63 protein-coding genes (1 of these 63 running past the window's edge) are annotated in these 55082 nt (G+C 60.3%); 59 read left to right on the forward strand and 4 right to left on the reverse strand.

Annotation, left to right across the window (positions count from 1 at the left end; genetic code table 11):
- The 39 genes from H8699_RS10430 to rpsI all read left to right on the forward strand — a co-directional run.
- A partial coding sequence (locus H8699_RS10430) for an EF-Tu C-terminal domain-related protein (protein ID WP_330605238.1) occupies positions 1–120 on the forward strand: 120 nt, incomplete at its 5' end.
- 319 nt (positions 121–439) lie between these two features.
- On the forward strand, positions 440–748 hold the full coding sequence (rpsJ, locus tag H8699_RS10435; RefSeq protein ID WP_138296512.1) for a 30S ribosomal protein S10: 309 nt from the start codon (positions 440–442) through the stop codon (positions 746–748).
- Between the two features lie 25 nt (positions 749–773).
- Positions 774–1403 carry a 50S ribosomal protein L3 gene (rplC, locus tag H8699_RS10440; RefSeq protein ID WP_138296511.1) on the forward strand — a complete coding sequence of 210 codons (630 nt, stop codon included), beginning with the start codon at positions 774–776 and terminating at the stop codon, positions 1401–1403.
- Between the two features lie 29 nt (positions 1404–1432).
- Entirely contained in the window at positions 1433–2056 is a 624-nt protein-coding gene (rplD, locus tag H8699_RS10445) for a 50S ribosomal protein L4 (RefSeq protein WP_138296510.1), read from the forward strand.
- On the forward strand, positions 2056–2352 hold the full coding sequence (gene rplW, locus H8699_RS10450; protein WP_147518599.1) for a 50S ribosomal protein L23: 297 nt from the start codon (positions 2056–2058) through the stop codon (positions 2350–2352). Before rplD ends, rplW begins: the two co-directional genes overlap by 1 nt.
- 23 nt (positions 2353–2375) lie before the next feature.
- Positions 2376–3203 carry a 50S ribosomal protein L2 gene (gene rplB / locus H8699_RS10455; RefSeq protein WP_147518600.1) on the forward strand — a complete coding sequence of 276 codons (828 nt, stop codon included), beginning with the start codon at positions 2376–2378 and terminating at the stop codon, positions 3201–3203.
- A 33-nt stretch (positions 3204–3236) separates the two neighbouring features.
- Positions 3237–3515 (forward strand): 30S ribosomal protein S19, encoded by a 279-nt coding sequence (gene rpsS / locus H8699_RS10460; protein WP_138296507.1) that lies wholly within the window; start codon positions 3237–3239, stop codon positions 3513–3515.
- Positions 3516–3534: 19 nt separating this feature from the next.
- On the forward strand, positions 3535–3921 hold the full coding sequence (rplV, locus tag H8699_RS10465) for a 50S ribosomal protein L22 (protein WP_249285654.1): 387 nt from the start codon (positions 3535–3537) through the stop codon (positions 3919–3921).
- A gap of 12 nt (positions 3922–3933) precedes the next feature.
- The gene (gene rpsC, locus H8699_RS10470) at positions 3934–4605 is read left to right on the forward strand and encodes a 30S ribosomal protein S3 (RefSeq protein WP_138296505.1); all 672 of its coding nucleotides are present in this window, start codon (positions 3934–3936) and stop codon (positions 4603–4605) included.
- Position 4606: 1 nt separating this feature from the next.
- On the forward strand, positions 4607–5047 hold the full coding sequence (rplP, locus tag H8699_RS10475; RefSeq protein WP_249285655.1) for a 50S ribosomal protein L16: 441 nt from the start codon (positions 4607–4609) through the stop codon (positions 5045–5047).
- Positions 5034–5234 carry a 50S ribosomal protein L29 gene (gene rpmC, locus H8699_RS10480; RefSeq protein ID WP_138296503.1) on the forward strand — a complete coding sequence of 67 codons (201 nt, stop codon included), beginning with the start codon at positions 5034–5036 and terminating at the stop codon, positions 5232–5234. Before rplP ends, rpmC begins: the two co-directional genes overlap by 14 nt.
- A gap of 22 nt (positions 5235–5256) precedes the next feature.
- Positions 5257–5517: a 30S ribosomal protein S17 gene (rpsQ, locus tag H8699_RS10485; protein WP_138296502.1), complete on the forward strand. Its 261-nt coding sequence runs from the start codon at positions 5257–5259 to the stop codon at positions 5515–5517.
- 39 nt (positions 5518–5556) lie between these two features.
- Positions 5557–5925, forward strand: a complete 369-nt coding sequence (gene rplN / locus H8699_RS10490) for a 50S ribosomal protein L14 (RefSeq protein WP_138296501.1) — start codon at positions 5557–5559, stop codon at positions 5923–5925.
- Positions 5926–5946: 21 nt separating this feature from the next.
- On the forward strand, positions 5947–6273 hold the full coding sequence (gene rplX / locus H8699_RS10495) for a 50S ribosomal protein L24 (RefSeq protein ID WP_147518739.1): 327 nt from the start codon (positions 5947–5949) through the stop codon (positions 6271–6273).
- 43 nt (positions 6274–6316) lie between these two features.
- Positions 6317–6856 carry a 50S ribosomal protein L5 gene (gene rplE / locus H8699_RS10500; RefSeq protein ID WP_138296519.1) on the forward strand — a complete coding sequence of 180 codons (540 nt, stop codon included), beginning with the start codon at positions 6317–6319 and terminating at the stop codon, positions 6854–6856.
- 18 nt (positions 6857–6874) lie between these two features.
- Positions 6875–7060, forward strand: a complete 186-nt coding sequence (locus H8699_RS10505) for a type Z 30S ribosomal protein S14 (RefSeq protein WP_138296499.1) — start codon at positions 6875–6877, stop codon at positions 7058–7060.
- Positions 7061–7088: 28 nt separating this feature from the next.
- Positions 7089–7487 carry a 30S ribosomal protein S8 gene (gene rpsH, locus H8699_RS10510; RefSeq protein ID WP_147518602.1) on the forward strand — a complete coding sequence of 133 codons (399 nt, stop codon included), beginning with the start codon at positions 7089–7091 and terminating at the stop codon, positions 7485–7487.
- 24 nt (positions 7488–7511) lie between these two features.
- Entirely contained in the window at positions 7512–8054 is a 543-nt protein-coding gene (rplF, locus tag H8699_RS10515) for a 50S ribosomal protein L6 (RefSeq protein ID WP_249285656.1), read from the forward strand.
- Positions 8055–8071: 17 nt separating this feature from the next.
- On the forward strand, positions 8072–8440 hold the full coding sequence (gene rplR, locus H8699_RS10520; RefSeq protein ID WP_138296496.1) for a 50S ribosomal protein L18: 369 nt from the start codon (positions 8072–8074) through the stop codon (positions 8438–8440).
- A 14-nt stretch (positions 8441–8454) separates the two neighbouring features.
- Complete coding sequence (gene rpsE, locus H8699_RS10525) at positions 8455–8955, forward strand: 30S ribosomal protein S5 (RefSeq protein WP_138296495.1); 501 nt, start codon at positions 8455–8457, stop codon at positions 8953–8955.
- 12 nt (positions 8956–8967) lie between these two features.
- On the forward strand, positions 8968–9153 hold the full coding sequence (gene rpmD, locus H8699_RS10530) for a 50S ribosomal protein L30 (protein WP_138296494.1): 186 nt from the start codon (positions 8968–8970) through the stop codon (positions 9151–9153).
- 25 nt (positions 9154–9178) lie between these two features.
- A complete protein-coding gene (gene rplO / locus H8699_RS10535) occupies positions 9179–9619 on the forward strand; it encodes a 50S ribosomal protein L15 (RefSeq protein WP_249285657.1) in 441 nt (146 codons plus the stop codon).
- Entirely contained in the window at positions 9620–10897 is a 1278-nt protein-coding gene (secY, locus tag H8699_RS10540) for a preprotein translocase subunit SecY (protein ID WP_249285658.1), read from the forward strand.
- Between the two features lie 10 nt (positions 10898–10907).
- Positions 10908–11540, forward strand: coding sequence for an adenylate kinase (locus H8699_RS10545; protein ID WP_249285659.1), 633 nt, complete (start codon positions 10908–10910; stop codon positions 11538–11540).
- Positions 11537–12283: a type I methionyl aminopeptidase gene (gene map, locus H8699_RS10550; protein WP_249285660.1), complete on the forward strand. Its 747-nt coding sequence runs from the start codon at positions 11537–11539 to the stop codon at positions 12281–12283. Before H8699_RS10545 ends, map begins: the two co-directional genes overlap by 4 nt.
- Before the next feature lie 17 nt (positions 12284–12300).
- Complete coding sequence (locus H8699_RS10555; protein WP_249285661.1) at positions 12301–12600, forward strand: KOW domain-containing RNA-binding protein; 300 nt, start codon at positions 12301–12303, stop codon at positions 12598–12600.
- A gap of 4 nt (positions 12601–12604) precedes the next feature.
- Entirely contained in the window at positions 12605–12826 is a 222-nt protein-coding gene (infA, locus tag H8699_RS10560) for a translation initiation factor IF-1 (RefSeq protein ID WP_138296488.1), read from the forward strand.
- 32 nt (positions 12827–12858) lie between these two features.
- The gene (rpmJ, locus tag H8699_RS10565) at positions 12859–12972 is read left to right on the forward strand and encodes a 50S ribosomal protein L36 (RefSeq protein ID WP_138296487.1); all 114 of its coding nucleotides are present in this window, start codon (positions 12859–12861) and stop codon (positions 12970–12972) included.
- Between the two features lie 142 nt (positions 12973–13114).
- Positions 13115–13486: a 30S ribosomal protein S13 gene (gene rpsM / locus H8699_RS10570; RefSeq protein ID WP_138296486.1), complete on the forward strand. Its 372-nt coding sequence runs from the start codon at positions 13115–13117 to the stop codon at positions 13484–13486.
- Between the two features lie 11 nt (positions 13487–13497).
- Positions 13498–13896, forward strand: a complete 399-nt coding sequence (rpsK, locus tag H8699_RS10575; protein WP_138296485.1) for a 30S ribosomal protein S11 — start codon at positions 13498–13500, stop codon at positions 13894–13896.
- A gap of 22 nt (positions 13897–13918) precedes the next feature.
- Positions 13919–14548, forward strand: a complete 630-nt coding sequence (rpsD, locus tag H8699_RS10580; protein WP_138296484.1) for a 30S ribosomal protein S4 — start codon at positions 13919–13921, stop codon at positions 14546–14548.
- A gap of 89 nt (positions 14549–14637) precedes the next feature.
- Positions 14638–15585: a DNA-directed RNA polymerase subunit alpha gene (locus H8699_RS10585; RefSeq protein ID WP_249285662.1), complete on the forward strand. Its 948-nt coding sequence runs from the start codon at positions 14638–14640 to the stop codon at positions 15583–15585.
- Positions 15586–15611: 26 nt separating this feature from the next.
- On the forward strand, positions 15612–16124 hold the full coding sequence (locus H8699_RS10590; protein WP_138296482.1) for a bL17 family ribosomal protein: 513 nt from the start codon (positions 15612–15614) through the stop codon (positions 16122–16124).
- 425 nt (positions 16125–16549) lie between these two features.
- The gene (locus H8699_RS10595; RefSeq protein WP_249285663.1) at positions 16550–17386 is read left to right on the forward strand and encodes an energy-coupling factor transporter ATPase; all 837 of its coding nucleotides are present in this window, start codon (positions 16550–16552) and stop codon (positions 17384–17386) included.
- Positions 17374–18237, forward strand: coding sequence for an energy-coupling factor transporter ATPase (locus tag H8699_RS10600; protein ID WP_249285664.1), 864 nt, complete (start codon positions 17374–17376; stop codon positions 18235–18237). The genes H8699_RS10595 and H8699_RS10600 overlap by 13 nt, the downstream gene beginning before the upstream one ends.
- Entirely contained in the window at positions 18230–19033 is an 804-nt protein-coding gene (locus H8699_RS10605; protein ID WP_249285665.1) for an energy-coupling factor transporter transmembrane component T family protein, read from the forward strand. Before H8699_RS10600 ends, H8699_RS10605 begins: the two co-directional genes overlap by 8 nt.
- 1352 nt (positions 19034–20385) lie before the next feature.
- Complete coding sequence (gene truA / locus H8699_RS10610; RefSeq protein ID WP_249285666.1) at positions 20386–21171, forward strand: tRNA pseudouridine(38-40) synthase TruA; 786 nt, start codon at positions 20386–20388, stop codon at positions 21169–21171.
- A gap of 180 nt (positions 21172–21351) precedes the next feature.
- Entirely contained in the window at positions 21352–21783 is a 432-nt protein-coding gene (rplM, locus tag H8699_RS10615; protein WP_171026105.1) for a 50S ribosomal protein L13, read from the forward strand.
- A gap of 21 nt (positions 21784–21804) precedes the next feature.
- Entirely contained in the window at positions 21805–22197 is a 393-nt protein-coding gene (rpsI, locus tag H8699_RS10620; RefSeq protein WP_147518609.1) for a 30S ribosomal protein S9, read from the forward strand.
- A gap of 958 nt (positions 22198–23155) precedes the next feature.
- Here rpsI and H8699_RS10625 read toward each other — a convergent pair.
- Entirely contained in the window at positions 23156–24535 is a 1380-nt protein-coding gene (locus tag H8699_RS10625) for an MATE family efflux transporter (protein WP_249285667.1), read from the reverse strand.
- 160 nt (positions 24536–24695) lie between these two features.
- Here H8699_RS10625 and H8699_RS10630 point away from each other — a divergent pair, with 160 nt between their 5' ends.
- Positions 24696–25526, forward strand: a complete 831-nt coding sequence (locus H8699_RS10630) for an alpha/beta hydrolase (RefSeq protein WP_249285668.1) — start codon at positions 24696–24698, stop codon at positions 25524–25526.
- 619 nt (positions 25527–26145) lie between these two features.
- Here H8699_RS10630 and H8699_RS10635 read toward each other — a convergent pair.
- Entirely contained in the window at positions 26146–26667 is a 522-nt protein-coding gene (locus H8699_RS10635) for a nitroreductase family protein (protein ID WP_249285669.1), read from the reverse strand.
- Positions 26668–27906: 1239 nt separating this feature from the next.
- On the opposite strand from H8699_RS10635, the gene H8699_RS10640 reads away from it, so the two are divergent.
- Positions 27907–30030 carry an ADP-ribosylglycohydrolase family protein gene (locus H8699_RS10640; protein WP_249285670.1) on the forward strand — a complete coding sequence of 708 codons (2124 nt, stop codon included), beginning with the start codon at positions 27907–27909 and terminating at the stop codon, positions 30028–30030.
- Between the two features lie 65 nt (positions 30031–30095).
- Positions 30096–31016 (forward strand): thioredoxin-disulfide reductase, encoded by a 921-nt coding sequence (trxB, locus tag H8699_RS10645; protein ID WP_249285671.1) that lies wholly within the window; start codon positions 30096–30098, stop codon positions 31014–31016.
- Positions 31017–31262: 246 nt separating this feature from the next.
- Here trxB and H8699_RS12490 read toward each other — a convergent pair whose 3' ends face one another.
- Positions 31263–32123, reverse strand: a complete 861-nt coding sequence (locus H8699_RS12490) for a CAP domain-containing protein (protein ID WP_283244220.1) — start codon at positions 32121–32123, stop codon at positions 31263–31265.
- A 283-nt stretch (positions 32124–32406) separates the two neighbouring features.
- Between H8699_RS12490 and H8699_RS10655 the strand changes: the two genes are divergently transcribed.
- From H8699_RS10655 to H8699_RS10690, 8 genes are all read left to right on the forward strand, one after another.
- Positions 32407–32844, forward strand: coding sequence for a hypothetical protein (locus tag H8699_RS10655; protein WP_249285672.1), 438 nt, complete (start codon positions 32407–32409; stop codon positions 32842–32844).
- Positions 32845–32953: 109 nt separating this feature from the next.
- Positions 32954–33655 carry a metallophosphoesterase gene (locus H8699_RS10660; RefSeq protein ID WP_249285673.1) on the forward strand — a complete coding sequence of 234 codons (702 nt, stop codon included), beginning with the start codon at positions 32954–32956 and terminating at the stop codon, positions 33653–33655.
- Positions 33656–33921: 266 nt separating this feature from the next.
- The gene (gene glmM, locus H8699_RS10665) at positions 33922–35283 is read left to right on the forward strand and encodes a phosphoglucosamine mutase (RefSeq protein ID WP_249285674.1); all 1362 of its coding nucleotides are present in this window, start codon (positions 33922–33924) and stop codon (positions 35281–35283) included.
- A gap of 156 nt (positions 35284–35439) precedes the next feature.
- Positions 35440–36540, forward strand: a complete 1101-nt coding sequence (locus H8699_RS10670; protein WP_249285675.1) for an Ldh family oxidoreductase — start codon at positions 35440–35442, stop codon at positions 36538–36540.
- Positions 36541–37193: 653 nt separating this feature from the next.
- Positions 37194–40448: a response regulator gene (locus H8699_RS10675; protein WP_249285676.1), complete on the forward strand. Its 3255-nt coding sequence runs from the start codon at positions 37194–37196 to the stop codon at positions 40446–40448.
- Between the two features lie 176 nt (positions 40449–40624).
- Positions 40625–41401, forward strand: coding sequence for a basic amino acid ABC transporter substrate-binding protein (locus H8699_RS10680; RefSeq protein ID WP_249285677.1), 777 nt, complete (start codon positions 40625–40627; stop codon positions 41399–41401).
- A gap of 88 nt (positions 41402–41489) precedes the next feature.
- Complete coding sequence (locus H8699_RS10685) at positions 41490–42203, forward strand: amino acid ABC transporter permease (RefSeq protein WP_138296465.1); 714 nt, start codon at positions 41490–41492, stop codon at positions 42201–42203.
- A complete protein-coding gene (locus H8699_RS10690; RefSeq protein WP_249285678.1) occupies positions 42178–42900 on the forward strand; it encodes an amino acid ABC transporter ATP-binding protein in 723 nt (240 codons plus the stop codon). Before H8699_RS10685 ends, H8699_RS10690 begins: the two co-directional genes overlap by 26 nt.
- A gap of 486 nt (positions 42901–43386) precedes the next feature.
- On the opposite strand, the gene H8699_RS10695 is transcribed toward H8699_RS10690, so the two are convergent.
- Positions 43387–43968, reverse strand: a complete 582-nt coding sequence (locus H8699_RS10695) for a DUF1989 domain-containing protein (RefSeq protein ID WP_249285797.1) — start codon at positions 43966–43968, stop codon at positions 43387–43389.
- Positions 43969–44428: 460 nt separating this feature from the next.
- Between H8699_RS10695 and mraZ the strand changes: the two genes are divergently transcribed.
- From mraZ to murA, 9 genes are all read left to right on the forward strand, one after another.
- Positions 44429–44860, forward strand: a complete 432-nt coding sequence (gene mraZ, locus H8699_RS10700) for a division/cell wall cluster transcriptional repressor MraZ (RefSeq protein ID WP_147518620.1) — start codon at positions 44429–44431, stop codon at positions 44858–44860.
- 2 nt (positions 44861–44862) lie between these two features.
- Positions 44863–45801: a 16S rRNA (cytosine(1402)-N(4))-methyltransferase RsmH gene (gene rsmH, locus H8699_RS10705; protein ID WP_249285679.1), complete on the forward strand. Its 939-nt coding sequence runs from the start codon at positions 44863–44865 to the stop codon at positions 45799–45801.
- A gap of 70 nt (positions 45802–45871) precedes the next feature.
- Complete coding sequence (locus tag H8699_RS10710) at positions 45872–46381, forward strand: hypothetical protein (RefSeq protein WP_249285680.1); 510 nt, start codon at positions 45872–45874, stop codon at positions 46379–46381.
- A gap of 42 nt (positions 46382–46423) precedes the next feature.
- Positions 46424–48526, forward strand: coding sequence for a stage V sporulation protein D (locus H8699_RS10715; RefSeq protein WP_249285681.1), 2103 nt, complete (start codon positions 46424–46426; stop codon positions 48524–48526).
- Between the two features lie 41 nt (positions 48527–48567).
- Positions 48568–50028 (forward strand): UDP-N-acetylmuramoyl-L-alanyl-D-glutamate--2,6-diaminopimelate ligase, encoded by a 1461-nt coding sequence (locus H8699_RS10720; protein WP_249285682.1) that lies wholly within the window; start codon positions 48568–48570, stop codon positions 50026–50028.
- A 48-nt stretch (positions 50029–50076) separates the two neighbouring features.
- Positions 50077–51096, forward strand: a complete 1020-nt coding sequence (gene mraY, locus H8699_RS10725; RefSeq protein WP_138296457.1) for a phospho-N-acetylmuramoyl-pentapeptide-transferase — start codon at positions 50077–50079, stop codon at positions 51094–51096.
- A gap of 143 nt (positions 51097–51239) precedes the next feature.
- Complete coding sequence (murD, locus tag H8699_RS10730; RefSeq protein ID WP_249285683.1) at positions 51240–52643, forward strand: UDP-N-acetylmuramoyl-L-alanine--D-glutamate ligase; 1404 nt, start codon at positions 51240–51242, stop codon at positions 52641–52643.
- Positions 52624–53841, forward strand: coding sequence for a putative lipid II flippase FtsW (gene ftsW, locus H8699_RS10735; RefSeq protein ID WP_249285684.1), 1218 nt, complete (start codon positions 52624–52626; stop codon positions 53839–53841). The genes murD and ftsW overlap by 20 nt, the downstream gene beginning before the upstream one ends.
- Positions 53842–53922: 81 nt before the next feature.
- Positions 53923–55082: the 5' portion of a UDP-N-acetylglucosamine 1-carboxyvinyltransferase gene (gene murA, locus H8699_RS10740; protein WP_249285685.1), read on the forward strand. Its footprint extends 100 nt past the window's final position; 1160 of the gene's 1260 nt are visible here — the first part of the coding sequence; it begins with the start codon at positions 53923–53925; the stop codon falls past the right edge of the window.

Here is a 55082-nt window from a genome sequence, read left to right on the forward strand (position 1 = left end):
AACGTACAGATGGAAGTGAAGCTGATCACGCCGATCGCCATCGAAGAGGGGCTGCGTTTTGCTATCCGCGAGGGTGGCCGCACGGTTGCTTCCGGCGTCGTGGCTTCCATTATTGAATAATTAAAAACGGTTTCCCGCCCTCTAAAGGGTGGGGCCGGGATAGGGCAGGGGGCCGCAAGGCCCCCAAAGCCTTGTCTATATTTCTTTGGGTATATCAAGAAAGCAGTTGATTTTTCAAGGTTTTCATTGTATACTGTGTAAGTTGCTGTTATTAATGGGATGAAGTGGGAGGTTGCCGGGCACCGACCCGGGTAATTTCCATGGACCATGTCCGCTAATCGGACGGCGGGCTTAAATGCAGTGCGGGCGTTTTGCGCCTGTTAAGAAGGGCACACACGGCCCAGTGTATTTGAGAACGTATTGTTAAGGAGGAAGTTCCATGGCGAGCCAAAAAATCCGGATTAAGTTAAAATCCTACGACCATAACCTGGTCGACAGTTCAGCGGGGCGCATTGTGGATACGGCCCAGCGCACGGGCGCCGTCGTTTCCGGCCCGATTCCGCTGCCTACTGAAAAAGAGATCATCACCGTACTGCGGGCCACGCATAAGTATAAGGACTCGCGCGAGCAGTTCGAAATGCGTACCTACAAGCGGTTGATTGACATCTTTAACACCTCTTCGCGTACGGTCGATTCGCTGATGCGGCTGGACCTGCCCGCCGGGGTGGATATTGAGATCAAACTGTAACGGCGTATCAGGAGGTGGAGAAGAGATGAAAAAGGCAATTCTCGGCAAAAAGCTGGGTATGACCCAGATTTTTGAAGAAAACGGCACCGTGGTCCCTGTGACCGTGGTCCTGGCCGGCCCCTGCACCGTCGTGCAGAAAAAAACGGAAGAGACCGATGGCTACGCTGCCCTGCAGCTGAGCTTTGGCGATATCCGTGAAAAGCTGGTCAATAAGCCCGTCAAAGGGCATTATGCCAAGAGCGGCGCGCAGGTCAAGCGTTACCTTCGCGAGTTCCGCCTGGAAAACTGCGATGATTACGAGGTGGGCGCTACCATCGACGTGAGCATCTTTGAGCAGGGCGACAGCGTGGATGTTTCCGGTCTGACCCGTGGACGCGGCTTTACCGGCCCCATCCAGCGTTGGAACCAGTCCCGCGGCCCCATGGCCCACGGTTCCAAGTATCACCGCGGCCCCGGTTCCTTGGGCGCGACTTCTAGCCCGTCCAAGACCTTTAAGGGCAAGCACATGGGCGGCCAGTACGGCCACGAGCGCGTGACCATCCAGAACCTGGCCATCGCCCGCGTGGATGGCGAGCGCAACCTACTGCTGGTCAAGGGCGCGCTGCCCGGCCCCAAAGGCACGCTGCTCGAGATCCGCGAGTCCATTAAAGCGTAGGACCGTTTCGGAAAGGAGGATTCACCCATATGCCTAAAATTGCGTTATTGAATATGCAGGGCGCCTCGGCCGGCGAGATGGAGCTGTCCGAAGCGGTCTTTGGCCAAGCCATGAACGAGCCTGTGGTTCACCAGGTCATCGTGGCGCAGCTGGCCAACAAGCGCCAGGGCACGCAGAGCACGCTCACCCGCAGCGAAGTGGCGGGCGGCGGCATCAAGCCGTGGCGTCAGAAGGGAACGGGCCGTGCCCGTCAGGGTTCCACCCGCTCGCCCCAGTGGCGGCATGGCGGCGTGGTTTTCGCCCCGAAGCCCCGGGATTATACCTTGAGTGTCAATAAGAAGGTGCGCCGCCTGGCAATGAAGTGCGCGCTTTCCAATAAAGTGTCTGAGGGTTCGCTTTTGGCGCTGGACGCGCTGGAGCTGCCTCAGGCCAAGACCCGTGAGATGGCCAAGGTTTTGGAGAACATCAAAGCCGCCAAAAAGGTGGTGCTGGTGCTCAGCGACAAGAACGAGACCATCGAGCGCGCGGCCCGCAACATCCCGGGTGTCAAGCTGTTGTTCGTCAACACCTTGAACGTTTTGGACCTGATGAATGCGGACCAGCTGGTGGCCGATAAAGCCACGCTGACCAAGATCGAGGAGGTGTACGCTTAATGAGAAGCCCTTATGATGTGGTCATCCGCCCGGTTTTGACCGAGAAGAGCTACGACGGGTTCGCTGACAAGCGCTATACCTTCATCGTCGCTCCGGATTCCAATAAGACTGAGATCAAACTGGCCATTGAAGCCATCTTCGGCGTCAAGGTCGCCAAGGTCAATACCATGAACAACGAAGGCAAGCTCACCCGCCGTGGCAACATCGTGGGCCGCAAGCCTGCCACCAAAAAGGCTTACGTCACTTTGAAAGAGGACTCCAAGCCCATCGAGTTCTTTGAGGGTATGGCCCAGTAATCCGCATTTAGGAGGCAAGAATTATGGCGATTAAAAAGTATAAGCCGACTTCGCCTGCCCGGCGCGGGATGACGGTCTCCACCTACGAGGAGATCACGACCAATACGCCGGAGAAGTCGCTGCTGACCAGCCTGAAGTCGACGGGCGGCCGCAACAATTTCGGTCGCATCACCGTTCGTCATCGTGGCGGCGGCAACAAGCGCAAATACCGTATCATCGATTTTAAGCGCAACAAGGACGGGATTCCCGCCAAGGTTGCCACCATCGAGTACGATCCCAACCGCTCGGCGTTCATCGCCCTGCTCAACTATGCCGATGGCGAGAAGCGCTACATCCTGGCCCCTGTGGGCGTCAAGGTGGGCGACACCATCGCTTCCGGCGCGAATGTGGACATCAAGCCCGGCAACGCCATGGAAATGAAGGATATGCCGCTGGGCACCATGATCCACAACATCGAGCTGGTCCCCGGCAAGGGCGGCCAGATGGTGCGCTCGGCTGGCGTTTCCGCCCAGCTGATGGCTAAGGAAGGCGCCTATGCCACGGTCCGTCTCCCCTCCGGGGAAATGCGGCGCGTGTCCATCAACTGCCGCGCGACCATCGGCCAGGTCTCCAACATTGACTATGAGAACGTCAATCTGGGTAAGGCCGGCCGCAAGCGCCACATGGGTTGGCGCCCGACTGTTCGCGGTGTCGTCATGAACCCGGTAGACCACCCGCACGGCGGTGGCGAGGGCAAGTCCCCCGTGGGTATGCCCAGCCCTGTAACGCCCTGGGGTAAGCCTGCGCTGGGTTACAAGACCCGCAAGAAGAACAAGGCCAGCGATAAGTATATCGTCAAGCGTCGCGGCTAAGGCTTTTGAATAGTCGAAAGGAGGCAAAGCAGCATGTCTAGGTCGGTTAAAAAAGGACCTTATATTAGCGTTAAGCTGCTCAAGCGCGTTCAGGAAATGAACGCCAATAATGAGAAAAAAGTGCTCAAGACCTGGTCCCGGGCTTCTACAATCTTCCCGGACTTCGTCGGGCACACGGTCGCCGTTCACGATGGACGCAAGCATGTGCCGGTATACGTTACCGAAGAGATGGTCGGTCACAAATTTGGTGAGTTCGCACCCACCAGGACCTACCGCGGCCATGCCGGTGAAAAGTCCTCGGGTTCGAGATAAGCGGGGAGGGAGAGTATAAATGGCTACCAGACAGAGGGAAAAAGCCGCCAAGCGTCGCGAGAATAAAGACCAGCGTCCTCACGCTAAGGCACGTTACGTGCGCATCTCCGCCCGCAAGGTTAAGGCTGTTATCGATTTGATCCGTGGAAAATCGGTCTCGGACGCCCTGGCCATCCTGGCCTTTACGCCCAAGGCTGCGTCCCCGGTGGTGGAGAAGCTGCTCAAAAGCGCCATCGCAAACGCGGAGAACAACCTGAACATGGATGCCGAAGGGTTGTACGTCGCCGAGGTGTTTGCCGATCAGGGCCCGACGCTCAAGCGTTATCGCCCGCGCGCGCAGGGTCGTGCGTACCGCATCCGCAAGCGCACCAGCCACGTCACCATCATCCTGGATCAGAAGCAGTAAGGAGGCAAAACGATGGGTCAGAAAGTTCATCCGCACGGCTTGCGCGTCGGCGTCATCAAAAACTGGGATACCCGGTGGTTCGCCGACAGCAAGAAGTTTGCCGATAACCTGATTGAAGATTACAAGCTGCGCGAGTTCTTGAAAGAGCGCCTGTTTGCAGCCGGTATCTCCAAGATCGAGATCGAGCGCGCTGCCACCAAGATCAGCGCCAACATCTATACGGCAAAGCCCGGTATCATCATCGGCCGCGGCGGCTCCGGCGTGGACGCCACCCGCAAGGCTGTTGAGAAGTACATCGGCAAGCCCGTGCACCTGAATATTGTAGAAGTTAAAAATCCGGATACGGATGCCCAGCTGGTGGCTGAGAATATCGCCGCCCAGCTCGAGCGCCGCATCTCCTTCCGCCGGGCGATGAAGTCCACTCTGGGCCGCGCCATGAAAGCCGGCGCGAAGGGTATCAAGACCAAGGTTTCCGGCCGCCTGGGCGGCGCGGATATCGCCCGCTCCGAGGGGTATCATGACGGCTCCGTGCCGCTGCAGACCCTGCGTGCGGATATCGACTATGGGTTCGCCGAGGCGAAGACCACCTACGGCCGCATCGGCGTCAAGGTCTGGATCTACAAAGGCGAGGTCCTGCCCGCCAAAAAGGCCGTAAAACCCAATGCGCAAGGGGGTAAAGCTTAAAATGTTGATGCCCAAAAGAGTTAAACATCGCCGCGTATTTCGTGGCCGCATGAAGGGCCAGGCCAGCCGCGGTAATTTCCTGGCTTACGGCGATTTCGGTATTCAGGCTGTTGAGCCCAGCTGGGTGACCAGCAACCAGATCGAGGCCGCCCGTATCGCCATGACCCGTTACATCCGTCGTGGCGGACAGATCTGGATCAAGATCTTCCCGGATAAGCCGGTAACGGCCAAGCCCGCCGAGACCCGAATGGGTTCTGGTAAAGGTTCTCCGGAGTATTGGGTAGCGGTTGTCAAACCCGGCCGCGTCCTGTTTGAGATGAAGGGCGTTTCCGAGGAAGTAGCCCGCGAGGCCCTGCGCCTTGCCGCGCACAAACTGCCGCTTAAGACCAAGTTTATCAAACGCGAAAACGTTCAGGGTGGTGAAGTCAATGAAAGCGAATAAGTTCCACGATATGACGACTGGGGAGCTGAGCACGCAGGTAGACGAACTCAAGAACGAGCTGTTCAATCTTCGCTTCCAGGCGGCCACCGGTCAGCTGCAAAATCCCAAGTCGATCCGCGAGTGCCGCCGCAATATCGCCCGCGCCAAGACGATCCTGCGCGAGCGTGAGCTCAAGGCCAAAGCGTAAGCTTGAAAGGAGGAGTAGCTAGATGAGCGAAATTCGAGGCAACCGCAAGACCCGCGTGGGCCAGGTGGTTAGCAATAAGATGGATAAGACGATCGTTGTCGCCATGAAGACCAAGGTGAAGCATCCCCTTTACGGCAAGACCGTGAATAAGACCACCAAGCTTAAGGCACACGATGAGAATAACGAATGCAACGTCGGCGATCGCGTCCGCGTGATGGAGACCCGCCCGCTTTCCCGTGAAAAGCACTGGCGCCTGGTTGAGATCATCGAGAAAGCGAAATAACGCGGCTTAGCGTGCGTAATTTAGAGGAGGTTAAGCGTTATGATTCAGCCTCAAACCCGGCTGAAAGTAGCCGATAACACCGGTGCTAAGGAGATCATGTGCATTCGCGTGCTGGGTGGCTCCTTCCGCCGTACGGGCAACATCGGTGATACCATTGTGGCTTCTGTTAAGACCGCAACGCCCGGCGGCGTTGTGAAAAAGGGCGACGTCGTTAAGGCCGTTATCGTCCGCAGCAAATCCGGCTCGCACCGGAACGACGGCACCTATATCCGCTTTGACGATAATGCCGCCGTCATCATCAACGACCAGAAACAGCCCCGCGGGACCCGTATCTTCGGGCCTGTGGCGCGTGAACTGCGCGAGCGCGATTATATGAAGATCGTGTCTTTAGCGCCTGAAGTACTGTAAGGAGGTGGCGTGAAAGTGTCTCTGCCTAAGAAATTGCATGTCAAACAGGGTGATACGGTCATGGTCATCTCCGGCAAGGACGCCGGCAAGGTCGGCAAAGTCCAGTCGGCGCTGCCCCGCGAGGGCAAGATCGTCGTCGAAGGCGTGAACATGGTCACCCGCCATGTGCGTCCCCGTAACGCCAGCGAGCAGGGCGGCCGCATCGAGCGTGAGGGCGCGATCTACGCGTCCAAAGTGATGCTCTACTGCGACAAGTGCAAAAAGCCCACCCGTATTTCCAAACAGACCTTGGCCGACGGCACGAAGGTCCGCGTTTGCAAGAAGTGCGGCGAAACGTTCGCGAAATAGCGCATAAAGGGAGGGAAAATACGTGGCAAATACCGAAATGGCAATGCCCCGGCTGAGGGAGAAATACCTCAAAGAGGTCGCTCCGGCATTGCAGCAGAAATTTGGATACAAAAACGTGAACGAGATTCCCAAACTGGAGAAGATCGTCATTAACATGGGTCTGGGCGATACCAAGGATAACTCCAAGGCCCTGGAGGCCGCGGTGCGCGACTTAGGCATCATCGCCGGCCAGAAGCCCGTGATCACCCAGGCGAAAAAGTCGGTGGCAAACTTTAAGCTGCGCGCCGGCATGAACGTGGGCGCCAAGGTCACCCTGCGTGCCGATAAGATGTTCTACTTTGCCGATAAGCTGATCAGCATCGCGCTGCCCCGCGTGCGCGACTTCCGCGGCATCTCTGCCAAGTCCTTCGATGGGCGCGGCAACTACGCCATGGGCATCCGCGAGCAGCTGATCTTCCCGGAGATCGAGTACGACAAGGTCGAATCCGTCCGCGGTATGGATATCATCTTTGTCACCACGGCCAAAACTGACGAAGAGGCGCTGGAGCTGCTGAAGCTCATGGGCATGCCCTTTGCGCAGTAAGTAAGGAGGAAGCTTTCAATGGCAAAGAAAAGCATGATCAATAAACAGCAGCGGCCCGCTAAGTTCTCTACCCGGGCGTACACCCGCTGCCGCATTTGCGGCCGGCCGCACTCTGTTCTTCGCAAGTATGGCATCTGCCGCATTTGCTTCCGCAATCTGGCCTACAAGGGTCAGATTCCGGGCGTGCGCAAAGCCAGCTGGTAATCCCGGGTAAAAGAAAGGAGGTCGTCTCATGGTAGTAACCGATCCTATTGCGGATCTGTTGACCCGTATCCGCAACGCACAGATCGCTAAACATGATGCTGTCGAAATGCCCTCTTCCAAGATGAAGGTGGCAATCGCGCAGATTTTGTTGGACGAAGGTTTCATCCGCAGCTTCAATGTGGTTACGGAAGGCCCCAAATCCACGCTGAAGATCGTACTCAAATACGGTCCCAACAAGGAAAAAGTCGTCGCCGGTTTAAAGCGCATCAGCCGTCCTGGCCTGCGTGTGTATGCCGGTAAAGACGAGCTTCCCAAGGTCCTCGGCGGCCTGGGTATCGCGATCATCTCCACGTCCCAGGGCGTGATGACCGACAAGCAGGCGCGTAAGATGGGCGTAGGCGGCGAAGTGCTGGCCTATGTCTGGTAAGCGCGATATTTTGGAGGTGTAGGTATGTCGAGGATTGGGCGTCTCCCTATCGCGGTTCCCGGCGGCGTAAACGTTTCTGTTGATGCGGAAAACGTGGTCACCGTCAAGGGCCCCAAAGGGGAGCTTAAGCAGAAAATTCATCATGATATCACCGTCGCTTTAGAGGATGGCGTGATTAACGTGCGCCGCCCCAGCGACGATAAGAACCACCGTGCGCTGCACGGCCTTAGCCGCTCGCTGATCAATAACATGGTCGTGGGCGTGACCCAAGGGTATGCCAAGGGCCTGGATATCGTAGGCGTTGGCTACCGCGCTCAGAAGCAGGGCAAAAAAGTGGTGCTGACCGTGGGCTATTCCCACCCCGTCGAGGTGGAGGAGATCCCCGGTATCGAGCTGGAGGTGCCGACCCCGAACAAGATCGTGGTCAAGGGCATCGACAAGCAGCTGGTCGGCTCCATCGCCCACAACATCCGCGAGATTCGCAAGCCGGAGCCTTACCTGGGCAAGGGCATCAAGTATGAGACCGAGGTCGTGCGCCGTAAGGAAGGCAAGACCGGTAAGAAGTAAGAAAGGAGGAGGCACCGATGATTAAGAAAACCGATAAAAATGCGATCCGCAGGGTGCGCCACTATCGCGTGCGCAAAAAGATCAACGGAACGGCGGATTGCCCGCGTCTGAACGTTTACCGCAGCCTGAACAACATCTATGTGCAGCTGATCGACGACGTTGCCGGCAATACCCTGGTCGCCGCCTCCACGCTGGACAAATCCGTCCGCGAGCAGGCAGCAGAGATGACCAAGAGCGAGGCTTCCCATCTGGTTGGCAAGATCGCCGCGGAGAAGGCCCTTGAAAAGGGGATCAAGACCGTGGTGTTCGACCGTGGCGGGTACCTGTACACCGGCCGTGTGGCCGAGGTTGCCGCCGGGGCCCGCGAAGGCGGCCTGGAATTTTAGAAGGAGGAACATCCATGCAGCGTATTGATCCGAATACTCTGGATTTACAGGAAAAGCTGGTAGCGGTCAACCGCGTCGCCAAGGTGGTAAAGGGCGGGCGTAACTTCCGCTTCAGCGCCCTGATCGTGGTGGGCGACGGCGCCGGCCACGTGGGCGTCGGGATGGGTAAAGCCACCGAGATTCCCGAGGCCATCCGCAAGGGCACCGAGGATGCGAAAAAGCACCTCATCACCGTCCCGATGGTGGGCACCAGCATCCCCCATCGCGTGGTGGGCAAGTTCAGCAAGGGCCAGGTGCTCCTGCTGCCTGCTGAAGAAGGTACCGGTGTTATCGCCGGCGGCCCCGTGCGTGCGGTATTGGAGATGGCCGGTATCAAAGATATCCGGACCAAATCCTACGGCTCGAATAACCCCGCCAACTGCGTCAAGGCTGCCATCGCCGGCCTGGCCGAGCTTAAGACGGTTGAAGATGTGGCCCGTCTGCGCGGCAAGACCGTCGAGGAAGTGCTGGGTTAGGAGGAAAAGTTCATGAGCAAATTGAAGATTACCCTTGTGCGTTCCACCATCGGCGCCCTGAAAGATCAGAAGGCTACCGTTGAAGCGCTGGGGTTGAAAAAGATTCGCAGCCAGGTTATCCGCGAAGACATTCCCGCCGTACGCGGTCAGGTTTTCAAGGTCAAACATCTGGTATCTGTCGAAGAGATTGCTGACTAATTTCTTTAGAAGGAGGGTTTGACCCATGAAAACCCATGAGTTAAAGCCGGCGCTCGGCGCCTCTCGCGGCCCCAAACGTTTGGGCCGCGGCACCGGGTCGGGTTTAGGTAAAACTTCCGGTAAGGGCCATAAAGGCCAGTGGGCCCGCTCTGGCGGCGGCGTCCGCCCGGGCTTTGAGGGCGGCCAGATGCCGCTGGCACGGCGCCTGCCCAAACGGGGCTTCTACAACCCGTTCTCCAAGGTGTATGCCGAAGTTAAGCTTTGTGACCTCAATGCGTTTGAGGATGGCGCTACCATCGATGCGCAGGCACTGATCAACAAAGGGCTGATCAAAAAGGCCTATGATGGCGTTAAGATTTTGGGCAATGGCGAGCTGACCGTGAAACTCACGGTGCAGGCCGCGAAGTTCACCCAGTCGGCGCAGCAGAAGATCGAAGCCGCCGGTGGTAAAGCCGAGGTGATCTAAGTGTTTGAGACCTTCAAAAACGCGTGGAAGATCCCGGACCTGCGCAAGAAGATCCTGTACACGCTTTTGATGCTGCTGATCTACCGGATCGGTAGCTTCGTGCCGGTGGCCGGGATCAACCGGGAATTCATCGCCAGTGTGGTGGGCCAGAATAACCTGCTGGGCTTGATCGACATTATTTCGGGCGGTTCGCTTGCGAACTTCACCATCTTTGCGATGGGTATCAGCCCCTACATCAATGCCTCGATCATCATGCAGCTGCTCACCGTGGCCATTCCGAAGCTGGAACGGCTGAGCAAAGAGGGCGAGGAGGGCCGCAAGAAGATCGCGACCTACACCCGCTACTTCACCGTGGTGCTGGGCCTGGTCCAGTCGGTGGGTATCATCCTGAGCTTGGGTTCAAGCGCGGTGACCTCCACCAGCTTCTTTAACTACTTCGTCATCGGCGTGAGCCTGACGGCCGGTACCGCGCTGACCATGTGGATCGGCGAGCGCATTACCGAGAACGGCGTGGGCAACGGCATTTCGCTGTTGATCTTTGTGGGTATTATCTCCCGCGTGCCCAACATGCTCTACCAGGCCTTCCAGGCCATCAGCGTAGGGGAGATGTCCTTCTGGGTGCTGCCGATCATGCTGGTCGTGATCGTGGCGCTGATCACCGCCGTGGTGTTTGTCGATTTGGGGCAGCGCCGCGTGCCGGTGCAGTACGCCAAAAAGGTGGTGGGCCGCAAGATGTACGGCGGCCAGAACACCCACATCCCCATGAAGGTGAACTCCGGCGGCGTGCTGCCGTTGATCTTCGCCTCGGCGATCATCACCTTCCCGGAGATTCTCTGCCAGATCTTCTGGCCCAACAGCCCGTTTTACGTTTGGTATACCCAGTATATCGGCGTGGGCAGCTGGGTGTATATGATCATCCAGGCGCTGTTGATCCTGTTCTTCTCGTATTTTTATAATACGATCAGCTTTAACCCTGAGGAGATCTCGAAGAACCTGCAGCAGCACGGCGGCTTTATCCCGGGCATCCGCCCCGGCCGGCCGACGATGGAATACCTGCACCGGGTCTCGGTGCGGTTGTGCTTCTTTGGCGCGGTATTTCTCTCGCTCATGGCGCTGCTGCCCTCGATCTTTATCAGCGTCGGCGGCTCGATGATGGGCAGCCTGATGCGCGCGTTTGGTTCCACCAGCTTGCTGATCACCGTATCCGTTGCGCTGGAGACCTCCAAGCAGATCGAGTCTCAGATGCTGATGCGCCACTACAAAGGCTTCCTATCCTAAGGAGTATGGCATGAAAATCGTATTTTTAGGCCCTCCGGGCGCCGGTAAAGGCACCCAGGCCATGGTTATCAGCCGGGAGTTGGGCATCCCCCATATCTCGACGGGCGATATCTTTCGCCAGAATATCAAGAATGAGACGCCCCTGGGCGTGGCCGCCAAGAAGTTTATCGACGAAGGCCGCCTGGTGCCCGACGATCTGACCCTTGATCTGGTGAACGACCGGCTCGCCGCGGCGGACTGCAAAAACGGCTATCTGCTCGACGGCTTCCCGCGCACCCTGCCCCAGGCCGAGGCGCTGGATGAGAAGGTCGCGCTGGACTATGCGGTCAACGTGGATGTGGCGCACGATCACCTGATCGACCGCCTGAGCGGTCGCCGCGTCTGCCCCGAGTGCGGGGCCAGCTATCACATCACCACACTGGATGGCGCGCAGGAGTGCGCCGTGTGCGGCAACCTGCTCATCCAGCGGGATGACGATAAGCCTGAAACGATCCGCAAGCGCCTGGAGGTCTATGAGGCTCAGACGCGCGCGCTGATCGACTTTTACAGGGACAAGGGCATCTTAGTGGATATCGACGGCGCGCGCAGCGTCCAAGAGGTTCGCGCGGATATCCTGGCCGCATTGGGAAGTGACGCGAAATGATCGAGATCAAGACCCGGGAAGAGATCGCGCATATGCGTGACGCAGGCCGGATCGCCGCGAAGGCCCGCCAGGCGGTGGGCCAGGCCGTGGCGCCCGGTATCACCACAGCGGAGCTGGAAAAAATCGCTGAGGATACCATCCGTTCCTGCGGGGCGATCCCTTCCTTTAAAGGGTACGAGGGCTTCCCCTACGCGATCTGCGCTTCCACCAATGAAGAAGTGGTGCACGGGTTCCCCTCTCAGCGGGTTTTACAGGAAGGCGACATCTTTTCCGCCGATATCGGCACCATCTACGAGGGCTGGCAGGGCGATACCGCCGAAACCTTCCCCGTAGGCAAGGTCTCCAAAGAGGCCCAGGCGCTGATCGAGGTGACCGAAGCCAGCTTCTGGGAAGCGGTCAAGTTTTGCAAGGTGGGCTACCGGCTGGGGGATATCTCCTATGCCGTGCAGCAGTACTGCGAGTCCCGCGGCTATGGCGTGGTGCGCGATCTGTGCGGCCACGGCATCGGCCGGGAGATGCATGAGGACCCGGAAGTGCCCAACTTTGGCCGGCCCGGCAAGGGCCCAAGGCTGCAGGCGGGCATGGTCATCGCCATCGAACCTATGATCACCACCGGCACCTACCGGGTGCGGGTGCGCCCCGACGGGTGGACCGTCGTCACGGCGGACGGGTCGCTGGCCTCCCATTACGAACACACCGTGGCCATCACCGATGGCGAGCCCGAGATCTTGACGGCTCTTTAAGCAAAGGAGATAGGCGCATGGAGAGAATACCCCCTGAACCTGGAAGGATCGTGTTTTCCAAATCCGGAAGGGACGCGGGCAAATATTTCATCATTTTAAGTGTTTTGGATGATGATTATGTGTTATTATGTGATGGGCAGATGCGCAAACTGGCCAATCCCAAGAAAAAGAAACTGAAACATTTGGCAATTAAGCCTGAATGTATTGACAGTTTGCGGGAAAAATTGTTAAATGATAAGCGTATATTCGATTCAGAAGTGCGCAGTGCTTTGGAATCAGCCGGTTTCTATAACCGGAAGGTAAGCGGAGAGGAGTGAACCGATGTCCAAACAAGATGTCATTGAGGTTGAAGGCACCGTTGTGGAGGCATATCCTAACGCGATGTTTGAGGTGGAACTCAGCAATGGACATAAGATCCTCGCCCATATATCGGGCAAGCTGCGGATGAACTTTATCCGGATTTTGCCTGGCGACAAAGTGACTTTGGAACTATCGCCGTATGACCTGACCCGCGGCAGGATTACCTGGCGCGGCAAGGCATAAGGTTTATGTTCGTTTAAGGAGGTTTCTGGAAGATGAAGGTGCGTCCGTCGGTCAAGCCGATTTGCGAAAAGTGCAAAATCATCAAACGCAAGGGCCATGTGATGGTCATTTGCGAGAATCCCAAACACAAACAGAAACAGGGCTAAGGGTTAAAACAATTGCACAGGGCGGCTGCGGCCCTCTTTTGGAGCATGCCCCGCGGAGGGACGACCTGTGCAAACATGATGGCGTGCGTTTTTAAGAAGGAATTTTATCACCCTTTAATCAATTCAGGAGGTGTAGCTGTCAATGGCGCGAATTTCTGGCGTGGACCTGCCCCGGGAAAAGCGGGTCGAAATTGGCCTGACCTATATTTTTGGCGTCGGCCGTCCTACCGCGCAGGCGATTCTGGCCGCTACCGGTATCAATCCGGACACCCGTGTCCGCGATCTGACCGAGGCGGAGGTAGGTAAACTCAGAGAATATATCGATCAGAACGTGAAGGTGGAGGGCGACCTGCGTCGTGAGGTAGCCTTGAACATCAAGCGTCTGGTGGAAATTGGATGTTATCGTGGCGTTCGCCATCGCCGTGGCTTACCGGTACGCGGGCAGAACACGAAAAATAACTCGCGTACGCGCAAGGGCCCGAAGCGGACGGTTGCGGGCCGTAAGAAGAAGTAAGGAGGGTTACCATGGCGAAGCCTAAAGTAAAAAAGACGACGCGTCGTCGTCGCGAGAAAAAGAATATTGAACATGGCGCGGCGCATATCGCCTCGTCGTTCAACAATACCATCGTTACCATTACCGATACGGCCGGTAACGCCTTGAGCTGGGCCAGCGCCGGCGGTTTGGGCTTCCGCGGCTCGAAAAAGAGCACGCCCTTTGCCGCGCAGATGGCGGCCGAAACGGCTGCCAAGGCCGCGATGGAGCACGGCCTGCGCACGGTAGAGGTATTCGTCAAGGGCCCCGGCTCTGGACGTGAAGCGGCGATCCGTTCCCTGCAGGCGGCGGGTCTTGAGATCAATCTGATCAAAGACGTGACCCCCATTCCGCACAACGGCTGCCGTCCGCCCAAGCGCAGAAGAGGCTAATCAAGGAGGGAAATAAGCAGAAATGGCTAGATATACTGAATCGGTTTGCCGGCTGTGCCGCCGCGAGGGCTGCAAGCTCTTTTTGAAGGGCGACCGCTGCTATTCCGGCAAATGTGCGATCAATAAGCGCCCCACCCCCCCGGGCCAGCATGGCCAGGGCCGCCGCGGCAAGGTGTCCGAGTATGGCATGCAGCTGCGCGAGAAGCAGAAGGTCCGCCGTGCCTATGGCATGATGGAGGGCCAGTTCCGCCGTTACTTTGATATGGCGGAGAAGATGAAGGGCGTAACCGGTGAGAACATGCTCCAGCTGTTGGAGCGCCGCCTGGACAACGTGGCCTACCGCATGGGCTTTGGCGAGAGCCGCCCGCAGGTACGTCAGCTGGTCACCCATGGCCACTTCCTGGTAAATGGCCGCAAGGTGGATATCCCCAGTTACCTGGTCAAGGCCGGTGACGTGGTGACCGTGCGCGAGAAGAGCCGCTCACAGGAGCTGTTCAAGAAGATCCGCGAAAACGGCGCTTCCAAGCCCAGCCCCAAGTGGGTCGAGGTCAACTTTGAGACGCTGGAGGGCAAGGTCGTGGCGCTGCCCACCCGCGAGGATATCGACCTGAGCATCGAAGAGCATCTCATCGTCGAGTTCTACTCCAAGTAATCCATGTGGGAGCAAAAGCTGCGTTTCCGGCCGGTCCCATGGCCTGGCCGGGGCGGCTTAAACGATTTTAGCACAAGGAGGGCGATCCAATGATCGAGATAGAAAAGCCCAAAATCGAGTGTGTAGATAGAGGAGACGGGGATCGCTACGCCAAGTTTGTCATCGAACCGTTGGAGCGGGGCTTTGGCACGACGCTGGGCAACACCCTGCGCCGCATCCTGCTCTCTTCGCTGCCGGGCGTGGCGGTTACCACCGTGCGCATCGACGGCGTGCTGCATGAGTTCTCCACCATTCCGGGCGTCGCCGAGGATGTGGCCGAGATCCTGCTCAACTTGAAGGGCATCTCCGCCAAGATCCACTCCGACGAGGTCAAGACGGTGGTGATCGACGCGCAGGGCGCGGGCGAAGTGACGGCGGGGGACATCGTGTGCGACAGCGAGGTGGAGATCCTCAATCCCGATTTGCATATCGCAACGCTGAACGAGGATGCCAAGCTGCACATGGAGATCACCTTAGAGCGCAGCCGCGGCTATGTTTCGGCTGACCGCAATAAGCAGCCCAACATGCCTATCGGCGTCATCCCGGTGGATTCCATCTTTACCCCCATCCGCAAGGTGCATTACGCGGTGGAGAACACCCGCGTGGGGCAGATCACCGATTATGACAAGCTCACCTTAGAGCTGTGGACCAACGGCAGCATCTCCCCCGAGGAGGCCACCAGCCTGGCGGCCAAGATCCTGTGCGAGCACCTGATGCTCTTTGTCAACCTCACGGAGAACGTGGGCAGCGTAGAGATCATGGTGGAGAAGGAAGAGGACAAAAAGGAGAAGATCCTGGAGATGTCCATCGAGGAGCTGGATCTTTCCGCCCGGTCCTATAACTGCCTCAAGCGCGCGGGCATCAATACCGTTGAGGAATTGGTGATGCGCAGCGAGGGCGATATGATGAAAGTGCGCAACCTGGGGCGCAAGTCCCTGGAGGAAGTCGTACAGAAGCTGGCCGGTTTGGGCCTGAGCCTGCGCCTGAACGACGAGTAGCCTTAACGAAGTAAGGAGTGTAGACCATGTCTGGATATCGGAAACTGAACCGTCCGGCGGACCAGCGCAAGGCGCTGCTGCGCAACCAGGTGACGGCCCTGCTGTGGAACGGCAAGATCGAGACCACGCAGGCCCGCGCCAAAGAGGTGCGCGCGATCGCCGAGAAGCTGATCACCCTGGCGGTCCGTGAATATGACAATACCCTGACGGTGACCAAGGACGTTTTGAACGACAAGGGCCAGACCGTGCCCACCGAGTTCAAGATCGATGCGCCCAGCAAGCTGCATGCCCGCCGTCAGATCATGGCTTATGTGTACGATGTGCAGGAAGCCAAGCAGCCTAAAGAGAGCAAGAGCGATTACAAGGAGCGCACCGCGGACATCAAGCATCCCCTGGTGGAGAAGATGTTCGGCGAGATGGCGCCCAAGTACGCCAAGCGCAAGGAAGAGTCCGGCCAGGGCGGCGGCTATGTCCGCATGCTCAAAAAGGGTCCCCGCCGCGGCGATGCCGCCGAGATGGTGATCCTGGAGCTGCTCTAAGCGCAGGATGTAAAAGGGAAACCTTTTTGAAAGAGACTGGAGGGGGCGTCTTAAATGCGCTTAAACCGCCAGCCTCTTTTTTATTCTCGCAAAGCGGGAGCCGGGTAGGCCCAACCGTTTTAAAGGCGCCATGCTGCGCGAGGGCGCGGGCCGGTGAAGCACTCGCGCGGCCAAGGGAAAAGCAAACGCGTCTTAGGGCCTCGCAGTACCGGAATGGCAACGCCTTACCGTTTGCTTCCCCTTGTGGTTTGGATGAAAAGAGCAAAGTCTGCATGGCAAAGAACCTCGTGCGTTAGCAGACGGCCAGAATTGCCCCCGGTGTTCTTCCGCATGAGCAGGCGGCATAGCCGCACGGCCCGCCCTGCGTACCCTGCACCAAAGCCCAAGCCGGGCAGCGGCCCGCAAACGACAAAAAGGATGAGAATATGGAACCGATCATTCGCCTGGAAAACGTATTTTATGAATATCCCCGGGCTGAGCAGCCGCCGCTGCCGGCGCTGCGCGGCGTGTCCCTTGCGGTAACGCCGGGCGAGTTCGTGGCGGTCATCGGCCATAACGGCTCGGGCAAATCCACCATGGCCAAGTTGATGAACGGGCTGTACCTGCCCACAGAAGGCAGTGTCACCGTCAAGGGCATGGATACTGCGGACGACGAGAACCTGTGGCCCATCCGCCAGAGCGCGGGCATGGTGTTCCAGAACCCGGATAACCAGATGGTCGCCACCATCGTGGAGGAGGACGTGGCCTTCGGCCCGGAGAACCTGGGGCTGGCCCCCCAGCTGATCCGTCAGCGTGTGGACGAGGCGCTGCGCGCCGTGGGCATGGCCGAAAAGGCGCAGTCCGCCCCGCACATGCTATCCGGCGGGCAAAAGCAGCGCATCGCCATCGCGGGCATCATCGCCATGCGGCCGGAGATCATTATTTTAGACGAGCCCACCGCCATGTTGGACCCGGTGGGACGCGCCGAGGTGATGGATACGGTGGTCAAGCTCAACCGGGAGCAGGGCATCACCGTGGTGCACATCACCCACTTTATGGAGGAGGCCGTGCACGCCGACCGGGTGGTGGTGATGGAGGGCGGCCGCATCATCATGCAGGGCAGGCCCCGGGAGATCTTCCGCCAGGTGGCGCGCATCAAGCAACTGGGCCTGGATGTGCCCAAGATGACGGAATTAAGCTACCTGCTGCGCCAGCGGGGCGTAAAGGTGCCGGACGATACTGTAACGGTAGGGGAGATGGTGGAAGCGCTATGCCGATCGTAGTACAAAACCTGTCGCATACCTATATGGGGGGAGGGCCCTTCCGGGCGGAGGCGCTAAAGGATGTATCCCTCAGCATTGCCGACGGCGAATTTGTGGGCCTGATCGGCCATACCGGCTGCGGTAAGTCCACCCTGGTGCAGCACTTAAACGGGCTGCTCAAGCCCACCGCCGGCCGGGTGCTGGTGGATGGGATGGATATCAACGCCAAGGACGCGGACCGGCGCAAGGTCCGCCAGCTGGTGGGGCTGGTGTTCCAGTATCCCGAGCACCAGCTCTTTGAGGAAACGGTGGCAAAGGACGTGGCCTTTGGCCCCCATAACCTGGGCCTGGGCGAAGAAGAAGTGGACCGCCGGGTGAAGGATTCCCTGCGCCTGGTGGGCATCGACCCGGAGGAATACGGGCCGCGCAGCCCCTTTGAGCTTTCCGGCGGGCAAAAGCGGCGGGTGGCCATCGCAGGCGTGCTGGCCATGCGGCCTAAAATGTTGGTGCTGGACGAGCCCACCGCAGGGCTGGACCCGGCGGCCCGGGAGGAGCTGCTGCGGCTGATCCAGAGCCTGCACCGGGAGGCGGGAATGACCATCTTGATGGTCACCCATAATATGGACGACATCGCCCGGGTGGCGGACCGCATCGTGGTGATGAACGCGGGCAGCGTGGTGCTCAGCGGCACGCCGCGGGAGGTGTTCTCCCACGGGGCGCAGCTGGCGTCCTGGGGTTTGGGCGTGCCCGAGGCCACCCAGCTGATCGACGCGCTGAATGCGGCGGGCTGGGAGCTGCCCCAGGGGCTTTTCCGCCTGGAGGAACTGGCCGACGCCATCGCCGCGCGCGCCAAAGGAGGCCGGCATGATTAAGGATATCACCATCGGACAGTATTATCCCGGGGATTCCCCCCTGCATAAAATGGACCCGCGCATGAAGATCGTGGTGGCCATGGTGTTTATCGTGGCCATCTTCCTGGTCAAGACCTGGTGGGGCTACCTGGCGGTGCTGCTGTTTTTCCTGCTGGGGCTGCTGGTCAGCCGCCTGCCGGTCAAATTCATGCTCAAAAGCGTCAAGCCGCTGCTGTTTATCATTATATTGACGTTTGTGCTCAACCTGTTTTTGTCGCCGGAGGGCAACGCCCTGTTCCAATGGGGTTTTTTAAAGGTGACCGACCGGGGGCTGGAGATGGCCGCCATGCTCAGCCTGCGGCTGATCTTTCTGGTGCTTTCGGCCTCGCTTTTGACGCTGACCACCTCGCCCATCGCCCTGACCGACGGCATCGAGCGGCTGCTCTCGCCCTTAAAGGTGATCCACTTCCCGGCTCACGAGCTGGCCATGATGATGACCATCGCCCTGCGCTTCATCCCCACGCTGCTGGAGGAGACCGATAAGATCATGAAGGCGCAGATGGCCCGGGGCGCGGACTTTGAATCCGGCAACATCCTGCGTAGGGCCAAGGCCATGGTGCCGCTTTTGGTGCCGCTGTTCGTCAGCGCCTTCCGCCGTGCGGATGAGCTGGCCATGGCCATGGAGGCCCGCTGCTATAAAGGCGGCTCCGGCCGCACCCGCATGAAGGTGCTGCACCTGGCCCGGCGGGATTATATCGCCCTAACCGCCGTGGCGGTGCTGGTGGCGCTGCTGGTGCTGGAACGGGTGTTTTTGTAGGGTGGCTTGCCCCCTGGCGAGATATCTCGCGTATGGGCAGAAAAGCGGCGCTCGACCTGCGCTGCGCGGTGCAGGCGAGCCCGAAAGGGCGTAAGGAGATGCCTCGCCTGCGGCTTCGGAATGACAGAATTAGAAGTGGTGACCTGCGTGGGATAGTATGGGTTTTCGTTCAGTAGAAAACCAAGGCTTAATGCAAAACAGGGAGAAAAGTTAGGGAACGAGTTTTATATGTTAAGGGAGCGCGGAACGAACGCCGCCGGTGGCGGAGTAAGTGAGTGCAGCGCTCTGTGAGCATGAGACAAAGGCGAGCGGCCAACGCGCCGCGAAGCCTGCGTCCATAGCGAACAGAGGGGGCGCAAGCAGGGGGATTCCGATTTCCCCCTTAAGGCTAAAGCCCCTGAAGTTCACTGTGGATTTGCCCATCGCGGCGCGTCGGCCGCTCGGGCGCACCTCACGTTCACAGAAATCAACGCGCCCTTTGGCTCTGTAGGCCCGTCAGCCTCTGTTCGTTACGGGTTCGCCCTGCGCGGCTTTCGCCCCTTGGGCTTACCTCGTACTCACAGAGTACTGCGTTCGCTGCTTCCGGCACTGCCGGCGCTCACTCTGTACTCCACTGGCGGCGGGCGCTATAGATTTCCCTTAACAATCCCTAAACCTGAAGGTCCTCTGTTCACTGTGGGTTTGCCCGTCGCGGCACGCTGGCCGCTCGGGCGCACCTCACGTTCACAGAAATCATCGCACCCTTCATCTGCCACTGGCAGCGGGTGCTATAGATTTCCCCAAACGGCCACTAAAGTGGTGGGGACGGTGGTTTCTCAAACTCTCCTATGCAGATAAACAGATATATTTTTCAGTCGCTTCGCTTATGTTTCACTGCTCGATATCCATATCTCTTGCCTCCCTCTGACGAGGGAGGTGGCGCACCCATTGGGTGCGCCGGAGGGAGAGATTCCGCCGAACAAAAACCCATACTTCATTACTCGCTCCATTGTCATTCAGAGCGAAGTGCAGCTTGGAACAGGGGCAAAGCGCATGGCGGGAGAAGACGTAAGGGACGCATGTAGGAAAGAGCGGTTAGGTGGGACGAAGTCCCCCGGAGCGAAGAATCTCGCACATTGGCAGAAAAGCGGCGCTTGACCTGCGCTGTGCGGTGCAGGCAAGCCCGAAAGGGCCTAAAGAGATTCCTCGCCTACGGCTTCGGCATGACGGGATATAGGATCGCGCTATGCGGGCAAACCCATGCTTTCCCGCACAAGCTTCGAAGCGACAGGCGAGCGGGGCCTAACGGTGGAATGCCCGAGCTCGCACAAAAAATGACGAATCCGCCCATCCACCCAGAGAAAGGAGGCACCATGCGCGTCAAACTGATTGTGGAATACGATGGCACCCGCTACGCGGGCTGGCAGCGCCAGAAAAACGCCGTGGCCGTGCAGCAGCGCCTGGAAGAGGCACTCTGGGCCGTGACGGGGGAGCGCCAATCCGTCACCGGGGCCAGCCGCACGGATGCCGGGGTGCACGCCCTGGGTCAGTGCGTGCACTTTGATACGCGCTGCGGCATCCCGGCTGAAAAGTTCAGTTTTGCGCTCAACACCCGCCTGCCCGAAGATATCCGCGTGGTGGCCTCGGCCCGGGCGGCGGATGATTTCCACGCCCGCTTTATGGCCTGCGGCAAGCGCTATCGCTACCTGTACTGCAACCGGCCGCACCAAAGCGCCCTGGCGCGCAACTTCAGCTGGCACGTGTTCTGGCCGCTGGATGTGGAAAAGATGCGCGCCGCCGGCCAGCTTTTGCTGGGCTACCGGGATTTTGCGGCCTTTATGGCCGCGGGCAGCCCGGTCAAGGACACCCGGCGCACGCTGACCTATCTGGACGTGCAGCGCGAGGGGGACTTTGTCACCCTGACGGTGGAAGGGGACGGCTTTCTTTATAACATGGTGCGCATCATCGCGGGCAACCTCAATTACGTGGGCCAGGGCAAAATGCCCCCGGAAATGCTGCTGAAGCTTTTAAACGGCGCGCCCCGCCGCTTGGGCGGCCCCACCGCGCCGCCGCAGGGCCTGCGCTTAGAGCGGGTATTTTACCCCGGCGACGAGGCCAGCTGGCACCCGCCCCAGGGGCAAACCGCGCGGGAAACGTAAAAACGCCTTGACACTTTGCCCACAATCCAGTAAAATAATATGCGTGTTGGCATGGCTTACGCCCCGTTGGCTGTGGCAAACACCTTTTTTCCGCCAAGCGAATGTCCAGCGCGCGGCGGAGCATCCGGAAGCCAGGCTTCCATTTTTAGTGTTTGTTAAGAATATTGGGAGGGAAACTTCATCGTGAAAACTTTTATGGCGAACAGCCAGAATGTCGAACGCAAATGGTATGTGATCGACGCTGAAGGTCAGGTGCTTGGGCGCGTGGCTTCCCGCGTTGCCTCCATCCTGCGGGGCAAAAATAAGCCCACCTTCACGCCCCATGTGGATACGGGGGATCACGTCATTGTCATTAATGTGGACAAGATGGTGCTTACCGGCAATAAGCTGGATCAGAAATTCTATTACCGCCACACCCAGCACCCCGGCGGGCTCAAAGCGGTATCCTACCGTCATTTGATGGCGGATAAGCCCGAGCAGGCGCTGCAGCTGGCCGTTAAAGGCATGCTGCCCAAAAACAGCCTGGGCCGCGCGATGATCAAAAAGCTGCGCATCTACCAGGGCGCGGAGCATAACCATCAGGCGCAGAAGCCTGAGGCACTCGAGATTTAAAGGGCAGAGAGGAGAAAAGCTATGGCGATTGTTCAATATATCGGCACTGGCCGGCGCAAGACTGCGATCGCGCGCGTGCGCCTGGTTCCCGGCGAGGGCAAAGTGCTGATCAATAAACGCGATATTAACGATTATTTTGGTTTGGAAACCCTGAAGATGACGGTGATGGCGCCGCTGAACCTGACGCAGACCGCTGGCCGGTTTGACGTGCTGGTCAATGTGCGCGGCGGCGGGCTGACCGGCCAGGCCGGCGCGATCCGTCACGGCATCGCCCGCTCCCTGATCAAGGCGGATGCGGATCTGCGCCCGGCGCTGAAAAAGGCGGGCTTCCTGACCCGTGACAGCCGCATGAAAGAGCGTAAGAAGTACGGCCTCAAAGCCGCCCGTCGTGCGCCTCAGTTCTCTAAGCGCTAAGGAGAGCACAAACGGTATTTTATGCTATGCAAAAGCCCGGAACGAAAGTTCCGGGCTTTTTTGTTATCTGTATTTTCGGGCCAGTATCCTCTGGCAAGATCGGATTTTAATCTTTGGCATTCTGAGCCGTAAGCAAAGATGCGTTCGGCGCCCGCTGGCGCTTGCAGGTTATCGCCTTTTTACCGCTTCGCACATCTTGGGGCGCTAGCGTCCGCTAGGGGGTTTATCTGTTTCCAAACGGTAAACAATCCCTTAACCCCTTAAAACGGCCACTGAAGTGGTAGGGACGGTGGTTTCTCAAACTCTCCGATGCAGATAAAAAGATATATTTTCCACTCGTTTCGCTTATGCTCTGCCGTTCGGATCAACCCACACTCGCCTCCCTCTGACGAGGGAGGTGGCGCACCTTTGGGTGCGCCGGAGGGAGAGAATACCTTGAACGAAAACCCATACTTTCCCACGCAGGTTATCATTTCCAATTCTGTCATTCCGAGCGCCAGCGAGGAATCTCCTTACGCCCTGTTAGCTTCGTCTGCACCGCGCAGCGCAGGTCAAGCGTCGCTCCTTTGCCAACGCATGAGATTCTTCGTTCGGCCTTACGGTCTCCCTCTGAATGACAGGGCTATCGCCCTTTTAGCCGCTCTTGGCTTCCTATGTTTTCATACACGCTCGCCCGCCGTGCGCTTTGCTCCTGTCCCAAGCCCCCTCCGTTCTGAATGACAACGGAGCGAGTGCTAAAGTATAGGTTTCTATTCAACACAGTAAACAAGCGCAAGGCAAAGGGTGCGGCATACCCTCTGGATACGCCGGAGGGAGAGCTGCCGCTCAACAAAAGCCTATGGCCTCCCGGGCAGGTAGGCTTTTACACCTTTGCCCGGGAAGCCATAGGCCAGGAATCTTTTATAGCTTTTAAAAATGGCGGCACTCCTTGCCGGGGGCCAACTGCCGCATTTCCCCCTTAGGCGGCCTTAGGCGCGCCCTGCTGGGCCTCCAGGCGCTTAAACAGCCGCCGCAGCACCAACACCGCCGCCACGGCCAGGATGACCTCTGCCGTCAGCTGGGCATAGGCCAGCCCGTACAGCGGGAAGAGCAGGTTGAGCAGGTACAGCGCGGGGATCTCCAGCACGATCTTGCGCAGGATGGCGAAGATAAAGCTCTCCCGCCCCATGCCCGCGGCCTGGAAAACGCCCACCGCCAGAAAGTCGATGCTCAGGAAGGGCAGCCCCAGGCAGAACCCGCGCAGGAACTGGGCGCCGTAGGATACGATGGTCTCATTATTCATAAACATGCGGGTCAGTCCGTCCGCGCCGATAAAGTAGCAGGCGGAGACCAGCACCAGAAAGCTGAGCGATATCTTGGCCGAAAAGGACAGCGCCCCCTTCATGCGCTTTACGTTGCCGCTGGCGTAGTTGTAGCTGATCAGCGGCATCAGCCCCTGGGACATGCCCATGGCGATGTACATGGGCACCATGTTGATCTTTTGGGTGATGCCCATGGCCGCCACTGCGTCCGCCCCAAAGGCGGAGGTAAAGTTGTTGAGGATGGTCATCCCCGTAACGTTCAGCAGATTTTGGATGGCGGCAGGGATGCCCACGCCGCACACGCCGGTTACGATATCTTTACGCGGGCGAAACATCCTGGGCCGGATACATACATAGGTTCGGCCCCGCTTGACCAGCAGCAGGATGAAAAAGTACAGGCAGGCCACGCAGTTGGAAAGAAAGGTGGCCAGCCCCGCGCCCGCCGCGCCCATATTCAGCCCCCAGGGGAGGATGAAGATGGGGTCCAGCACGATGTTGAGCGCGCACCCGCTCATGGTGCCGATGCTGGCGTGCAGCGCCGCCCCCTCCGAGCGGACCAGGTAGGCCATCACTACGTTAAGAATAGCGGGGGTAGCGCCAAAGAGCACCGTCCAAAGCAGGTAGCCGTCCGTAGCGGCGGCGGTGTTGGCGTCCGCCCCCAAAAGGGCGAGCAGCGGCTGGCGAAAGAGCGTGCAGCCCAGCGAAAAGAGGATGCCGCACACCACGGCGCAGTAGAAACCGAAGGCAGAGCTGCGGTAAACGGTATCGTAATCCTTGCGGCCCAGGGCGCGGCTCATCATGCTGGAGGCGCCCACGCCAAAGAGGTTGTTTACGGCGTTAAAGGCCAGCAGCACCGGCGCGGCCAGGGTCACGGCGGCGTTTTGCACAGGGTCGCCCAGCATCCCGACAAAGTAGGTGTCCGCCAAATTGTAGAGCACCATCACCAGGGAGCTTAAAATGGTGGGCACGGCCAGCTTGGCCACCGCCCGCGGGATCGGGGTCTGTTCAAACAGGGTTATTTTCTGGGTATCTTCCATCTCGGTCTCTCCTTTTTGTTTGCTGCCAAAGTATATTCTAGCACCTTGGGCGGCAAATTGCACCCCTTGGCAGGGGCCGGCCTTTCGTGTATGATAAAGCATAGAGGGGTTACAAAATGTAAATCCCTACAGAGCATTGACAAAAATGGAGGGGAGAACAATGGCGCAATTACAGCTCAACTTTATCTCCGAGTGCCTGATGCGCACCGTGCCGGTAAACGTGATCATCCCGCTGGACAAGATCCCGCTGCCGGGCACGCCCAAGCGGGCGGATAAGCCCTTTAAGACCCTGTACCTGCTGCACGGCGGCTATGGCAATTATACCGATTGGCTGACCGGCACCCGCATCCAGCGCTGGGCCGAGGAGCGGGACCTGGCCGTGGTAATGCCCAGCGGGGATAATAAATTCTATGTGGATAATCTGCAAAACGGAGACCGTTACGGGGAGTTTATCGGAAGGGAGCTGGTGGAATTCACCCGCCGGATGTTCCCGCTTTCCAACCTTCGGGAGGATACCTATATCGCCGGCCTTTCCATGGGGGGATACGGGGCCACGGTCAACGGGCTGAAGTACAGCGATACTTTCGGGGCCATTGGCTCCTTTTCCGCCGGGTACATCCTGGACGACATCATCGGGGATACGGAGCTGGGGCAGGTGGCCAAATTCGGCCCCGCGTTTTATGAGCAGACCTTTGGCCCCAGAGAGAGCCTCAAGGGCAGCGACCGGGATTATGAGGACCTGGCCCGGCGGCTCGTGGCGGCGGGAAAGGAATTTCCGGCGCTGTATATCGCCGTGGGCACGGAGGATTTCCTCTATAAGCGGGTGAACGAGTACTGCCGCTACCTGGAGTCCCTGGGGGTGAGCTTTACCTACGAGGAGAGCGCCGGCGGCCACGAGTGGGATTTTTGGGACCGGCACTTAAAGCGCTTTTTGGATTGGCTGCCCTTAGAGGGCGGCACCGCGGGGCTGAACAGCGGCAACGTGCGCTGAAAGCGCAGGCCATAAAGCCCCCGGCCCCATCGGGAGCGGTGCCAGGCTCGTGCGCAAAATCTCGCACATTGGCTGGCTATGTGTTCTGTCATTCAGAGCGGGGCCAAAGGCCTCGCGAAGAATCTGGCGCGTTGGCTGGCAGCGAATTCTATTGATCGGGAACGAGGCCAGACCCGTGCGCAAAATATCGTTCATTAGCTGGCCATGTGTTCTGTCATTCAGAGCGAGGCCAAGGGCCTCGCGAAGAATCTCGCGCATTGGCTGGCTATGTGTTCTGTCATTCAGAGCGGGGCCAAAGGCCTCGCGAAGAATCTGATGCATTGGCTGGCAGCGCATTCTATTGATCGGGAGCGGTGCCAGGCTCGTGCGCAAAATCTGGCGCATTAGTTGGCCGTGTGTCCTGTCATTCAGAGCGAGGCCAGACCCTGGGCGAAGGTTCTTCCGCGTTATTGCCGCCCTGGGGCTTTGCCCTTTTTCACCGCCGTCCATCTATCGGGCGAAACCCCGCATGCGCCAGGTTTAGCGGCGTCCCGCACGCAAAGGGATAACCGGGGCGGCAAACGCATAAGGAATGCGAAAAGCGGGGCATTTTGCCCCGCTTTTTTTGCTTCGCCTCGCCCTATACCCGGTTGACCGAGATGGTCATGCCCATATCCTTGAGGGTGCTGTCCGTCTGGGCCGGGTAGCCAAAGCTGGCGCCCAGCACGGCCTTGTAGCCCGCCGGGATGCCCAGGTCTGCCTTGAGCTGCGCGTCCTGCTCGATGCCCTGGGACGAGGCCCAAATGATCACCGAGCCCGCGCCCTGTTCCGCAGCGGCCAGGGCCATATTCTGCATCACGCCCGCGGCGTTGACAAAGCTGATGCCCGCATCCACCTCCGCCCGGGCCGAGAGCAGGATATAGGCGGGCGGCCCGTACAGCGGGTCGTCCTGCGAGCCGGTCACCTTTTGGGTGGCCTGGGAGATGCGCGCGATCTTCCCGGCATCCTGCACCACGGTGATGTGCAGGTTCTCATAGCGGCCCATGCCCACCGGGCCCGCGCAGCCCGCCCGAAGGATCACGTCCAGCGCCGCCTCGTCCAGCTGCTTTGCGGCATACGCGCGCACCGAGTGGCGCGCGGCCATCGCCTGTTTCAAATCCATTGTCATTCCTCCCCTTTTGCCTTATTTCTAATTCCATCATAGCGCGGGGGCTAAGCCCCTGTCAAATGGGGGTTGACCTGGAGCGCGCTCCAGAGGTTAAAGTATAAAGGGGAAAGAAAAGGGCCGCGCCCTTGCAACAGGGCATGGCCGCAACCCTATGATTTTTTTTGGAAGGATGTGTTTTTATGGCGCTTATCACCCTTAACTTTTTTTCTCAGGCGCTGAACCGTATTGCCCTGCAACGTTGTTATCCCCTCGGATAAGGTGGTGGCCCGCGGGGCAGAGGCGGCACCTCGCGGCCCGTACAAGACGCTGTACCTGCTCCGCGCCGCCCCTTTGGCTTGCCCGGGCGGCGGCCCCGCTAAAGCCGGGACGGCGCCGGCTCCATGCGCCTGGGCGCGCTTTTTGGCTGAAGGCGCGCGCCAAAGCCCGCCAGGGCTCCTAGGCCGCCCGTTGCCCACCGCCATTGGTTTGCATTACCCTAAGGCTTTCGCTATAATGGTGGAAACACAGAGCATAAACCGACAAAACAGCTGGCGCACATGTCGTTCCAAGCGCGGGCAAGCAAGCTCATTATAAGCGCCTTGTCTGGCATTGGATCGCTTGCGCGCGAAATGGCAGAAGTGGAAATGATAACCTGCGTGGGAAAGTATACTTTAACGTTCGTTGTCATTCAGAGGGAGGCCGTAAGGCCGAGCGAAGAATCTTGCGCATAAACAGGAAAACGGCGCTTGACCTGCTTTGCGCGGCTTAGCTTACGTGCTCGCCCCGGCAACAGCAAAGCCAGGCAACTCTCGGTTCGCTGTGGGCTTGGTCTGCGCGGCTTAACTTATGTGCTCCCCCTGACAACGACAAAGTCAAGCAACTCGGGGTTCGCTGCGGATTCACCCTTCGCAGCACGTCGGCTGCTCGGGTTTATCTCGCGCTCATTGGGCGCTACGTTCGCTTCTTCCGCCACTGGCGGCGCTCGCTCCACGCCCTCACCGGGTACTGCGTTCGCTGCAAGTCTGGCTCTGCGGGTCGCCTCTGTTCGCTGAGGTTTCGGGCTTCGTGCCACAGGGCACTCGCCCTCAACTTACGCTCACAGAAATCATCGTGCCCTTCATCGCCCACTGGGCGCGGGCACTATAGATTTCCACCGGCGCTCGCTGCGCGCCCTCGCTGGCGCTTCGGAATGACAGAATGTAACCTTTCCCCTTGCGCAAAAACCATATCTATAAAAGAGAGGAGAACCCAAAGATGCGGATACCAAAGGATTATTTTTCCAGAGTGTATGCGGGCTGGCTGGGTAAGGTCATCGGCATCCGGCTGGGCGCGCCGGTAGAGGGCTGGACGTATGAAAAAATCGCCAGGGTGTATGGGGAATTGACGGATTACCCCATGGCCTTTCGCAACTTCGCCGCGGATGACGACAGCAACGGCCCGATCTTTTTTGCCCGCGCCCTGGAGGACTGCCGGGACCTTACGGCCTTTTCCGCCCAGGATGTGGGGGAAGCGCTGCTCAATTACGCCCCCTTTGAGCATGGCTTTTTCTGGTGGGGCGGTTACGGCGTCTCTACCGAGCATACGGCCTATCTGAATTTGCGCTCCGGCATCCCGGCCCCACGCAGCGGAAGCAGCGCGCAAAACGGCAAAACGGTAGCCGAGCAGATCGGCGGGCAGATCTTTATCGACCCCTGGGGCCTGGTGGCGCCGGGCGATCCGGAGCTGGCGGCCGGGCTGGCCCGCAAGGCGGCCAGCGTGACTCACGATGGCGAGGGCGTCTACGGCGGCATTTTTGTGGCCTGCTGCATCAGCCTGGCCTTTACCCTAAAGGATATTAAAGACGTGATGGCCCGGGCGTTAACCTTTATCCCGGCCCAGAGCGAGTACGCCCGGGTGGTGGAGGCGGTAAGCGCCTTTTACCGGGCGCACCCGGAGGACTGGCGGGCCTGTTTTGGCTTTGTTAAGGCGAATTTCGGCTACGATAAATACCCCGGCAACTGCCACATCATCCCCAACGCTGGGGTGATGGCGCTTGCCATGCTCTATGGCGGCGGGGATTTTAGCCGCACCATCACCATCTGCAACATGTGCGGCTGGGATACGGATTGCAATGCGGGCAATGTGGGCTGCATCATGGGGGTGCTGTGCGGCCTGGAGGGAATCGACGAGAAGTGGATCAAACCCATTGGCGATTTTCTGGCCTGTTCCAGCGTGCTGGGGGCGCTAAACGCGCAGGATATCCCCTATGGCGCGGGCTTTTTCGCCCGGATGGCTTACCGTCTGGCGGGGGAGGAGATGCCTGAAGCCTGGCAGGAGGTCTTATCCGGCCCGCAGCAGCGCTGCCATTTTGAGTTTCCCGGAAGCACGCACGCGCTGCGGGTGCAGACCAGCGGGCTATATCACCTGGCCAATAGCCAGGAGCAGGCGCACACCGGATGCCGCTCTTTGCGCTGGGTGATTGGCAACGCGGCCTCGGGCGAGCTGCATTACCTTTATAAGCAAACCTATTACCGTCCGGAGGACTTTGACGACTCGCGTTACGATCCGGCCTTCTCGCCGCTGGTCTATCCCGGCCAGCGTTTGCACCTGAGCATCCGCCCGGGCCTGGAGCCCGGAGAGATGGCGGCCTGGGCGCAGCCCTACGTGCGCGATGGGCGCACGGGCGAGGTGGTAACGGGGCAGTGGGTTGCGCTGGATCAGCCCAGGTGGTATGAGCTGTCCCTGCAGATCCCCGCCGGAAGCGGGCTGATCGGCCAGGCGGGCGTGATTTTGTGCGGCAGGGGCAAGGGGTTTGAGACCTCCTCGCTGACCGTGTATGTGGATGACCTGTATTTTGACGGGACGCCGGAGTATACCGTGGATTTTGCCCGGGAGAATATCGAGGTCTGGAACGGCGCGCTGCACCAGGAGATCAGCCAGTTTACCCGCCTGAAGGGGGTGGCCTATCTGGAGGGGGATTGCCTTGGGGTATCCTGCCATGATTTTGGCGCGGTCTACACCGGCGGGGATTTTGAGGATTACAGCTGCTCGGCCACGCTGGAGCCGGTCATCGGCCAGTGGCATCTGCTGAATTTCCGGGTGCAGGGGGCGATACGCAGCTATGCGGCGGGCTTTGCGCCCGACGGCCGGTTGGTGCTGATGAAGAACCAGAACGGTTACCGCGTCCTTTGCAGCTGCCCCTTCCCCTGGGAGCACGCAAAGCGCTACCGGCTGCGTATTTCGGCGCGCGGCGCAGCGTTATCCCTGGCGGTGGATGGGCAGACGCTGCTCTCTTATGAGGATGGGGATGCGCCTTACCTGCGCGGCGCCGTGGGGCTGTGCGTGCTGGAGGGCAGCCACTGCCGCTACCGGGATCTCAAGGTGGCCGGCCCGGTATAAAAGCGGCGCAACCGGCTACAATGATAAGCATACGGATAAAATTGGATGAGATGGAGTGAAACGCCATGCTGGATTGTTTGATCATCGGCGGCGGCCCGGCGGGGCTGACGGCCGCATTGTACGCTGCCCGGGGCGGCCTTGATACACTGGTGCTGGAAAAGACCTTTGCCGGCGGCCAGGCGGCCACCACCAGCCTGATCGAGAATTACCCCGGCTTCCCCAAAGGGGTGGAGGGGCCGGAGCTGGCCATGCTGCTCCAGAGCCAGGCCGAGGCCATGGGCGCCAAATTCGAGTACGCCCAGGCGGAGCGGCTGGAGCTAAACGGCCCGGTCAAGGCCGCCATCCTGCCGGGCGGGGAGCGGCGGGAGGCCCGCAGCCTGATCCTGGCCCTGGGGGCGGAGCCGCGCACCTTGGGCCTTGCGGACGAGGCGCGCCTGCGCGGGCGGGGCGTATCCTACTGCGCCACCTGCGATGGCGCGTTTTTCAAGGATAAAGAGGTGTTCGTAGTGGGCGGGGGCGATACCGCCGCGGAGGACGCCCTGTTTTTGACCCGCTTTGCCGCCCGGGTGCACCTGGTGCACCGGCGCGATGCCCTGCGCGCCGCGCGGGTGCTGCAAAAGCGCATCTTTGCCCACCCCAAGATCGTGCTGCATTGGGACAGCGTGGTCACCGCCCTTTCCGGGGATACCCGCCTGGAGAAGATCACCCTGCAAAACCGCAAGACCGGGGCGGAGCAGACCCTGCCGGCGGACGGGCTGTTCGTAGCCATCGGCACCATTCCCCAGACCGAGATCGTGCGGGGGCAGCTGGCGCTGGACGAGGCGGGCTATATCCTGGCGGATGACCATATGCGCACAGAGATCCCGGGCGTATTCGCCGCCGGGGATGCGCTGCAAAAGCCCCTGCGGCAGATCGTCACCGCCGCCGCAGACGGGGCCGTGGCCGGCTGGCAGGCCGAGAGCTACATCGGCGAGCTGGAGGACTGAGGCCCAAGGGGTTTGCTCCCTGCGCCCCATCTGTCATGCAGAGCGAGGCCGAAGCCCCGGGCGAAGCATCTCCCGCGTGCGCTGTTGGCCGCGCCTATCCGCGCCGCCTGTCAAAAAGCAATAGCGGGAAAAGGGCCGGAGCATCCTGGACAGGACAGCCGGTAATCCCAACAAACAATAGCAAAAAGCCCCGCATTTGCGGGGCTTTTTTTGCTGCCGGGCGACCCGGCCGTCATTACAAAGCGCTTACTTCCCGACGAACACCTGCGCCAGGGTCACATAGCCGTTGGCATCCGTCACGATGCCGATGCCCACATGGGTATAACCCTTGCCCAGAATATTGGCCTTGTGGCCAGCGGAGTTCATCAGCGCCACATGGGCCTTTTCCACATTGGCGTTTTTGGCGATGTTCTCGCCCGCCGAGCGGTAGGAGACCCCGTAGCGGCTGAGCATGCTCCCGATGTCGCCATAGGTGGGGGACTCGTGGGCAAAGTAGTTGTTGTTTACCATATCCTGTGCCTTGAGGCGGGCCACCTTTTGCACGGTGGGGTCCACCTGCAGGGCGCTAAGGCCCTGCTTGGCCCGCTCCTCATTGACCATGTTCAGCATGGATTGCTCCAGCGCCGTCATGGAGCCGGAGGCCTCCGGCGTAGTGGTGGGCTGGGCGCTGGGCGTGGCGGTAGGCTTTGCTGAAGGCTTGGGCGTAGCCGTGGCGCTGGGGGCCGCGCTGGGCTGCGGGGTGGCGGTGGGTCGCTCCGTAGGCGTCGGCTGGGCGCTGGGGGCTGCCGTGGGCGCTGCCGATGGCGCGGGCGTCGCCGTAGCGCTGGGCGTGGCTTGCGGCGTTTGGGTAGGCGTAGCGCTGGGCGTTGCCTGCGGCCCCTGGGTAGGCCGGGGCGTCAGGCTGGGGCAGCCGGGCTTAATGGTGATGGCGCAGCCCGGCCAGGGGCGCAGCTGCGGGCAGCGGTAGATGGCGATAAAGCGGATGGCGCAGCGGTTCAGACCGTAGTAATTTACGCCCCGGGCGGCGGCCTGGCCCGTAGGCGCGCCGGCCAGCAGCAGCGTAGCGGTCAGCGCGCCGGCCAGTATGGTTTTCATGGATCGATGCATGTTAAACTCACTCCTTTAAAATAATTCACACGGGGGCTTGATTTTTCATATGCTTCATGGTACAAAGTATAAGACACCTTTCCGGAAGGGGCGGGGGGTTGCCCGTTGACCGTATCCTAACGCAAATTGTTACGAAAATGCAATAAATTTGGAAGCGGGCTTCCAAGGTAAGTTTTTCCAAGCGCCCGCTGCTTTGGATATGCGCATGCCCCGGCAGGGTGCCGCATAAGATGGCGACACGTAGGTCAAATCAACAATCGTGCGAAAAGGAGAGGATTCGTTCATGGCGTTGGTGAAGTGCCCTCGGTGTGAAGTGAATTACATGCGCGATACGGATCAGTATTGCGCCGTGTGCCGTAAGGAAATGAATATGAAGATCAATGCCGACCCCAAGGTGGAGATGTGCGTGGAGTGCGGAGAGAATCCCGCCCTGCCGGGGAAGGACGTTTGCCTGGCCTGTTACCAAGAGGGGTTGCACGCCGTCGTGGAGGAGGACCCGCCCCAGAGCTGGGACGAGGATGAGGATACCGAGCTGGAAGAGGCCGGCGCGGATATTTTAGACGATGAGGCGGATATCGACCTGGAGGACGTGGAAGAGCTGGAGGATCTGGAGGATATCGCCCTGGAAGAGGACGACGAGATCCCCACCGACGAGCTGCGGGAGATCCAGAGCGACCTGGGGATGGACGAGGAAGAAGAGGAGGACGCGGAGGACTTTTAGCCCGCCCGCTTCACCCTTTACGATAGCTTTCGGGGACCGCCTGGGTCAAAGCAGGCGGTCCTTTTTGCGGGCCCGCGCGGCAAACGGCCGGGCCGGGGAAGGGGACTGGATGAGGATTTTTGCAATAGGGGATCTGCACCTGTCGGGCGCGCAGCCCAAGAGCATGGATGTTTTCGGCCGCCACTGGGCCAGGCATTGGGACCGTATCCGCGCCAACTGGCGGGAGGTGGTGCAGCCACAGGACGTGGTGCTGGTGCCCGGGGACATCAGCTGGGCGATGGATTTAGGCGGCGCCCAGGTGGACCTGGACGAGATCTGCCAGATGCCGGGGCAAAAGGTGCTGCTGCGGGGCAACCACGATTACTGGTGGTCCAGCCTGAGCCGGGTGCGCGCGGCCCTGTGGGGGGATACCTATGCCCTGCAAAACGACTGTATCCGCCTGGGGGATGCGGCGGTGTGCGGCACCCGCGGGTGGCTGTGCCCCAACCCGGGGCAGTTCAGCGTGCAGGATGAAAAGATCTATAACCGGGAGCTGGGGCGGATGGAGCTCTCCCTCAAGGCCTTTCAAAAGACCGGCCTGCCCACGGAAAACCTGGTGGTGATGACCCACTATCCCCCCTTTAACGACCATCAGGAGCCCTCCGGCTTTACGGCGCTTTACGCCCAGTACGGCGTGAAGCGGGCAGTGTACGGGCACCTGCACGGGGCGGGGCTGCGCAACGCCTATGAGGGCACCATGGACGGGGTGCAGTATTTTCTCACCTCCTGCGATTATCTGGAGTTCAAGCTCCAGCTCATCGCGCAGATTTAAGGCCCGTTTTATCCCCCGGCGCTTGATGCGCCACGGGCCGCCGGAAGCGGAGAAAACGCCTCCCTTTGCGCCTGCGTTTGCTGCAATACGGCGCGCGGGGAGGCGTTTAATGCGCCTGCACGCCCCAGGGCGGCGGAGCATTTACCGGCAGGGAGCGATGCCCCGGCTGCCATTTATCCGGCGTTGATATTTACGCTTCCTGCCGCGTATGCTATAATAAACGGGATTTTTGTCAAACCATTTGTAAAGAAGGGGGACATCCGAATATGGGTATCCTTTTTGGTACGGACGGCGTGCGCGGCGTCGCCAACTCTGAGCTGACATGCGAGCTGGCCTTTAAACTGGGGCAGGCAGGGGCCTATGTGCTGACGGGGGAGACCCACCACCGTCCCCGCATCCTGGTGGGGCGGGATACCCGCATTTCCGGCAACATGCTGGAGGCCGCGCTGGTGGCGGGCATCTGCTCGGTAGGGGCTGAGGCCGCCCTGGTAGGGGTGCTGCCCACCCCGGCAGTAGCCTACCTGACCCGCGCTTACGAGGCGGACGCGGGCGTGATGATCTCGGCCTCCCACAACCCGGTGGAGGATAACGGCATCAAGTTCTTTAACGCCCAGGGCTATAAGCTGGCCGACGCTATTGAGGACGCCATTGAGGACATCATCCTGAATAACCGCAAGGAGCTGCCCCAGCCCATCGGGGCGGAGGTGGGGGCCAGCGTGCAGATGCGCAACGCCCGCAGGGATTACATCCGCTTTTTACAATCCACCATGGAAACCCGCCTGGAGGGCCTGTTCATCGTGCTGGACTGCGCCAACGGCGCGGCCTCCCACGTAGCGCCGGAGGTGTTCCGGGCGCTGGGCGCCAAGGTGTGCGCCTTTTATGACGACCCGGATGGCACCAACATCAACGACAACTGCGGCTCTACCCACCCCAAACACCTGCAGCAGCGGGTGGTGGAGCTGGGCGCGGATGTGGGCCTGGCCTTTGATGGGGACGCCGACCGGCTTATCGCCGTGGACGGGCGGGGCGTGATCGTAGATGGCGACCAGATCATGGCCATCTGCGCCGGGGAGATGCGCCGCCACGGCACGCTGAAAAAGGATACCCTGGTGGCCACGGTGATGAGCAACATGGGGCTGGACCTGGCCATGCGGCGCGAGGGCGTCAAGATCGAAAAGACCGGGGTGGGGGACCGTTACGTGCTGGAAAAAATGCTGGCCGAGGGGTATAACCTGGGCGGCGAGCAGAGCGGCCACATCATCTTTTCGGATTTTAATACTACGGGGGACGGCATGGTCAGCGCCCTGCAGCTGACCGGCATCATGGCCCGCACGGGTAAGCCCCTTTGCGAACTGGCCGATATCATGCAGGTGCTGCCCCAGGTGCTGGTGGGCGCCAAGGTCTCTAACGAGCGCAAGGATTACTTTGCCAAGGAGGCGGCCATTGCCGAGCGCATCGCCCTTTTGGATAGCAAGTACGCCGGCCGGGGCCGGGTGCTGGTGCGCGCCTCGGGTACCGAGCCGCTGGTGCGCGTGATGATCGAGGGCGAGGATCTGGACGAGATGCAGCGGGACGCCCAGGGGCTGGCCCAGCTGATCGAGCAGCAATTAAAGGTCTGCCCAGAATAGGGCGCGGAAGGTTTGTAACAAAAGGGCCGGTCAAAAGACCGGCCCTTTTGCTATACCGCCTGGGCAGGCTTTGTCTTGTCACCCCGGGCGGGATGTGCTATCCTGTTACATAGAGTTTTGTTATTTTGGGACGAATTTTAAGGGGGAAATAGTGCGATGGCTTACGTAACGATAGACTACAAGGCGGCGCTGGACTTTTGCAGGGACTTGTTCCCTAAATACGGCTTTACCAAAGAGCAGAGCGAGCAGGTGACCGATGTGCTGCTGCGCGCGGACCTGTACGGCATCGAATCCCATGGCCTGCAGCGCCTGGTGCGCTACCACCAGGAGATCGGCTTTGGCATGGTGGATACGCAGGCCCGGCCCGAGGTGGTGTTTGAGACCCCGGTCTCCGCGGTGATCGACGCGCACAAGATGATGGGGCAGCTGGCCGGCCGCTTTGGGATGGAAAAGGCCATCGAAAAGGCCAAGACCACCGGCATCGGCATGGTGGTGGTGCGCAACTCCAACCATTACGGCATCGCCGGGTATTACACCAAAATGGCCGCGGATGCGGACATGATCGGCGTGTGCATGACCAATACCGAGGCGATCATGGTGCCCACCTTCGGGCGCAGGGCCATGCTGGGGACCGACCCCATCGCCGTTGCCATGCCGGCCGACCCCACCCCCTTCCTCTTTGACGCGGCCACCACCGTGGTGCCTCGGGGCAAGCTGGAGGTCTACAATAAAAAAGAGCAGCCCCTGCCAAACGGCTGGGCGCTGGATGCCGACGGCCTGGGCTGCACAGATGCCAGCGAGGTGCTGCACAATATCATCCATCGCCTGGGCGGCGGCATCCTGCCCCTGGGCGGGGAGGGCGAGCTGAACAGTGGCTATAAGGGCTACGGCTTTGGCATGATCTGCGAGCTGTGCACCGGCATCCTGGCGGGCGGGCCCACCGCCAACCATATGACCTCGGTGGGGGATCATGCGGATACCTCCCACTGCTTCTGGGCCATAGATTACGGCATCTTTGGGGATAAGGCGCAGATCAAATCCCGCTTTTCCACCTATCTGGAGGAGCTGCGCACCTCCCCCAAGGCCAAGGGACAGCAGCGTATCTATATCCATGGGGAAAAAGAGCTGGAATCCATGGGCAAAAAGCAGAGCGAAGGGCTGCCGGTCAACGATAAGACCCTTTCGGAGATGCGGCGCATCGGCACCGAAATGGGGCTGGATGTGGACCACTATTTTGGGAATATCGGCAAGGCTTAAGGGCCTGCTGGTTTTGGGGCGAGGGCCGTTGGCTTTCGCCCCTTAAAAGTATGGGTTTTGATTCAGATGTATCGCTCCCTCCGGCGCGCCTTTAGGCGCGCCACCTCCCACGGCAGAGGGGGGCAAGAAGGGTGCGGCGGGACGGGCGGCTTAAGTGTTCTCCTCAACGATGGCAGAACCGAACAACTCGGGGTTCGCAGGGGGCTTGCGTGGCGCGGCTTAACTTATGTGCTCCCCCCTGACAACGACAAAGTCAAGCAACTCTCAATTCGCTGCGGATTCACCCTTTGCAGCACGTCGGCTGCTCGGGTTTATCTCGCGCTCATTGGGCGCTACGTTCGCTTCTTCCGCCACTGGCGGCGCTCATTCCGCGCCCTCACCGGGTACTGCACTCGCTGCTTCGCCCACCGGGCGCGCTCGTTTCGTACCCTCACAGAGTACTGCGTTCGCTCCTCCCGCCACTGGCGGCGCTCACTGTGTACTCCACTTCGGCGCGGGCACTATAGATTTCCGCTGGACGCGTTCGCTATAGATTTCCGGCGGCGCTCGCTGTGCGCCCTCGCTGGCGCTTGGAATGGCACTTGGGTATGCTTGAGAGGCGAATGAATCAATAAAAACAGGCCGGCGCTAAAGCCGGCAAGGGGTGAATGGCAATGACGCAGGCGCAAAGAGATGAGGCCGTGGGCCTGGCGCAAAAGATCTGCGTGGAGTATTTTTGCAACAGCAATATCGCCTTTCTGGTCTCCACCTTCGCGCCAGATATCATATGGCTGGGCGGCGGGGAGGATCAGCGGGCCGAGGGCGCGCAAAACGTGGCCGCGGCCTTTTGGGCTGGCGAATCCGAGGCGATCCCTTACGATATGACCAACGAGCGCTACGTGGCCCTGGAGCTTAAGCCGGACTGCTACCTGGTCGAGGGGGAGAGCGACCTGCACGCCCGGCCGGAGAGCGGCATGGCGCTGGACGCCCACCAGCGGGTCACCTTTATCTTCCGGCGGATGGATGGAGCGCTCAAGTGCGCGCACATCCATAATTCCATGCCCTTTAACGCCCTGCAGCCCGGCGAGCTGTTTCCGGTGAAAAAGGCGCGGGAGGACTTTTTGCGCCTGCAGCAGGCCTATGACGACCAGAACCGCCAGATGGAGCTGATCTTAAGCCAGCTGCCCGGCGGCGCGGTGATCTGCCGCCTGGACGAGGGGATGAGCGTAAAATGGGCTACGCCGGGCTTTTACGCGCTTTTGGGCTATGCCGGCCCTGCGGACTTTGCGGCCGATCAGGGCGGCAGCTATGCCAGCCATATGGATAAGGCGGACGCCCGGAAGATCCTGCGGCAGATCGGCGCGCTGGAGATTGAGACCGGCACCTGCGCGCTGCAATACCGCATCCGCAAAAAGGACGGCGGGGAGCTATGGGTGCTGGACAGCGCCAAAAAAGTGCGGGATGTGGATGGGGAGAGCGTCAACTACTCCTTTGTGACGGATATTACCCAGCGGGTAGCCCAGCAGCTGCAGCTGGAGAACCAGGCGCGCTTTTTGCGCCAGCTATACGATACGGTGCCCTGCGGCATCTGCCAGTTCAGCATAGAGGGGGAGCACGAGCTGCTCTCGGCCAACCAGCAGGCCCTGGCGATCTACGGCTATGAGGACCTGCAGGAGGGGCAGACCGCATTTCATCCCCTGCGGGATGCGCTGGCCTGTCCAGACGGGCGGGTGCGCAAGGCCGTTTGCGCCGTGGTGCGCCAGGGCGGCAGCGCCCGCTACCAGCGCCAGTGCGTCAAGCCGGACGGCGGGCTGCTGTGGGTGGATGTGCATATCGAGCGCATCCAAAACGCCCAGGGGCGGGACGTGATCCAGATGGTGGTCATCGATATCACCGAGCAAAAGCGCTACCAGCAGGCGCAAGAGCAAGAGCGCCTGATCGAGAACCGCTCGCTGCGGGCGGCCATCTGCACCGCCTATCCGGTGATCCTACAGATCAACCTGACAAAGGATAGCTTTACCGTGATCAACCAAGAGCAGGGGGCCACGCATCTCAACGGCCTGCACAGCTATCAGCAGATGGTGGAAGCCAGCAGGCTCATCGTGGATGAGGATTACCGGGAGGACTTTAACCGCCGCTTTGACCGCCGGCAGGTCATAGACCGCTTTCGGGCGGGAGAGCGGGAGCTGTACGCGGAGATGCGCGTAGCCGGGGAGGACGGCGCGCGGCACTGGATCGCCCTGCATCTGGTGGCGGTGGATAACCCCTATAATGACGACGTGCTGGCCATCGAGCTTATCAAGTTGCTGGACGAGCAGCGGGCCCAGAGCGCACGCCAGGAGCAGCTGCTGCGGGATGCGCTTGCCGCCGCCAACACCGCCAATAAGGCCAAGAGCGACTTCCTCTCCCGGATGAGCCACGATATCCGCACCCCCATGAACGCCATCATCGGCATGAGCGCCATCGGCCTGTTAAAGGCGGCGGAGCCCGATCGGGTGCGGGATTGCTTCCAGAAGATCGACCTGAGCTCCAAATACCTTTTGACCCTGATCAACGACATCCTGGATATGTCCCGCATCGAGAGCGGCAAGATGTATATCGATATTGCGCGCTTTGACTTTGAGGAGCTGATCGACGGGGTGGATCACATCATCTACCCCCAGGCCCAGGAGGCCGGGCTGCATTACGAGGTATATGTCATGGGCCAGGTGGCCAGCTGCTATGAGGGGGACGCGCTGCGCATCAATCAGGTGCTGATCAACCTGCTGGGCAACGCCGTCAAGTTTACCCCAGCCGGGGGCCGGGTCACCCTCACAGTGCGCGAAAAGGCGCGCCGGGGCGGGCATGCCACGCTTCAGTTCGTGGTGGCCGATACCGGCCAGGGCATGAGCGAGGCCTTTCAGGACCGCATGTTTCAGCCCTTTGAGCAGGAGCGGGACGACGAGGCGCGCAACAGCGTAGGCAGCGGGCTGGGGCTTTCCATCGTCTACAATATCGTCCAGCTGATGGAGGGCAGCATCAGCGTCCAAAGCCAAAAGGGAAAGGGAACGGCCTTTACCGTATCCCTGCCCCTGGGCCTTTCCCCGCAGGACGAGGCCTCGCCCCGGCAGGAGAGCACCCTGCTAGAGGGGATGAGTATCCTCATCGCCGATGACGACCCGGTGGTGGGCGAGCAGGCCGCCGCCCTCATGGCCCAGGTAGGCGCGCGGGCGCAGTGGGTGGATTCGGGCCAGCGGGCCGTGCAGGCCGTACAAGAGGCGCTGGCGCAGGATTGGGGGTACGATGTGGCCCTGATCGACTGGAAGATGCCCGGCATGGACGGGGTGGAGACCACCCGCCGCATCCGCGCCCTGGTGGGGCCGGAGACCACCATCATCATCATCTCCGCTTACGATTGGAGCGATATCGAGCAGGAGGCGCGCCGGGCCGGGGCGGACCTGTTCATCCCTAAACCGCTGTTTCGGGATACCCTGTACCGCACCCTGCGCCAGCGCGCCCCCCGGCGGGCCGCGCCCCAGCTGGGGCCGCAGGCGGGTTTTGCGGGCAAGCGCGTGCTGCTGGTGGAGGATAACCTGCTCAACCGGGAGATCGCCAAATCCCTTTTGGAGATGCAGGGCCTGCTGGTAGAGGAGGCGCCGGACGGGGCCAAGGCTGTGGATGCCTTTGCCGCCCACGGCGCGGGCTATTACGCCGCCATCCTCATGGATATCCGCATGCCGGTCATGGGCGGCCTGCAGGCCACCAGCGCCATACGCGCCCTGACCAGGGCGGACGCGGGGCGCATCCCCATCATCGCCATGAGCGCCAATGCCTTTGAGGAGGATAAGCGTCAGGCCGCCGCCTGCGGGATGGACGCCTACCTGGTCAAACCCATCGACGTAAAGGACCTGACCCTGACGCTGGGACGCTACCTGACACAAACGGAATAAAAATACATTTTATGCATAAATTCTGTGGGGATAACCCCCGGTTAGACCCTGATTTTGCGGAATGTATGGTTATGGGCAGGAATTTTCAGCAAATATATTGCAAAAAAATACATTCTATACTACAATAACACTTGTCTTTTATTGTAGACGAATTGAGAGATGGAGGCGTTTGTAAAGTGAAAAAGAAGGTTATGGCCCTGGCGCTGGCCCTGTGCCTGTGCTGTGGCGCTGCGCTGATGACCGGCTGCGGCCAGGATGGCGGCAAGATCATCATGGGCACCAATGCGGAGTTTGAACCCTTTGAGTACAAGACCGAGAGCGGCATCGTAGGCAATTTTGATGGGTTGGATGTAGCCATCGCCCAGGAGATCGCCAAGGATATGGGCAAGGAGCTGGCCGTGGAGGATATGGACTTCGGTTCCCTGATCGGCGCGGTATCCACCGGCAAGGTCAACTTTGTGGCCGCCGGCATGACCATTAAGCCCGACCGGCTGGAGAACGCGGATTTCTCCGATACCTATTTTGACGCCGGCCAGGTCATCATCGTGAAAAAGGGCCAGACGGATATCAAATCCAACGAGGACCTGAAGGATAAGAAGATCGGCGTGCAGGAAGGCACCACGGGCGACGAGGCCGTCAGCGAGCTGGGCGGCTCCACCGAGGTCTACCGCTTTAAAAAGGGCATGGACGCGGTGCTGGATCTGAACAACGATAAGATCGACGCCGTGGTCATCGACGAGATGCCCGCCCGCGCCTTCGTGGCCAAGAACGAGGGGCTGGAGATCCTGGATGAGCCCTTCACGGTAGAGTCCTACGCCATCGCGGTGAAAAAGGGCGATACGGCCACCCTGGAAGCCATCAATAAGACCTTAAAGCGCATCAAAGAGGACGGTACGTTTGACGAGCTGTACAAAAAGTATATCGACGCGTATGTGGAAAACTTTGAGGAATAATTCGCTTTAAGTTCAGTGGGAGGATAGCTCTCGGGCTATCCTCCTTTTGGCATAGACGAAGAAAACCTTCGATGGGACGGTGAAATGGATGGATTTTTGGACGAATTTATCGGATTCGATCTATCTGAACTTTATTAAGGACGACCGCTGGACGCTGATGCTGGACGGCCTGGGGATGACGCTGCAGGTGGCGCTGTACGCAGTGCTGCTGGGCGTAGTGCTGGGGCTGATCGCGGCGCTGATGCGGCTGAGCCAGTTCCGCATCGGCCGGTGGCGCCCGCTCAACACCATTGCCAGCATCTATATCGATGTGGTGCGCGGCACGCCTATGGTGCTGCAGCTGATGATCATGTACTTTGTGGTGTTCGGCTCGGTCAATATCCCGCGCATTCTGGTGGCCACGCTGGCCTTTGGCTTTAACTCCGGCGCCTACGTGGCCGAGATCTTCCGGGCGGGCATCCTGTCCATCGATCAGGGGCAGATGGAGGCCGGCCGCTCTTTGGGCCTTAGCCACCGGCAGACCATGATGTACATCATCCTGCCCCAGGCCATCAAAAATATCCTGCCGCCGCTGGCCAGCGAGTTTATCGTGCTGATCAAGGAGACCTCCATCATGGGTTATATCGGCATGCAGGATCTGACCAAGGCGGCAGACGTGATCCGCTCCCGCACGTTCGAGGCGTTTTTGCCCCTGATCACGGCGGGTCTGATCTACTTTATCATCATCTTTACGCTGACCAGGCTTTTGGCCATCATGGAAAGGAGGTTGCGCCGCAGTGATTCGCGTGGAAGGACTCACTAAATCGTTTGGAGAGCTGGAGGTGCTAAAGGGCATTACCGAGCACATCGCTCCCGGGGAAAAAGTGGTGGTGATCGGGCCTTCGGGCTCGGGTAAATCCACTTTCCTGCGCTGCCTGAATCTGCTGGAGCAGCCCACCGCCGGCAAAATATACATCGAGGGCGAATGCATTACCGATAAGGGGTGCAACGTCAACAAAGTGCGCCAGAAGATGGGGATGGTGTTCCAGAACTTTAACCTGTTCCCCCACCGCACGGTGCTGGATAACGTGGCCCTGGCCCCTACCAAGCTCAAGCTGCTTTCGGCGGGCGACGCTAAGGATAAGGCCATGGCGCTGCTGCGCCGCGTGGGGCTGGACAGCAAGGCGGATAACTACCCCGTGCAGCTGTCCGGCGGCCAGAAACAGCGCGTGGCCATCGCCCGGGCGCTGTGCATGAGCCCGGACATCATGCTCTTTGACGAGCCCACCAGCGCCCTGGACCCGGAAATGGTGGGCGAGGTGCTGGAGGTTATGAAGCAGCTGGCGCAGGAGGGGATGACCATGGTGGTGGTCACCCACGAGATGGGCTTTGCCCGGGAGGTGGGCAGCCGCCTGCTGTTTATGGACGAGGGCGTGATCCTGGAGCAGGGGGACCCGCGGGAGATCTTTGCCGCCCCCAAGCACGAGCGCACCCGCAGCTTTTTACAAAAGGTGCTCTAGCTTTTAATCAAACGTCTCTTAAAAAGAGCCGGAAGGTCAATCCTTCCGGCTCTTTTTGTATCCCCGCAGGGCAGGGCGCGGGTATCATCCCAGCAGAGGGCGTAAGGAGATTCCTCGCCCCGCTTGGAATGACAAAATGAAAATGATAATTTACGTTGGAAAGTATCATTTAGTACTCACTGCGTTGTCATTCAGAGAGAGGCCGTAAGGCCGAGCGAAGAATCTCGTGCATGGGCAGGAAAGCGGCGCTTGACCTGCGCTGCGCGGTGCAGGCACGGCCAACAGGGCGTAAGGAGATTCCTCGCTGGCGCTCGGAATGACAGAATGAGAAATGATAACCTGCGTGGGAAAGTATACTTATCCATTCGCTTCTCGAGCATGCCCAGTGTCATTCCGAGCCGAAGGCGAGGAATCTTATGCGAACCCCTTAGCCCTGCCTCATGGCAGTATCTTGGCCCGCGCCCGCCCGTGGCGGCCGATCGCCACTCAATCCTCGAGGATCACCTTGATGGGCGTGCACCGCCCGGCGTTGCAGTCGCTTTCGGCCACGCTGCAGGCCGCCACCCCCAGACGGACGTCCATCTTCGCCTCCAAAACGATCTGGTCCCCCGGCCGGGAGAGCGGACGGAGGACGGCAATATCGCCGTTGGGCTTGATGCGGGTATGCATAAACAGGTTGACCGGGTGAATGACCGGCCGGCTTTCCCCAAGGCATTGGTTGATGTTGTCCAGGCAGTTGGGGTGCCCCGAGCCGTTGTGATAAAAAAAGTCGTACATCTCTTTCCGGCAGCAGGGGTGCAGCAGGTCGTGCTCGCCCACCGTATCCGCCAGTATCTGGAACATGGGGCGGTAGCGTGTCGAGTAGAGCAGATCGCCCACCCGCAGCCGCAGGGATTCGTTGCAGTCTATCGTTACGCCGGGGGAGAGGAACTCCTCTGGCTCCCTTTGGTTCTCCGCAAAAAAGTCCACCACCTGGCCCCCCTCAAGGTCGATGACCGTGATGCGCTGCCCCGCTGCTGCCGCGATCGCCCGCCCGCTGCAGGCGGCGATGTGGTATTCCTTCTTCAAATCCATCACCTTCACTTTCTCTGTGCCGATATTGTATCACATCAAAATTGTGGGGTGAAGCCCCGCCTCGGAGAAAAAACGCTTGCCGCGCTGACAAAACCGTGGCGGCAGGCCCCACTTTCTCCCACCCGGGGGAAAATTCCGGGGCACTACCCCTGGTTTCATCTGCTATAACGGTAGGGGATGTGGGATAAATCCCCAAAAACACAACAAATTGTACGCCTTCCCCTGCTTTTGGGGCAACATTCTACAATATATGGGCTTTTATCCCATTTATAGTATATTTTGACGGAATTTACAATATAGAAAAACCGGGTGAATTGGGGGTAAAGTGGAGGTAAAAAATCTTAAATTTTGGGATATAATACTTGAAAAGTGGTATGAAGTGGTGTAAAGTGGTATTACATCCCGCACTAGGGGTGTAAAATTCAATCCCAAAGGATGAAAGGGGGTGGGAAGCATGTTTTACGGCGAATACGCCCATACGCTGGATGCCAAAGGGCGCATGAGCATGCCCGCGCGCTACCGCGAGGAGCTGGGCGAGAAGTTCATGGTCACCAAAGGCATCAACAACTGCCTGTTCGTCTTTCCCATGGGCGAGTGGAACGCCTTTGCGGACAAGCTGCGCGCGCTTCCCACCACCGATAAGACGGCCCAGATCTTTTTGCGCTTTCTGTTCGCCGGCGCATGCGAGTGCGAGCTGGACAAGCAGGGGCGCATCCTGCTGCCGGCCAGCCTGCGCGAGTTCGCGGGGCTGGAAAAAGAGGTCATGGTCATCGGCGCGATGACCCGGGCGGAGATATGGAACCGGGACCGCTGGAAGGAATATTCCACGGCTGCGGCGGATGAGTATGACGAGGTGCTGGCCCAGATGGCCCAGCTGGGGATTTAGACATGGGCGAGTTTACCCACGTTACCGTATTGCTGCAAGAGGCAGTAGAGGCCCTGCAGGTCAAGCCGGGCGGCGTTTACCTGGATGGGACGCTGGGCGGCGGGGGCCATACCGAGGCGATCCTTCGCCAGAGCGGGCCGGACGGCGTGGTCTACGGCATCGACCGGGACCGGGACGCGCTGCGGGCCGCGGGCGAGCGGCTGGCCGCCTTTGGGGAGCGGCTTAAGCCCTTGCACGGCAATTTTCACGATGCCAAAGCCCTGCTGGCGGCTCAGGGGGTCGCGCAGCTGGATGGCGCGGTGCTGGATCTAGGGGTCTCCTCCTTTCAGTTTGACGAGGGGGAGCGGGGCTTCAGCTTCCAGGAGGACGCCAGGCTGGATATGCGCATGGATCAAAGCTGCGGGCGCACCGCGGCGGATTTGTGCAATACCCTGAGCGGAGAGGAATTGACGCGGATCATCCGCGATTATGGCGAGGAGCGCTGGGCGGCCCGCATCGCGGCCTTTATCCTGCAGGCGCGGGAGAAAAAGCCGGTGGAGACCACAGGGGAGCTGGTTTCCATTATCAAAGCGGCCATCCCCAAAGGGGCCAGACGGGATGGGCCCCACCCCGCGCGCAGGACCTTTCAGGCGCTGCGCATCGCCGTCAACGACGAGCTGGAGCCGCTGGCAAAGGCGCTGGAGGAACTGGTCTCGCTGCTGGCCCCCGGCGGACGGCTGGCGGTGATCACCTTCCACTCTTTAGAGGATCGGATCGTCAAGCAGACCTTTAAGCGCCTGCAAAACCCCTGCATCTGCCCGCCCAAAGCGCCGGTCTGCACCTGCGGAAAGTTGCCAGTGGCGCAGGTCGTCACCCGCAAACCCATCCTGCCCAGCCCGGCAGAGGTGGAACAGAACCCGCGCAGCCGCAGCGCAAAGCTGCGGGTCGTGCAAAAGCTATAGCGGAACCGCCCCGTACCCTGCATTTGGAAGAGGGGGCCGGGGTTCTAAATAACACGTGGAGAGAATAATCATGGTAGCAGCACAAAAAGGGAGCACGGCTCGTAAAATCGAATATCAAAACGAAAAACGGCCGCAGCTGCGTCTGGCCGAGCCGCCTGCGCGCATGCCCCAGGCCGGGCGGGTGGTCAAACCCCAATCCAAGGCCAAGCCCATCGTGCTGCTGATCCTGGGCTTTATTTTGGCGATCGTGGTGGTCACGCGGTTTTCCATCATCGCCCAGAACGCCAACCAGATCCACACCCTGAAAAACGAACTGAGCGAGGTGGAGAAAAAGACCGCTTCGCTGGAGCATCAGCTAAACTCCGTCCAAAATCTGGACGTGGTGATGAACGAGGCCTCTAAGAGCCTGGCGATGAACGCGCCCAGCGAGGACCAGGTGCGCTATGTTTCCCTGCCCATGACGCCCTCCGAGGCCCAGGCCCAGGCGCAGGCCCAGCAGCAGGAGCGCGAAAGCGCCTCCGCCGGCAGCACCTCGCCCATCGGGGAGTTTTTCTCGCGCGTGGTCTCCTGGCTTGATTAGGGCGCAGGGGCGGCCATCAAACCATAAAGGAGGGAACACCCCATGGCATCTCCCGGAATGATGAATAAAAAAAGGTTACTCGCTTTTTTATCAGCCGTAACCTTACTTTTTTTTGTGCTCTTTGGCAGGCTGGGTTATATCCAGCTGGTGCAGGCCCAGTGGCTGCAGGAAAAGGCGGCGGACCAGTGGACGCGGGATCTGGCGGTATCCGCCAAGCGGGGGGATATTCAGGATCGTAACGGCAACATCCTGGCCCAAAGCGCCAGCGCCGATACGGTGGTGGTGCGCCCCTCCCAAATCAAAGATGTGGACTATACCGCCGATAAGCTCAGCGAGATATTGGAGATGGACCGGGACGAGGTGATGCAAAAGCTGACCAAGGACGCCTCCGAAGTCTGGCTCAAGCGCCAGGTGGAGAGCGAGCAGGCGGACGCCATACGCCAGCTGAACCTAAGCGGCGTGGTCTTTACCGAGGACAGCAAGCGCTATTACCCCCGGGGCAACTTCCTTAGCCAGGTGCTGGGCTTTTGCTCGGTGGATGGGCAGGGCCAGGAGGGCCTGGAGCTCAAGCTCAATAAGTATTTAGCCGGCACCGATGGGCGCATCGTGGCCGAGACCGATACCAAGGGCCGGGAGATGCCCTACTCCGTCAGCCAGTATATCGCCCCTCAGGATGGGTACGACGTGACGCTGACCATCGACTACGTCATCCAGAGCTTTGTGGAAAAGGCCATGGAGGACGCGCTGGTCAAGTACAACGCCAAGGCCATCCAGTGCGTGGTGATGGACCCGCAGACCGGCGAGGTGCTGGCCATGGGCAATAAGCCCGATTTTGACCTCAACGACCCACCGCGGGACGACCTGGATACCCTAAAAGCCTTGAGCCGCAACTCCTGCGTGGTGGATGTGTACGAACCCGGCTCTACCTTTAAGATCGTTACCACCGCCAGCGCCCTGGAGCTGGGCGTGACCAGCACCGACGCGCACTTCAACTGCCCGGGTTACGCCATGGTGGATGGGGAAAAGATCAAGTGCTGGCGCTCCTACAATCCTCATGGGGACCAGACCCTGGCCCAGGCGGTGCAAAACTCCTGCAACCCGGCCTTTGTGGCGCTGGCTCTGGCCATGGGGAAGGAAAATTTTTACGACATGATCTATAACTTCGGCTTTGGCTCCACCACCGGCCTTGATTTTACCGGCGAGGCCGGCGGCATCGTCCGAGCCGAGAAGTACGTGAAAAACGTGGATCTGGCCCGCATCGGCTTTGGCCAGTCCATCGCGGTCAGCCCCATGCAGCTGATCACCGCCGTATCCGCCGTAGCCAACGGCGGCAACCTGATGAAGCCCTACCTGGTCAAATCCATGACGGATAACGAGGGCAACGTGGTGGAGGAGACCACCCCTACGGTGGTGCGCCAGGTGATCTCTTCGCAAACTTCGGACACCATGCGCCAGATCCTGGAGGACGCGGTCACCAACGGCTCGAAAAACGCCTACGCCGCCGGGTACCGCGTGGCGGGCAAGACCGGTACCGCCCAGAAGTATGTGGACGGCAAGATCGATAACACCAAGCACGTGGCCTCCTTCGTGGGCTTTGCCCCGGCGGACGACCCCAAGATTTGCGTGCTGTTCATCGTGGACGAGGCCACCGGCGTGCCCAGCGACTTTGGCGGCACCCTGGCCGCGCCCTATGCCCGGCAGATCATCGAGGATACCTTAAAGTATATGAAGGTGAAGCCCCAGTATAAAGAGGGCGAGGGGCAGGGGGACGCGCTGGTAGCGGTGCCCAACCTGGTCGGCAAGTCCTCTGAAGATGCCCGCAAGGCGCTGGAGGATGTGGGCCTTGTGATGAGCGCTGACGGCACGGGCGCCAGCGTTACCGAGCAGGACCTGCCCGAGGGCACCGAGGTGGCCAAGGGCGCCACCGTCAACGTGATACTGGGCGAACCCTCGCCCCCGGCGGGCGATACCGCCGTGCAGGTGCCGGATGTGACGGGCAAGACGCCGGAGGAGGCCAATGTCATCCTCACCACCTACGGGCTGCAGCTGCTGCCGCGGGGCAACGGCGTGGCGGTGGCACAGAGCCACTCGCCCGGCACTACGGTGACCATCGGCACCCAGATCGCGGTGGATTTCAGAGAGTAGCATAAAAGAGCGGGAATAAACAGGCAAAGGAGGCCATGCAGATGCAGCTTAGTGATTTGATCCGGGATGTGGAGGGCGCCTTATTGCGCGGCAGCGGCCAGACCCGGATCGGGGAGCTGACCATCGATTCGCGCAAGGTGGCCCCGGGGGCGCTGTACATCTGCATCCCGGGCACCCGGGTGGATGGGCACGCCTTCGTGCCCCAGGCCCAGGCGGCGGGGGCCGCGGCCATCCTTTGCGAGCGGGAGATGGATACCGACCTGCCCCAGGTGATCGTCCCGGACGCGCGAAGGGCCATGAGCACCGTGGCGGCCAACTTTTACGGCCGCCCCGCCCAGGGGATGAAGCTGCTGGCCGTCACCGGTACCAACGGCAAGACCTCCACGACCTACATGCTCAAGTCCATCGCCCAGGCCGCGGGGCTTAAGGTGGGGCTGATCGGCACCATCGCGGTGATGATTGGCGAGCAAACCATCCCGTCTGATATGACCACGCCCGACCCCATAGAGCTTCAGCGCCTGCTGCGGCAGATGGCGGACGCGGGGGTGGAGCTGGTGGCCATGGAGGCCTCGGCCCACGCGCTTTACCTGCGCAAGCTGGAGGGCATCCGCTTTGCGGCGGCGGCCTTTACCAACCTGACGCAGGATCACCTGGATTTCTTCGGGGATATGGCGCATTACCTCAAGGCCAAGGCCCGGCTGTTTGAAGGGGATATGTGCGAAAAGGCCGTGCTCAACCTGGATGATGAGGCGGTGCGCGCCCTGGCGCAGCGGGTATCCGTGCCCAAACTGACCTTCTCCATCGCAGGAGCGGCGGACCTTACCGCCCAGGATGTGGCGATGGATGTGCGGGGCTCCCGCTTCACCCTGCGGGAGGGGGATGAGGCCCTGCCGGTCTTTCTCAAAATGCCGGGGCTGTTTGCGGTGCATAACGCGCTGACCGCCGCGGGCCTGGCGCGGGCGGCGGGCATCGGCCTTGAGGAGGTGGCCCGCGGCCTTGACGCCTTAAGCGGGGTGGCCGGCCGCTTTGAGGTGGTGGAGCACCCGCGCGCGCCCTTTAGCGTGATCGTGGACTACGCCCACACGCCGGACGGGCTGCAAAATATTTTGGGCACCGCCCGCACCCTGGAGCACAACCGCATCATCACTGTGTTTGGCTGCGGCGGGGATCGGGACAGTAAAAAGCGCCCCATCATGGGGCGGGTGGCCGGAGAGCTTAGCGACCTTTGCATCGCCACCAGCGATAACCCCCGCACCGAGGACCCCTACGCCATTTTGGAGATGATCCGCCCGGGGCTGGAGCAGGCGGGCAAACCCTATGAGATGATCGAAAACCGCATGGCGGCCATCGAGCGGGCCATCGCCCTGGCGGGGAGCGGGGATATCGTGATCATCGCCGGCAAAGGGCATGAGGATTACCAGATCGTGGGCACACAAAAGCACCACTTTGACGATAGGCAGGCCGCGCGCGCGGCGCTGGAGGCGCGTTTTCCCAAAGGATAAGGCGGGCTGCAGCCACAAGAGAAGAACGGTTTAAGGAGAGATCAATCCATGTTCCCAATCACCATCCCCGAGCAGATTCAGGCGCTGAGCTTTGCGGTGGTCATCGCATTTGTGGTGGCGCTCATCGTGGGCCCTATCGTCATCCCGGCGCTGCTAAAGCTCAAAGTGCGCCAGACCGAGCGGGAGGACGGCCCCCAAAGCCACCTGAAAAAGAGCGGCACCCCTTCCATGGGCGGGCTGATCATCCTGGTGGGGCTGCTGGTGCCCTGCGCCATATTGATGCGCGGGGATATCGACTTTCTCTCCTTTAGCGTCCTTGTCACCCTGGGCTTTGGCCTGGTGGGTTTCTTAGACGACTATATCAAGGCCCGCAAGCACCGCTCCCTGGGGCTCAAGGCTTATCAAAAGATCATCGCCCAGTTCGGGCTGGCGCTGATCTTTGCCTGGTACGCCTACCAGCATCCGCTGATCGGCTCCTCGATTTTCGTGCCCATCGCCAATATCGAGTGGGATCTGGGGCTGTGGTACATCCCCATCACCATGTTTGTGATCATCGGCACGGTCAACAGCGTTAACCTTTGCGACGGGGTGGACGGGCTGGTCAGCGGCGTGACCATGATCGTGGCGGCGGCCTTTGGCATCATCTGCATGGCCATGCTGAACCTGCCGGACATTGAACCGGCGCTGGCCATGAATATCCGCAACCTCATGGTCTTTACCGGGGGCGTGGCGGGGGCCTGCCTTGGGTTTTTGCGCTTTAACGCCCACCCGGCCAAGGTGTTTATGGGGGATACCGGCTCTTTTGTCCTGGGCGGGGCCGTGGTGGCCATGGCGATCGCCACCCGCACCATGCTGCTGCTGCCGCTGATGGGGATCTGCTATGTGATCTCGTCTGTGTCCGATATCATACAGGTGGGCAGCTACAAGCTGCGCAAAAAGCGGGTGTTCCGCATGGCGCCATTCCACCACCACCTGGAACTGGGCGGCATGAGCGAAACGCAGATCGGCGTTTTATACATGTCCATTACCGGGGTATGTTGCCTGGCGGCCATCATGTTGCTGCAATAGTGCCTTTACGCTAGCTGCCGCCTTCAGGCGGCGCTTGTGCTATAGACGGGTTTCGACAGGGCCCGGCAAATTTACACATTTTACTAAGGATAGGGCGCCTTTTGCCCCCGGGCGGGAGGCGAATGGGAAATGGAGGTCTTCCTATGGGTTCGTTTAAGCAAGAGATCGCGGGAAAAAAGGTTTTGATCGTGGGCGCGGCGCGCAGCGGCGTGGCGGCAGCCAAACAGCTGTGCGCGCTGGGGGCCCAGGTGACGTTGAACGATTCCAAGGGGGAGGACGAGCTGCCCGGCGTGATGGAGGAGATTCGGAGCCTGCCCATTGCCAGGGCCCTGGGCTGCCCGGCTATGGATTGCTTGGCGGGCCAGCAGCTGATGGTTATCAGCCCCGGCGTGCCCATCCAAAGCCCCTTTATCGCGAAAGCCCGCCAGATGGGGATCGAGGTGATCGGCGAGATCGAGCTGGCCTTTAGGCTCTGTCCTGAAGGGGTGCGCCTGGCCGCCATCACCGGCACCAACGGCAAGACTACCACCACCGCCCTTTGCGGGGAGATCTTTAAAGCCGCCGGGCAGCGGGTGCACGTGGTGGGCAATATCGGCACGCCCTTTATCTCCCGGGTGCCGGAAATCGCCCCCGGGGATGTGGTGGTGGCCGAAATCAGCTCCTTCCAGCTGGAATCCGTATCCGCCTTCCGGCCGTCGGCAGCCGCCCTTTTGAACCTGACCGAGGATCATTTGAACCGCCACGGCACTATGGAAGAATACTTGCGCGTCAAATCGCGTATCTTTGAAAATATGGAGGGCGAGGACGCCCTGTTCCTCAACGCCGACGCGCCGGCGCTGCGCGGCGTAGACAAGGGCGCCCGCTGTAAGGTAGGTTCCTTCTCTCGCAAAGGGCCGGTGGCTTTTGGCGCCTATGCGCAGGACGGGACGGTGTACTTTGCCGGCGGGGAGGGGACCGAAAAGATCTGCGCGGTAAAGGATATCTTTATCCCCGGGGCGCATAACCTGGAAAACGCGCTGGCCGCCGTATCCCTTTGCATGGCGCTGGGCGCGCCGGCCAAGGCCGTGAAAAAGACCCTGCGGGATTTCCAGGGGGTGGAGCACCGCATCGAGTTTGTCACCGAGGTGCGGGGCGTGCGCTTTATCAACGATTCCAAGGGTACCAACCCGGATTCCACCATCAAGGCCATCCAGGCTATGGACCGGCCTACGGTGCTGATCTGCGGCGGGTACGACAAGCACGCGGACTTTTTGCCCATGGTCAAGGCCTTTACCCCGCAAATTCAGACGCTGGTGCTGATCGGCCAGACGGCGGACCAGATCTTGGCCGCCGCCAAAAAGTGCGGGTTTGACCGGGTGATGCGCGCGGGCGATATGGCTGGCGCGGTCAAAACCGCCTTCCGCGTGGCCCAGCCCGGGGGCAGCGTGCTGCTAAGCCCCGCCTGCGCCAGTTTTGATATGTTCAGCGATTATGAAGAACGCGGCCGCGTGTTTAAAGATGAAGTGCGGCATCTTAAGGAGGCGCTAGATGGCCAATCCCAATCCTAGGGTACCCGCCCGCAGTCGCGCGGCAAGCGCGCCGCAGGCCCAGCCCCGCCAGGGAGGCGGCAAACGGGCCGCAGACCGGGCAGGGCGCAAAAAATCATACGATTATTCCATCCTCTTTGTCACGCTGCTTTTGGTGTGCATCGGCATCGTGCTGGTGTACGATGCCAGCTATTACGCCGCCAGCCAGTCCAAGCTGTACAATTACGACGGCATGTTCTTTTTCAAAAAGCAGATGTTCGGCGCGGCGGTGGGCTTAGGGCTGATGCTTTTGACCATGCGCATCCCCTATAAAAAGCTGGAGAAGTTCAAGACCGTGGGCATCCTGGGGGCCATCGGCCTTCTGGCCTGCGTGTGGGTGCCGGGCCTGGGGACCGAGGCCAACGGCGCGACCCGGTGGCTGAATATCGCGGGCATCTCCATCCAGCCGGCGGAGCTTGCCAAGTTCGCCCTGGTGCTGTACATCGCCGGCTTTGTGGCTAAGGACCGCAAGCGCATCCGCAGCTTTAAAAACGGGGTGCTGCCCATCCTGCTGGTGGGCGGGGTGATCGCCGGGATGGTCTTTTTACAGCCCAACCTGTCCACGGCGGCTTCCATCGGCTTTTTGATGCTGGCCATGCTCTTTGTGGCCGGGGCCAACCTGGGGCACCTGGCGGTGATCCTCACCGGCGCGGTGGGGGCCATGGTGGCCGCGGTACTGTTGGATAAGGACGGCTACCGCTTTAAGCGCTATACCGCGTTTTTAGACCCCTGGGCGGACGCCTCGGATACCGGGTATCAGCTGGTGCAATCCCTTTACGCGCTGGGCTCGGGCGGGCTTTTCGGCATGGGCTTTGGCAACAGCCGCCAAAAGTATCTCTACCTGCCCTACCGGGAGAGCGACTTTATCTTCTCCATCGTGGGGGAGGAGTTTGGCCTGGTGGGGTCGATCCTGCTGCTGGGGATCTTTATCTTCCTGATCTGGCGGGGCATCCGCGTGGCGCTGACCTGTAAAGACCTTTTTGGCTCGCTGCTGGCGGCGGGCATCACGGCGGTCATCGCCATCCAGGTCATCATCAACGTGGCCGTGGTCACCGGCTCCATGCCGCCCACGGGCGTGCCGCTGCCCTTTATCAGCGCGGGCGGCACCAGCCTTATGATCTTTATGGCCGCCATCGGCATCCTGCTCAATATCTCAAGGTCTACCCGCTCCACGCCTTAGGGCGCCGGCGCGGGTTGCGTTGTAACACAATTTCCACCCCCGACATAGGATGTGGATAGATTGTTCGTGGGGGGTGGAATCATGGCAATGATCCGGATACGGGGCGGCAGGCCCCTGCACGGAGAATATACCGTGCCCGGTTCTAAAAACGGAGCGCTGCCTATCCTGGCGGCCTCCATCCTGTGCAGCCAGGGCCCGGTGACCCTTTTGGGCTGCCCGCATTTGAGCGATGTGGAGAACATGCTCGCACTGCTGCGGCATTTGGGCTGCCAGACCCGTTGGGAGGGGGACGCCCTGACCATTGATGCGCAAAACGCCCGCGTCAGCCAAATGCCCGAGGAACTGGCCAAGGTGATGCGCTCGTCCATCTTTATGCTGGGCCCTCTGCTGGGCCGGTTTGGCAGCGCGGTAGCCACCTATCCGGGCGGCTGCGACATAGGCCTTAGGCCCATCGACCTGCATTTAAAGGGCTTGCGCACCCTGGGCGCGCGCATTACCGAGCAGGCGGGTTACATATTCAGCGACGGAGCCGCCCTGAAAGGCGGCATGATCCATTTAGACTATCCCAGCGTGGGCGCTACCGAGAATTTGATGATGGCCGCCGCGCTCACTCCCGGCACCACGCGGCTGACCAACGCCGCCCGGGAGCCGGAGATCGTCCAGCTGCAGGACTTCTTGCGGGCCATGGGGGCGGATATCTCGGGCGCGGGCACTGAGACCATTACCATAAACGGCGTGGAGCGGCTTTCCGGGTGCAGCTTCCCCATCGCGGCGGACCGCATCGTGGCCGGTACATTTTTGGTGGCCGCGGCCATCACCGGCGGGGAGATCGCCCTTCGCGGCGCGCCGGTGGAGCAGCTCGCGGCGGTGGAAGCCAAGCTGCGTGAGGCCGGCTGCACATTGGAAAAAGACGGGGCGCTCTGGCGCTTGCGCGCCCCGGCAAAGCTAGGCGCCATCGAATCCATCGAGACCCAGCCCTACCCGGGCTTCCCCACCGATATGCAGGCGCTGTTTCTGGCGCTGTGCACCCGGGGGCAGGGGGCCAGCGTGATCACCGAGAATATCTTTGAGAACCGCTTCCGGGTGGTGCCCCAGCTTGCGCGCATGGGCGCACGCATCCGGGTGAGCGACCGGACGGCCATCGTCCACGGGCCGGGCAGGCTGACCGGCGCTGGCGTTACCGCGCCGGACCTGCGGGGAGGCGCCGCGCTGGTGGTGGCGGCCCTGGCGGCCGAGGGGGA

The organism is Luoshenia tenuis (assembly GCF_014384745.1).
In the GTDB taxonomy this organism is placed as follows: Bacteria; Bacillota; Clostridia; order Christensenellales.

Excerpts from the sequence above, each read along its gene's own strand:
- infA (WP_138296488.1), top strand. The coding sequence starts at position 12,605 with ATGTCCAAACAAGATGTCATTGAGGTTGAAGGCACCGTTGTGGAGGCA.
- truA (WP_249285666.1), top strand. The coding sequence starts at position 20,386 with ATGCGCGTCAAACTGATTGTGGAATACGATGGCACCCGCTACGCGGGC.
- H8699_RS10660 (WP_249285673.1), top strand. The coding sequence starts at position 32,954 with ATGAGGATTTTTGCAATAGGGGATCTGCACCTGTCGGGCGCGCAGCCC.
- rpsE (WP_138296495.1), top strand. The coding sequence starts at position 8,455 with ATGCAGCGTATTGATCCGAATACTCTGGATTTACAGGAAAAGCTGGTA.
- rplO (WP_249285657.1), top strand. The coding sequence starts at position 9,179 with ATGAAAACCCATGAGTTAAAGCCGGCGCTCGGCGCCTCTCGCGGCCCC.
- rpsK (WP_138296485.1), top strand. The coding sequence starts at position 13,498 with ATGGCGAAGCCTAAAGTAAAAAAGACGACGCGTCGTCGTCGCGAGAAA.
- H8699_RS10720 (WP_249285682.1), top strand. The coding sequence starts at position 48,568 with ATGCAGCTTAGTGATTTGATCCGGGATGTGGAGGGCGCCTTATTGCGC.
- map (WP_249285660.1), top strand. The coding sequence starts at position 11,537 with ATGATCGAGATCAAGACCCGGGAAGAGATCGCGCATATGCGTGACGCA.
- rpsH (WP_147518602.1), top strand. The coding sequence starts at position 7,089 with ATGGTAGTAACCGATCCTATTGCGGATCTGTTGACCCGTATCCGCAAC.
- rplF (WP_249285656.1), top strand. The coding sequence starts at position 7,512 with ATGTCGAGGATTGGGCGTCTCCCTATCGCGGTTCCCGGCGGCGTAAAC.
- H8699_RS12490 (WP_283244220.1), bottom strand. The coding sequence starts at position 32,123 with ATGCATCGATCCATGAAAACCATACTGGCCGGCGCGCTGACCGCTACG.
- H8699_RS10600 (WP_249285664.1), top strand. The coding sequence starts at position 17,374 with ATGCCGATCGTAGTACAAAACCTGTCGCATACCTATATGGGGGGAGGG.
- H8699_RS10605 (WP_249285665.1), top strand. The coding sequence starts at position 18,230 with ATGATTAAGGATATCACCATCGGACAGTATTATCCCGGGGATTCCCCC.
- H8699_RS10630 (WP_249285668.1), top strand. The coding sequence starts at position 24,696 with ATGGCGCAATTACAGCTCAACTTTATCTCCGAGTGCCTGATGCGCACC.
- glmM (WP_249285674.1), top strand. The coding sequence starts at position 33,922 with ATGGGTATCCTTTTTGGTACGGACGGCGTGCGCGGCGTCGCCAACTCT.
- rpsQ (WP_138296502.1), top strand. The coding sequence starts at position 5,257 with ATGAGCGAAATTCGAGGCAACCGCAAGACCCGCGTGGGCCAGGTGGTT.
- rplW (WP_147518599.1), top strand. The coding sequence starts at position 2,056 with ATGAGAAGCCCTTATGATGTGGTCATCCGCCCGGTTTTGACCGAGAAG.
- H8699_RS10640 (WP_249285670.1), top strand. The coding sequence starts at position 27,907 with ATGCGGATACCAAAGGATTATTTTTCCAGAGTGTATGCGGGCTGGCTG.
- ftsW (WP_249285684.1), top strand. The coding sequence starts at position 52,624 with ATGGCCAATCCCAATCCTAGGGTACCCGCCCGCAGTCGCGCGGCAAGC.
- rpsD (WP_138296484.1), top strand. The coding sequence starts at position 13,919 with ATGGCTAGATATACTGAATCGGTTTGCCGGCTGTGCCGCCGCGAGGGC.
- murD (WP_249285683.1), top strand. The coding sequence starts at position 51,240 with ATGGGTTCGTTTAAGCAAGAGATCGCGGGAAAAAAGGTTTTGATCGTG.
- mraY (WP_138296457.1), top strand. The coding sequence starts at position 50,077 with ATGTTCCCAATCACCATCCCCGAGCAGATTCAGGCGCTGAGCTTTGCG.
- rplN (WP_138296501.1), top strand. The coding sequence starts at position 5,557 with ATGATTCAGCCTCAAACCCGGCTGAAAGTAGCCGATAACACCGGTGCT.
- rplP (WP_249285655.1), top strand. The coding sequence starts at position 4,607 with ATGTTGATGCCCAAAAGAGTTAAACATCGCCGCGTATTTCGTGGCCGC.
- rplC (WP_138296511.1), top strand. The coding sequence starts at position 774 with ATGAAAAAGGCAATTCTCGGCAAAAAGCTGGGTATGACCCAGATTTTT.
- rsmH (WP_249285679.1), top strand. The coding sequence starts at position 44,863 with ATGGGCGAGTTTACCCACGTTACCGTATTGCTGCAAGAGGCAGTAGAG.
- rpsI (WP_147518609.1), top strand. The coding sequence starts at position 21,805 with ATGGCGATTGTTCAATATATCGGCACTGGCCGGCGCAAGACTGCGATC.
- rpmC (WP_138296503.1), top strand. The coding sequence starts at position 5,034 with ATGAAAGCGAATAAGTTCCACGATATGACGACTGGGGAGCTGAGCACG.
- H8699_RS10715 (WP_249285681.1), top strand. The coding sequence starts at position 46,424 with ATGGCATCTCCCGGAATGATGAATAAAAAAAGGTTACTCGCTTTTTTA.
- mraZ (WP_147518620.1), top strand. The coding sequence starts at position 44,429 with ATGTTTTACGGCGAATACGCCCATACGCTGGATGCCAAAGGGCGCATG.
- rplE (WP_138296519.1), top strand. The coding sequence starts at position 6,317 with ATGCCCCGGCTGAGGGAGAAATACCTCAAAGAGGTCGCTCCGGCATTG.
- rpmJ (WP_138296487.1), top strand. The coding sequence starts at position 12,859 with ATGAAGGTGCGTCCGTCGGTCAAGCCGATTTGCGAAAAGTGCAAAATC.
- H8699_RS10670 (WP_249285675.1), top strand. The coding sequence starts at position 35,440 with ATGGCTTACGTAACGATAGACTACAAGGCGGCGCTGGACTTTTGCAGG.
- rpsM (WP_138296486.1), top strand. The coding sequence starts at position 13,115 with ATGGCGCGAATTTCTGGCGTGGACCTGCCCCGGGAAAAGCGGGTCGAA.
- H8699_RS10545 (WP_249285659.1), top strand. The coding sequence starts at position 10,908 with ATGAAAATCGTATTTTTAGGCCCTCCGGGCGCCGGTAAAGGCACCCAG.
- H8699_RS10655 (WP_249285672.1), top strand. The coding sequence starts at position 32,407 with ATGGCGTTGGTGAAGTGCCCTCGGTGTGAAGTGAATTACATGCGCGAT.
- rpsJ (WP_138296512.1), top strand. The coding sequence starts at position 440 with ATGGCGAGCCAAAAAATCCGGATTAAGTTAAAATCCTACGACCATAAC.
- H8699_RS10590 (WP_138296482.1), top strand. The coding sequence starts at position 15,612 with ATGTCTGGATATCGGAAACTGAACCGTCCGGCGGACCAGCGCAAGGCG.
- H8699_RS10585 (WP_249285662.1), top strand. The coding sequence starts at position 14,638 with ATGATCGAGATAGAAAAGCCCAAAATCGAGTGTGTAGATAGAGGAGAC.
- H8699_RS10595 (WP_249285663.1), top strand. The coding sequence starts at position 16,550 with ATGGAACCGATCATTCGCCTGGAAAACGTATTTTATGAATATCCCCGG.
- H8699_RS10635 (WP_249285669.1), bottom strand. The coding sequence starts at position 26,667 with ATGGATTTGAAACAGGCGATGGCCGCGCGCCACTCGGTGCGCGCGTAT.
- rpmD (WP_138296494.1), top strand. The coding sequence starts at position 8,968 with ATGAGCAAATTGAAGATTACCCTTGTGCGTTCCACCATCGGCGCCCTG.
- rplR (WP_138296496.1), top strand. The coding sequence starts at position 8,072 with ATGATTAAGAAAACCGATAAAAATGCGATCCGCAGGGTGCGCCACTAT.
- H8699_RS10710 (WP_249285680.1), top strand. The coding sequence starts at position 45,872 with ATGGTAGCAGCACAAAAAGGGAGCACGGCTCGTAAAATCGAATATCAA.
- rpsS (WP_138296507.1), top strand. The coding sequence starts at position 3,237 with ATGTCTAGGTCGGTTAAAAAAGGACCTTATATTAGCGTTAAGCTGCTC.
- rplV (WP_249285654.1), top strand. The coding sequence starts at position 3,535 with ATGGCTACCAGACAGAGGGAAAAAGCCGCCAAGCGTCGCGAGAATAAA.
- H8699_RS10675 (WP_249285676.1), top strand. The coding sequence starts at position 37,194 with ATGACGCAGGCGCAAAGAGATGAGGCCGTGGGCCTGGCGCAAAAGATC.
- H8699_RS10555 (WP_249285661.1), top strand. The coding sequence starts at position 12,301 with ATGGAGAGAATACCCCCTGAACCTGGAAGGATCGTGTTTTCCAAATCC.
- H8699_RS10625 (WP_249285667.1), bottom strand. The coding sequence starts at position 24,535 with ATGGAAGATACCCAGAAAATAACCCTGTTTGAACAGACCCCGATCCCG.
- rplB (WP_147518600.1), top strand. The coding sequence starts at position 2,376 with ATGGCGATTAAAAAGTATAAGCCGACTTCGCCTGCCCGGCGCGGGATG.
- trxB (WP_249285671.1), top strand. The coding sequence starts at position 30,096 with ATGCTGGATTGTTTGATCATCGGCGGCGGCCCGGCGGGGCTGACGGCC.
- H8699_RS10505 (WP_138296499.1), top strand. The coding sequence starts at position 6,875 with ATGGCAAAGAAAAGCATGATCAATAAACAGCAGCGGCCCGCTAAGTTC.
- rpsC (WP_138296505.1), top strand. The coding sequence starts at position 3,934 with ATGGGTCAGAAAGTTCATCCGCACGGCTTGCGCGTCGGCGTCATCAAA.
- rplD (WP_138296510.1), top strand. The coding sequence starts at position 1,433 with ATGCCTAAAATTGCGTTATTGAATATGCAGGGCGCCTCGGCCGGCGAG.
- H8699_RS10685 (WP_138296465.1), top strand. The coding sequence starts at position 41,490 with ATGGATTTTTGGACGAATTTATCGGATTCGATCTATCTGAACTTTATT.